Below are 56,200 nucleotides of genomic sequence, written 5' to 3' on the forward strand. Positions count from 1 at the left end.
CATAGCCCTCATGGCCTTCTTGTCTCAAATCGCTCCACTGGAGCGATTTGCCCTTCGGGACGCCGCGAAGCCCCTCAAGGGGGAGGGGACGATGGGGCGGGTGGATTGGGGAGGCGGGCGTGTCAGAGGTCGAGTATGGCTTGATCACCGCGCTCTCACACTCACCGGTCTTCCCGCGGGCTTGACCCGCGGGGCACTGTCCGGTTGCACGGAATTCGGTGGGGTGGCGAGAGGCCCGCGGGTCAAGCCCGCGGGAAGGACAGTGGGGTGGGCAACGTGGTGGATGGGTGGCGAATGCGGTGGGGGTGACTACCCCCCTGCCTCGGCGCGGGCCGATGCGGAAAAATCACGCGGTTCGGCAATCAAAAATTCGGCATTGAATTGTTTATCGGCCGCTACCGGGCGTTTCGCGACCATGGTAACTGTTGGTTAACCAAGAGTTCTCATCCTCTGCTAACCAAGGCGGCGTAGAGGTAAACCGACTCTTTCACTATCAGGCTGCAATTACCTTGAACTCGTCCCTTTTGCACAAGCTTGCAACGATCCTCATCATCGCCGGGGTTGGCTTTGCCCTGGCTGCCTGTGGCGGCCTGGTCAAGGGCGACAATCGCCAGAACCAGCCGCTCAACAGCGGCCTGGTGTCCGCGATCAAGGCCATCGGCTCCACGCCCGGCGAGGGCATGGTGGTGCGCCTGTTCAAAGAGGAAAGCGTCGTCGAAGTCTGGAAACGCAGCACCGCGGGCCAATACCGCCTGCTCAAGACCTACCAGATTTGCGCCTTTTCGGGCGGCCTCGGCCCCAAGGTCAAGGAAGGCGATCGCCAGAGCCCCGAGGGCTTTTACAACATCACGCCCGGCCTGATGAATCCGAAGTCCAATTACTACCTGGCCTTCAACACCGGCTTTCCCAACAAGTTCGACCGCTCGTGGGGCCGCACCGGCAGCGATTTGATGATGCATGGCGATTGCTCGTCGCGCGGCTGCTACGCCATGACCGATGAGGGTATTGCGGAAATCTACACGCTGGCGCGCGAAAGCTTCAAGGGCGGCAATCCCAGCTTCCAGCTGCAGCTTTTTCCGTTCCGCATGACCGCCGCGAACCTGGCCGCCCACGCTTCGGACCCCAACATGCCGTTCTGGAAAGACATCAAGGAAGGCTATGACCTGTTCGAACTGAACAAGACGCCGCCGACCTGGGACGTGTGCGAGCGGCAGTATATTTTCAATACGACTTCGGGCGTGCCGCTCGACGCCATGGGGGCTTGTCCCGTGGTGACGGCGAGCGCGGCGCTGCTCGCCAAGCAGGCGGCCGATGAGGCGGCGGTGGCCAACCATATCCAGAGCGCCGAGCAGCAGGCGGCGTCCGAAGCCGCCATCAAGGCGCGCGGTGAAGCGGTGACGGGTGCTGTGGGCGGCCTTTTCGGTGGGATCGGTTCGATGTTTGGGGGCCAGCCGGATGTTGCGCCGGTGATCACCGGGCAGCCGGCTCCCGTGCCAATGCCGGCACTGGTGCGGAGCTAGGGCCGAGGGTGTATCTCGCCTTGGTATTGCTCCAGTGACCCCCACCCTACCTCCCCCTGGAAGGGGGAGGGGTCTTCCGGCGGGTTGAACGAGATCGTACGTCGTCCTAACTTTCTTCTCCTCCCCCTTCAGGGGGAGGCCGGGTGGGGGTAATGAGCGCGGCAATCTCCACTGCCAGCAGCCATCTTTCCGGCGCGATCGTGCCGCACGTCCTGAGGGACGCAGGAGCAAGGCATGGGCGAGCGCAAACCGGGACGGTTGGGACTGCTGGTTCTGCTTGGGCTCGCCGGGATGGCCGTACTTGCGATCGGACTGCCGCTTTTGGTGAACCACATGCCTGCGCCGCCTAAGCCGCCAGAGGTTGAGCCCGCATACGACCGCAGCCAACTGGTCGCCGATCTGCATACGGCAGGCTTTGCGTTGGGCAATCCGGCCTTCATCCGTATCTTCAAGCAGGAGAAGCGGCTCGAAGTCTGGATGCAGGGCGAAGGCCGCAGGTTCGAGCTGTTTCGGGTCTATGACATCTGCAATTATTCCGGGCGCCTGGGGCCCAAGCTGCGCGAGGGCGACAACCAGGCGCCGGAAGGGTTTTACCGGGTCGGGCGCAAGCAGCTCAATCCCAATTCGCGTCACCATCTGGCGTTCAATCTGGGCTTTCCCAATGCTTATGACCAGAGTCTGGATCGGACCGGGTCGGCACTGATGGTGCATGGCGGGTGCTCATCGGTCGGCTGCTATGCGATGGGCGATCCCAATGTCGACCAGATTTATGCTATCGTGGAGGCCGCGCTGCTGGGTGGACAGGAGGCGGTCGATATCCAGGCGCTGCCGTTCGTGCTCAGCGACGCCAACATGGCGCAGATCGAGCCGCAGCCGTGGCTGGGTTTCTGGAAGAACCTCAAACAGGGTTTTGACCTGTTCGAGGCCGACCGCGTTCCGCCCAAGGTCGGCACCTGCAATGGAGACTATCGCTTTGGACGAGAAGTGGGCACTGCCGGGTGTGTCGAAATCGGATATTGGCGAGCCTGAGACCAGGCCAGCCAAGCCAGCGCAATCCGCGCGCCTGCTGGTTTTCGCCGTGGGCCTCGTGGCTGTCGCCGCCATCGCGACCTCCGCCTGGGTCTATGCCGAAACCCAGCGCGACCTGAACCGGGTTGCCACCGATATCGCCCAGATCCGCATCAGCCTGCAATTGTTCAGCCAGCAGCAGCGCCCGGGCGATATTGCGGTGCCGGCCAGCGACACGCTGCAGGACCTCAGCAACCGGCTGGGCATCCTCGAACAGAACTGGCGCGGGCAGGCGAGCACCAGCGGGACTGCGGCGCCAGCGGCGGGCGTTACCGCCGCCACGACCGGGCCGCAGACGGACTGCATTCCGCAGGGCAAGCGCTTCCTTGTCGCCAATGGCGACAGCTACCCGATCTGCGGCACCCCGGCGGTGGTCTCGGTCACCGAAGTGGCGGCGACCTATGTGTCGTTCACCGATGGCACCATTATTACGGCCGGCGGCAATGCCATCCTCAAGGGGACGCAATGTACGCTGTCGGTGGTGTCGTCGGGGGCGGATGGGATGACGGGATATGCGGAACTGCGGGTGGGGTGTTGATCGGGGAGATTTGTGAGTGCAGTTGCTCCACATTCACCGGCCCTTCCCGCGGACTTGATCCGCGGGTCACTCTCAGCACGGCACAGCGGCAAGAGGCCCGCGGATCAAGTCCGCGGGAGGCGGTGGGTGTGGGGATATGGCCAGTGCAACAAAAAGCCCGGACCGAGGTCCGGGCTTTTGCGATTTCAACTGCGAGGCGGTTAGAACGCGCCGTGGCAGTGCTTGAACTTCTTGCCTGAGCCGCAGGGGCAGGGGGCGTTGCGAGAGACGCCCACCAGCAGAGCCGGGTCGATCGGGCGCAGGCTCCGGTCGGCGTCGCTCTCGTCCTGGCTGCCATCGGCGAAGGCGCCGGCGGCAAAACCGAGGCCCGGCACGGTGCCGGAAACGTCGGTTTCCGCGTCGTTCTCGCCCGTAGTGGGGTCGATATGGACTTCGCTGAGGCGCGACAGGTCGGGGGTCGGCAGGGGTTCTGGCTGGCGGATCTGCAGCTGGATATGGCTGAGCTGGGTGGTCACCAGTTCGCGCAGATTGGTCAGCAGTGCCTCGAATAGTTCGAAGGATTCCTGCTTGTATTCGTTGAGCGGATCGCGCTGGGCGATGCCGCGCCAGCCGACCACCTTGGAGAGGTGATCCAGCGTCACCAGATGCTCGCGCCACAGGCCATCGATCGACTGCAGCAGGATGGACTTTTCCACCTGGCGCATGATGTCGGGCGAATATTGCGCGGCCTTGGCGGCAGCGCCGGCATTGGCCAGGTCGACGAGACGCTCCTCGACCGTCTCCTGGTCGATGCCTTCTTCCTCGGCCCAGGCCTGGATCGGGGCGTCGACGTTCAGGTAGGTCTTGGCAGCGGCGACCAGTTGCTCGATGTTCCACTGCTCGGGATAGGAGCGCGGCGGAATGGCCTTGGCGACGATGGCCTCGACCACATAGTGGCGCATGTCCTTGACGGTGTCGCTGACGTCCTCGGCATCCATCATTTCGATGCGCTGCTCGAAGATCACCTTGCGCTGATCGTTCATCACGTCGTCGTATTTCAGGATGTTCTTGCGGATATCGAAGTTGCGGCTTTCGACCTTGCCCTGGGCGCGCTCGATGGCCTTGGTGACCCACGGATGGGTGATGCTTTCGCCCTGCTCGAGGCCGAGCTTGCCGAGCATGGAATCCATGCTGTCGACCGGGAAAATGCGCATCAGGTCATCCTGAAGGCTCAGGAAGAAGGCCGAATGGCCCGGATCGCCCTGGCGGCCGGAACGGCCACGGAGCTGGTTGTCGATGCGCCGGCTTTCATGGCGCTCGGTGCCGATCACCATCAGGCCGCCGGCGGCGATGGCCTTGGCCTTGTTGGTGGCGATGGTCGCCTTGATGTTTTCGATCTTGGCGTCGCGCTCGGCGCCTTCGAGACCTTCGGTCTCGCGCTCGATGCGCATTTCGAGATTGCCGCCGAGCTGGATGTCGGTGCCGCGGCCGGCCATGTTGGTGGCGATGGTGATGGCGCCCGGCAGGCCGGCATCGGCCACGATATGGGCTTCCTGTTCGTGATGGCGCGCGTTGAGCACGTTCATCTCGCCGACATTCTTCTTACGCAGGAGGTCAGCCAGCATTTCCGACTTTTCAATCGAGGTCGTGCCGACCAGCACCGGCTGGCCGCGATCCTGGCACTGCTTGATCAGGTCGGCGATAGCGTCGAACTTTTCAGCGGCGGTGCGGAAAATGGCGTCTTCGTCATCCTGGCGCTGCACCGCAACGTTGGTGGGCACCGTGACGACGTCGAGCTTGTAGATGTCGGCGAATTCCTCGGCCTCGGTCGCGGCCGTACCGGTCATGCCGGCCAGCTTCTTGTAGAGGCGGAAATAGTTCTGGAAGGTGATCGAGGCCAGGGTCTGGTTTTCCGGCTGGATCTTGACGTGTTCCTTGGCTTCCAGGGCCTGGTGCAGGCCTTCCGAATAGCGGCGGCCCGGCATCATGCGGCCAGAGAACTCGTCGATGATGACGACTTCCCCGCCTTCGGGTGTCTGGCGGACGATATAGTCCTTGTCCTTGCGGAACAGGCGGTGGGCGCGCAGGGCCGAATTGGCGTGGTGCACCAGGGCGACGTTTTCGATGTCGTAGAGCGAGCCCGATTTCATCAGCCCGCTTTCGGTGAGCGCGGCTTCCAGCTTTTCGACACCCGCATCGGTAAAGGTTGCCGCGCGCTGCTTTTCGTCCAGCTCGAAATCGTCGTCGCCGATCAGCGGCATCAGCGCGTCGAGCGTGGTGTAGAGCTCGCTGCGATCATCGGACGGACCCGAAATGATCAGCGGCGTACGGGCCTCGTCGATCAGGATGGAGTCAACTTCGTCGACGATGGCGTAGGCATGGCCGCGCTGCACCATCTGGGCGCGCGTATACTTCATGTTGTCGCGCAGGTAATCGAAGCCCAGCTCGTTATTGGTGGCGTAGGTGATGTCGGCGGCATAGGCGGCCTTGCGCTCGGCATCGGTCAGGCCATGCACGATGACGCCCCATGACAGGCCCAGGAAATTGTAGATCTGGCCCATCCAGGCCGCGTCGCGCTTGACCAGGTAATCGTTGACGGTCACGAGGTGGGCGCCCTGACCGGTCAAGGCATTGAGATACATTGGCAGCGTCGCCACCAGGGTCTTGCCCTCGCCGGTGCGCATCTCGGCGATGCCGCGGTCGTTCATCACCATACCGCCGATCAGCTGCACGTCGAAATGGCGCATGCCGAGCACGCGCTTGGATGCTTCGCGAACCGTGGCGAAAGCCGGGACGATCAAATCATCGAGATCGGCGCCTTTGGCGAGCTGATCCTTGAATACGGCCGTCCGTGCCTTCAACTCGTCATCGGAAAGCTTTTCCAGCTCGGCCTCAAGCGCGTTGATCGCGGCGACCTTGGCGTGGAAGCGCTTCACATGCCGGTCCGACGGAGAACCGAAAATCCTCCGGGCAAGCGCTGCTAGTGCCATATGTCAGGTCCTTTTGATGCTCATCGCTGCGGTGAGAAGCCATAGTCTATGGGCGGATTTGCGGCCATGGAGGTCAGCCTCATCAGCGCGATGGTGGAGCGGTCCGCGCTCCGAATGTCTGTTGTCCATGATCGCGCCGGAATTGCGGTCCGGCTATGTCGCTCATGGTCGTCAAATGCGCTGTTGATGTAAGAGCGAGCCCTTGTCTTGTCAACGTCGCCGAAATGGGCGACATCTTCGCCGCCCTCCCGGAAATGGTCCGGCCAGGCTGGTTTTTTCTGGCTGCAATGACGGTCGATTGATCCGATCTGGCACATTTTGGCCCCGTTACCGTGCGAGGGGCAGGCCGACGGCGCGATCTGTTCCGCCGCCTGTCGCCAAAACAGGGTGCCGCCGCGTCGCGGGCCATAACGAGCATCGGCGCCCCAGCAGGGTGCCGGCAAGGAGAATGCTTTGATGTCGAATACTTCCAAACGCCTCGCCCAGACCGTCAGCATGCTGGCGCTGGTTCTGGCGAGCGTGGCAATTGCCCCGGCCATGGCGCAGGACGCCGCCCCCGCGGCCCCGGCCGCCACCGATGCGCCGGCCGCTCCCGCGGCCGCCCCGGTTGCACCCAAGCCTGAAGACGTGGTTGCCACGGTTGGCGACGATACCATCACCGAGGCCGATCTTTCCTTCGCGTCCGAAGACCTGGCCCAGGAACTCAGCCAGATGCCGCCGGCCGAGCAGCGCGCTTTCTTGGTGCGTGTCTTGATTGATATGAAAGTGATGTCCAAGGCCGCCAAGGATGCCGGCATGGATAGCACGCCGCTGTTCCAGCAGCGCCTCGACTATCTCAAGGAACGCGCCCTGCGCCGCGTGTATTTCTCGGATGCCATCGCAAATACGGTCACCGAAGACGCCGTTCGTGCGAAGTATGCCGAGTATGTTGCGGCCTTCAAGCCGGCCCAGGAAATCCATGCCAGCCACATCCTGGTCAAGACCAAGGAAGAGGCCGACGCCATCGAGGCCGAACTCAAGGCCGGTGGCGATTTCGCCGCCATCGCCAAGGAAAAATCGATTGATCCGGGCGCGGCCAATGGCGGCGATCTGGGCTTTTTCTCCAAGGGCATGATGGTTGGCCCGTTCGAGGACGCGGCGTTCGCGCTGACCGATGTCGGCCAGATTTCGGCGCCGGTGGAATCCCAGTTCGGCTGGCACATCATCAAGCTTGAGGAAAAGCGCGAGTCCTCCGCCGCCCCGATCGAGCAGATCGGTGGCCAGTTGCAGCAGCAGTTGCTGATGAGCACGTTTGACGGCGTGGTCGCCAAGCTGATGGACGGCGTCAAGATCGATATTCCGGACGCCGCGCTGGCCGCTGCCGTTGCGGCGCAGACCGATCCGGCCGCGACAGAGTCGCAGGGTGATGCGGCGCCGGCGCAATAAGGTTCGGCGGTCAGTTAATTCAGGAAGGCGGGGCTGAGGCCCCGCTTTTTTTGTGGCCGGTACGGTCTGTAGATGAAAAAGGAGCCAAAGGCCCCCTCACCCTACCCAAGAGGGTCGACCTCTCCCCCCGAGGGAGAGGTGACGAAAGCCTAGAACGTCGACCCGATCGCCAGGAATTTTTCGCGGCGGTGTTCGCGGGTTTCGAGGCGCCCCTTGCCGGCGAAGTCGCTGAGGAACGTCGCGATGGCGTTGCGGGTGGCGTCCATGACGAACTGGGGCTGGCGATGGGCGCCGCCCGAGGGTTCGGGGATGATGCCGTCGATGACGCCGAAGCCGAGCAGGTCGGTGGCGGTGATCTTCATATTGGTGGCGGCGTCCTGGGCGCGGGCCGCGTCTTTCCAGAGGATCGAGGCGCCGCCTTCCGGTGAAATCACCGAATAGATGGCGTGCTCCAGCATCAGCACGCGATTGGTGGTGGCGATGGCGATGGCGCCGCCGGAGCCGCCTTCGCCGATGATGATGGCGAGGTTGGGGACACCCAGTTCGAGCGATTTTTCGGTGGAGCGGGCAATGGCCTCGGCCTGGCCGCGTTCCTCGGCGCCGATGCCCGGATAGGCGCCAGCGGTATCGACGAAGGACACCAGGGGAATATTGAAGCGGTCGGCCATGTCCATGATGCGGACGGCCTTGCGATAGCCTTCGGGGCGGGCCATGCCAAAGTTATGGCGCAGCCGGCTTTCGGTAGAATTGCCCTTTTCCTGGCCCAGGATGGCGATGGACTGGCCATTGAAGCGGCCAAGGCCGGCCTGGATGGCGGAATCCTCGGCGAATTTGCGGTCGCCGGCGAGGGGCGCCCATTCGGTGATCAACCCGGCGATATAATCGGAAAAATGGGGGCGCTGCGGATGGCGGGCGACCTGGGTCTTCTGCCAGGGGGTGAGGCGCTTATAGATATCGACCAGCGCCTCATCGGCGCGCGCGGAGAGGCGGTTGACTTCCTCGTCGATGCTGACGGCCTGATCAGTCGTGGCAAGCGCCTTGAGTTCGGCGATCTTGCCCTCAAGCTCAGCGACCGGCTTTTCGAAATCGAGATAAGACTGCATCCCACCTGCCCGTTGGAGCCTCATGCGATTTGATCGCCGGCTCGCGTTCCTTGTTATCGCATCGCTTGGGCGGAAAACCGGTTTCCACTTGTCCGCGCGATGCTTTTGAGGGTCATTTTATTGCGACCCGAGTAAAGGTCGCTGCTGTTGCGCCCCAAAGTGGCCGCAAAGTGGCGGCGGGAGAACGGGGAGTCAAGGTTAAGGGTTGCCCTAACGCGCCTTATGAGTGGCGTCGGCGATGGCGGAACGCAGTTCATCCACAGTTTCCGTGATGTGAACCGAGGCGCCATAGGGCGCAATGGCGGCCGTCAGGTTGACGATGACCTGGTCGTTAATGATCTCGCCGGAATTGTCGCGCCGAGGGCCATAGGAAATGCCGACGATGTGGGCGGCGTTGATGATGACCGAATTGGTATCGGTTGCGGTCAGGTCGATCCAGATGGGGTTGGCCATGTAAACTACTCCGCCAGGGGATGGTGCGTTTCCACGAGGGTGCGCAGCTTCTCGTCTAGCACATGGGTGTAAATCTGGGTGGTCGAAATATCGGCATGGCCGAGCAGCATCTGCACCACGCGCAGATCGGCGCCGCCGTGCAGCAGGTGGCTGGCGAAGGCGTGGCGCAGCACATGAGGGGCGACGCGGCTGGGGCTGATGCCGGCGCTGATCGCAAGGTCCTTGAGATCGCGGGCGAAGACCTGGCGGGAAAGATAGCCTTCCGCGCTATTGGCGGGGAAGAGCCAGATTCCGGGCTCGATTGTCTTGAGGTAGGCCTTGATGGCGTCGCGGGCGCGGTCGTTGACGGGCACGACGCGTTCCTTGTTGCCCTTGCCGATGATGGTGAGGAAGCTGGCGTCGCGCATGACGGCGCTCCGCTTGAGGCTGACCAGTTCGGAGACGCGCATGCCGGTGGCATAGAGCAGTTCGAGCAGCAGATAGAGGCGGAGCGCGGCGGCCTGTTTTTGCGGGGAGGCGTCGAGATTGGCTTCGGCTTCGGCGGTGGTCAGAAGCTTGTCGACCTCGGCGATGGACAGCACTTTGGGAAGCGGGCGGCGTGCTTTTGGGCTGGCGATGATGCGGGTGGGGTCATCGCTGCGCATGCCATCGGCGCAGAGGAAGCGGTGGAATTGGCGGATTGCCGAGAGGCGGCGGGCGGAGGAGGCGGCCGACAGGCCGTCGCGCTTGAGATGATCGAGATAGGAGGCGACATGTTCTCGCCCGCCGGTGAGCAGGGTCTGCTGATGGCCAGTGAGGAAGCCGGAGTAATCGGACAGGTCGCGCTGGTAGGCCTCGATGGTATTCCTGGCCGCGCCGCGTTCGGCGCTCATCATTTCGAGGAACGCAGATATCAGGTGGCCGCCGCTCATTCGACGGGAATGTTGGCTGCGGGGCCGGTGGCCGCGGGGACATCAACGGGCGGCGCCGGCGTGACCAGCGAGGGCGGCTCGACCGGGGCCGTGCCGCCGGGCAAAGCGGGGGCGCTTTGGTTGAGCAGGTCGCGCGCCGGAATGCGGATGGTGACTTCCTTGGGCTTGGGCTCGACGAAAGCCACCAGCACGAACATGCCCGCATAGACGAGCCCAGCGAGGAACAGCAGGGTGATGATCAGGCGGATAAGAGTGGGCATGGCAATCCCGACACGAAACTTGGGCGCAATATGGCACTAAAAGCTTTCGAACTGGTAGGCCCCGCATCGGGGGCATGGAGCATGTCGTTCTTGACAGACACCCTCCACCCCGCTTGATACGCTCAAGACACATGCGGAGCGTCTTGTGAGCAGACCCGACACGGCAGAGCGCCAGGCGCGTGCCCAAGACCTGATCAACGCACTGGACGGGCGCCCGCTGGTGCTGGTCGGCATGATGGGCGCCGGCAAGACCACGGTGGGGCGGCGGCTGGCCGGCCAATTGGGGCGCAGCTTTCTCGATAGCGACGACGAAATCGAAAAAGCCGCGCAGATGACGATCCCCGAGATTTTCGCACAGCGTGGCGAGCCCGAGTTTCGCGCCGGCGAGGCCCGCGTGATCGCGCGAGTGCTCAAGGATCGCGATATCATCCTGGCGACCGGGGGCGGGGCTTTTGTCAGCGCGGAGACGCGGGCGCAGGTCAAGGCCGGGGCGGTATCGGTGTGGCTCAAGGCCGATTTCGACCTGCTGTTCGCGCGGGTGTCGCGGCGGTCCAACCGGCCGTTGCTCAAGACCGCCAATCCACGGGCGACGCTGCAAAAGCTGATCGAGGATCGGTATCCGATTTATGCCGAGGCCGATGTGACCGTGGTGTCGCGCGATGTGCCGCAGGACGTGGTGGCGGCCGATCTGATCGAGGCGGTTCTCGCCCACCTGCAAAACTGAAAGATTCTTGATGGCCGAGATCGCCCATACCGTTCACGTCGCGCTTGGTGAGCGGGCTTACGATATTTTGATCGGCGACCGGCTGTTGGACGATGCCGGAGCGATCCTGGCCGAGCGGTTTCCGGGACGGCGCTACGGGATTATCACCGATGAGAATGTGGCCAAGGCGCAGTTGCCGCGGTTGCTGGCATCGCTCGACGGGGCGGGGTTGGGGCATTCCGAGATAATTTTGCCGGCGGGGGAGAGCACCAAGTCGTTTGCGCATTTGCAGACGGCGGTCGAGGGGCTGCTGGCGGCCAGGCTGGAGCGGGGCGATCTGGTGATCGCGCTGGGCGGCGGGGTGATTGGGGATCTGGCGGGATTTGCGGCCTCGATCACGCGGCGGGGCATGGATTTCGTGCAGATGCCGACCTCGCTTTTGGCGCAGGTGGATAGCTCGGTCGGCGGCAAGACCGGGATCAATTCGCCGCATGGCAAGAATTTGATCGGGGCGTTTCACCAGCCAAAGCTGGTGCTGGCGGACCTGTCGACGCTCGACACGCTGGATGCGCGGCAGTTTGCAGCGGGTTATGCCGAGGTGGTCAAATATGGGTTGATCGACGACGAGGCGTTTTTCTTCTGGCTGGAAGAAAACCAGGCCGAGATTTTTGCTGGTGGGCCGGCGCGGGGCGAGGCGATCGCGCGCTGCTGCCGGCATAAGGCGCGGGTCGTCATCGAGGACGAGAAGGAACTCGGCGTTCGGGCGCTGCTCAATCTGGGGCACACGTTCGGGCATGCGCTGGAGAAGGACACCGGCTATGGCGACCGGCTGCTGCATGGCGAGGGCGTGGCCATCGGCATGGTGCTGGCGCATGGTTTTTCGGCGCGGCTGGGGCTGGCGCCGAGCCAGGATACCGGGCGGATCGTGGCGCATTTGAAAAAGAGCGGGTTGCCCACTATATTGGGTGACATACCGGGCGCGCTCGGCAGCACCGAGACATTGATGGCGGCGATCGCGCAGGACAAGAAGGTCTCGCGCGGGGCGCTGACATTTATTTTGACGCGCGGAATCGGCAAGGCGTTTATTGAAAAAGGGGTCGATCCGACTTCAGTCAGCGCTTTTTTGAACAATATGCGCTAGACCCGGTTCGGCAATTCAAACGGACCATCGGCGGGCAAAACCTCGATGGCGAGGGCGTGGACGCCGGCTTTGAGTTCGGCGTCGAGTGTTTCCATGACGGCGCGGTGTTGCGCCACGCGCGACTTGCCCTCAAGATGACGGGTCGCGATTCTGACTCGAAAATGGGTTTCACCACCCTCCCGCCACCCGGAATGACCGTGGTGCTGTTGGGATTCGTCGATGACTTCGAGATGAGCGGGCATAAACGCCCGGGTCAGCTTGTCAGTGATGGTGTCAGTCATGGACATGGTTTGGCGTTTCTGTTGAGTAAATTCGAGCAAGTAGCTAGGCGCAATGAAATCCGATTCCAAGCTCTTCGATAATATCCGTATCCGGTCGCGCCGCGACGTAAAACCCGAGCCCGCAGCCATAACCTGCGATTGGGACGGGTGTAACAAGCCGGCTACCAATAAGGCGCCCAAGGGCAGCCGCAGCGCGGGGGAGTATTTCAACTACTGCCTCGAGCATGTGCGCCAGTACAATGCGACGTTCAACTTTTTTGCCGGGATGGACAAGGAAGCGCTGGACGAGGCGCTACATACTCCGCCTCAGCCCGAGGCCCGCACCAGCTTTGGCACCGGGCAGCCCGGCGCGCGCGCTTCCAAGACCGCCAAGACGGCGGGCGTGGGGTCCGCCGACAAATATGGCGATCCGTTCGGCGTATTCGCCAAGTATCGGCATCGCCAGGCGCAGAAGCCCGCCGAGGAACGCTCGCGCCCGCTGCACGAGCAGGACCGGCGTGCGCTCGAGACCATGGGCATCATGGGCCAGGCCAAGTCCGAAGAGATCAAGAAGGCGTACAAAACGCTGGTCAAGCTGCACCATCCCGATGCCAATGGCGGCGACAAGTCGTCCGAGGATCGGCTGCGGGCTGTCATTGCTGCCTACGCCCACCTCAAGAAAGCCGGCTTCGTCGCGAAGTGACGTGTCGCCAAATGGCGGCACCCCATGCCCGTCTGACGGCTACCCGGCCCGTCACATTGCTGCTATAGAGCCCGCACTTTCGTCTGTCCCCCGCCCTTCAAGTCCTTGCTGCCAAGAGCCCTGCCATGAGCGAATTTACCAATCTGCCCGATACCCAGTACAAGGCCCGCGAGCTGTTCGGCATCGATACCGACATGGTGGTGCCAGGCTATGCCAACCGCACCGAGCATGTGCCGCCAATGGACCCGGACTATCTGTTCGACCGCAACACCACGCTGGCGATCCTGGCGGGCTTTGCGTTCAACCGCCGCGTCATGGTGCAGGGCTATCACGGCACGGGTAAATCGACGCACATCGAGCAGGTCGCCGCGCGGCTGAACTGGCCGATGGTGCGTGTGAACCTTGATTCGCATGTGTCGCGTATCGATCTCGTCGGCAAGGACGCGATCGTGCTCAAGGACGGCAAGCAGATCACCGAATTCCGCGACGGCATTTTGCCGTGGGCGGTGCAGAACAATGTGGCGCTGGTCTTCGACGAATATGACGCGGGTCGTCCCGATGTGATGTTCGTGATCCAGCGCGTGCTGGAAGTTGCCGGCCGGCTGACGCTGCTCGACCAGAACCGCGTTATCACGCCCCATCCGGCGTTCCGGCTGTTCTCGACCACCAATACGATCGGTCTGGGCGATACGTCGGGCCTTTATCACGGCACCCAGCAGATCAACCAGGGTCAGATGGACCGCTGGAGTCTCGTGACCACGCTGAACTATCTGCCGCATGACAAGGAAGTCGGCATCGTTCTGGCCAAGGCCAAGAGCTATGCGGCCAATGATAAGGGCAAGAAGACCGTATCGAACATGGTTCGACTGGCGGACCTGACGCGCTCGGCCTTCATCAATGGCGACCTGTCGACGGTGATGAGCCCGCGTACGGTGATCACCTGGGCCGAAAATGCCGAGATTTTTGGCGATATCGGCTTCTCGTTCCGCCTGACGTTCCTGAACAAATGCGATGAACTGGAACGCCCGGTGGTTGCCGAGTTCTATCAGCGTGTGTTCGGGGAAGATCTGCCGGAAAGTTCGGCCAATCTGGCGGTCGCCGTTTAAACTAATGCCTGGCAAGGCCCCCTCACCCGCCGCTTTGCGGCGACCTCTCCCCCCAGGGAGAGGTGGGGTGTGCGGCTAGACCTCTTCTTCACCTCTCCCTCTGGGGGAGAGGTCGGCCCGCAGGGCCGGGTGAGGGGGCCTTTGCCTTAAACGTGTCCCGGGACCATGGCCCAGAATATCTATGACGATCAGGCATTCTTTGAGGGGTACAGCCAGTTTCCGCGCTCGCGGATGGGACTGGCTGGGGCTCCCGAATGGCCGTCGCTCAAAGGTATGCTGCCGGGCCTGAACGGCGCGCGGGTTCTGGACCTGGGATGCGGGTTCGGGGCGTTCTGCCGCTGGGCGGTGGAGCAGGGCGCGGCCGAGGTCGTCGGGGTCGACCTGTCGAGCAAGATGCTGGCGAGCGCTGCCGAGCGTGGGCCGGGATTGCCGATTGCCTACGAGCAGGCCGATCTTGAGACCTATCAGCCGCAGGGCAAGTTCGAGCTGATCTATTCGTCGCTGGCGGTGCATTACCTCGCCGATTTCGATGCGCTGTGCGCGCGAATCAAAGCGGCGCTGGTGCCGGGCGGCGCGTTCGTGTTTTCCATGGAGCATCCGATTTTTGCGGCGCGGGGCAATCCCGAATGGCTCAGCGACGGCGAAGGTTATCGGGTGTTTGCGCTCAGCGACTATGCGCGCGAAGGTGAGCGGGTGACCAATTGGGTGGTCGATGGCATCGTCAAATATCACCGCAAGATTTCCACGATCGTGACGGCTCTGGTTCAGGCTGGCTTCGTCATTGATGCGATGGACGAATGGAGCCCGACCCAGGCTGACCTTGAGGCCAATCCTGGCCTTGCCGACGAAATCGTTCGTCCCATGCTGCTGCTGATGGCAGTGCACGTGCCGCAGACCAAACTCTAGCCGGACTATTTTTCATGGCACAGCCACCGCGCAACAAAGCCAATAAGCCAGACCAGACCCAGGCGTTCAAATCCGCCATGGGGGCGACGGTGCGCGCCATTGGGGGCAAGCCGGACCTGGAAGTGACGTTCACCGCCGACCGGCCGCTATTGACCTCCGACAAGGCGCGGCTGGCAAACCTGCCGCGGCTGCCGACCAGGCGCGATATCGCTGTGGCGCGCGGGCAGGGCGACGCCATGGCGATGCGGCTGGCCAGCCACGATCCCGAAACCCATCGCAAGCGCTCGCCGATCGATCCGATGGCGCGGGCGGCGTTCGATGCACTGGAGCAGGCTCGGGTCGAGGCTCTTGGCTGCGTGCGCATGCCCGGCATGGTGGGCAATATCGGGGAAATGCTGGAAGACCGGCTGTTCCGCGCCAATTTCGCCGAGGTGAACGATCGTGGCGATGCGCCGATTGCGGAGGCGCTGGGCTTGCTGCTGCGGGAAAAGCTGGCCGGGGTGCCGGTGCCGCCATCGGGGCACAAGCTGGTCGACCTGTGGCGGGCGGAAATCGAAGCCAAGGGCGGGGAGTCGCTCGACAAGCTGATGACCCGGTTCGAGGACCAGGACGACTTTTCGCGCGTCGCCAAGGCGCTGCTGCGCGACCTCAACCTGATGCCCGAAAGCGAAATGGAAGACCCCGACGCTTCCGACGAGGAAAACGGGGACGACCAGGAGCCGGATCAGGCCGAAGGGAGCGATCAGTCGCCAGAGCAGGGCGAGGGCGAGAACGAGCAGTCGGATTCTGAGCAGGACGAGAGCGCTGGCGATACCGAGGAAACCGGTGACGTCGACGGCATCGACAGCGACATGGCCGATACCGACGAGGACGCGGCGTCCGAAGCCGGCGAAGACGCGCCGATGCCGCCGCCGGCCAAGGATGGCGGCACGCAGCTTAGCAATCAGTTCAACTACAAGATTTTTACGCAGAAGTTCGACGAGATCGTCAAGGCGAGCGAACTCTGCCCGCCCGAGGAACTCGACCAATTGCGGGCGCTGCTCGACAAGCAGCTGGAGAACCTTGCGGGTGCGGTGGCACGACTGGCCAACAAGCTGCAGCGGCGGCTGATGGCCAAGCAGAATCGCAGCTGGCAGTTCGACCTGGAAGAGGGTCTGCTGGACACGGCGCGACTGACCCGCGTGGTCACCGATCCGATGCAAGCGCTGAGCTTCAAGGTTGAGAACGACACCGATTTCCGCGACACGATCGTGACGCTGCTGATCGACAATTCGGGCTCGATGCGCGGGCGGCCGATCACCATTGCGGCGATCTGCGGGGATATTCTGGCGCGGACGCTGGAGCGGTGCGGGGTCAAGGTGGAGATTTTGGGCTTCACCACGCGCGCCTGGAAGGGCGGCAAATCGCGCGAGGCGTGGCTGGAGGCCAATCGTCCGGCCAATCCGGGCCGCGTCAACGACGTGCGCCACATCATCTACAAGGCGGCCGACGAGCCATGGCGCCATGCGCGGCGTAATCTTGGGCTGATGATGCGCGAGGGGCTGCTGAAGGAGAATATTGACGGCGAGGCGCTGGAATGGGCGCGCAAGCGCCTGATGTCGCGGCCGGAGAGCCGGCGCATCCTGATGGTGATTTCGGATGGCGCGCCGGTGGATGACAGCACGCAATCGGTCAATGCCGGCAATTATCTGGAAGCCCATTTGCGGCAGGTGATCGAGGATATCGAGACGCGCTCGCCGATCCAGTTGGTGGCGGTGGGGATCGGGCATGACGTGACGCGGTATTATCGCCGCGCTGTGACGCTGCTGGATGCCGAGGAGTTGGGCGGGGCGCTGACGGATGAGTTGGCGGCTTTGTTCGACGAGGAGCCACCGGCACAGACGCGACGGGGACGGCGCGGATGATCCGCGGCGCTGTCGCGCTGGCGCTTGCCGGCCTGGCGATTTGCCAGGCCGATGCGGCGGAGCTGACGGTGGGCGCGGTGCAGATCACCGATTTTCGGGGCGTGGCGCTGGACGGGCAGGTCGACAAGCTGATCTGGCGCGGCGGCATTGCGATGGTCAGCCAGGACGATACGTTTGGCGGGCTCTCGGGGCTGGCTTTTACCGGCCCGGAGCAGAAAGTGGCGCTGGTGTCGGACCGCGGGAATTTCGTCTCGGGGCAACTGGCCTATGACGAGGCCGGGCGGCTGTTCGGCTTTATCGGCGTGACCATCGAGGCGATCCAGAATTCCAAGGGCGTGCCGCTGCCACGGCAATATAGCCGGGATGCCGAGGCGATCGCGGCGGTGATGCGCGATGGCGTACCGGTGGCGGTGCGCGTTGGGTTCGAGCACCTGACGCGGGTGGCGGAATTTGCGCTGACCGATGGCGTGCCCGGCGGTCCGGCCAAGGAAATCGAAATTCCCAAATGGCTGACCGATACGCGCACCAATGAGTCGCTGGAGGCGGTATGTATTGCGCCGGATGCGTCGCCGATTGCGGGATCGACGCTGCTGCTGACCGAGGGGGTGATCGACGATGACGGCCAGCATGTGGCGTGGCTTTTGGGGCAGAACGACAAGGGGTCGCTGAGCTATCAGTCGAGCCCGGACGTGAACCCGACCGATTGCGCGTTTTTGCCGAATGGGGATCTGTTGGTGCTGGAGCGGGGGGTGTCGTTCCTCGCCTTCACCATGACGCTGCGGTCGGTGCCAGCGGCGGATGTGCGGCCGGGGAATTTGATGAAGGGCGCGGTGCTGCTACAGGCCAGCGGCGGGGCGATCGACAATATGGAGCAGGTGGCGGTGCACACCGCGCCGGACGGGGAGACCCGGATCGTGCTCGGGAGCGACAACAATTTCAACGATTGGGAGCGGAATTTGTTGTTGGAATTTGCGCTTGCGGAGTGAGCGTACTGCGCTCGATGGCTGCACAAGCACCGTGCTTCCCGCGGGCTTGACCCGCGGGCCATTGACCACTTGTGCCGTGCTGGGAGTGGCCCGCGGATCAAGTCCGCGGGAAGGTCGGTGGGTGGGGCGAGAGCGGGGCTAGTGCTCCCGCGTGGATCGGAACGCCGCCTTTAAGCCCGCACGCCCATTGCCGGCAAAGGCATGAGCTTGCCCATCAGTGCGCGATAGGGGGCGAGCAGCAGCAGAGCGGCGAGGAATTTGACGAGGAAGTCGCCGGTGGCCAGGGAGGTCCAGAGGGGGACTTCGGGGCCGAGGCCGAGCCAGGGGGCGGGGAAGCCCAGCGAGCCATCAGCCAGGCCAAACAGGGCGTCGACGCCGGCGAGGGCTGGCGCGAAGGCAATGGTGAAGAAAATCGTCGTATCGATGATCGAGCCGAAGAGTGAGCCGGCCAGCGGCGGCAGGAACCAGGCACGGCTGGCGCGGAGGCGCGAGAACACCGCGATATCGAGCAATTGGCCGGTGACAAAGGCGGCAGCCGAGGCCAGCGCGATGCGCTGGGTGGTGGCCGGCGCGCCATCGGGGTTCCACGGCAGCGAGTGATAGCTGAGGTAGAAGGACAGGCCGAGGCCGACGAGGAAGCCGACCAGGACCACGATGCGCGCATTGCGGGCGCCGTCGAAGCGGTTGGTGAGGTCGGTGACGAGGAAGGCAAAGGGGAAGGTGAAGGCGCCCCAGGTGAGCAGATCGGCCAGGTTGACCGAGCCAAGCTGGGCCTGCAGGGGGAACAGCACGAGCACGTTGGACGCGGCAACGACCACGACCATGGCGGCAATGGCCGCCAGGAGACGAGTGAACATCAGAATGTACCTCTAGGTATCCGCTTGCCAGCATTAGACTAGGGCGGGATTTGTGCATTATCAGGCGCGAAGGCTTTGCGCTAGGTCGAAGGGCGGATGAAGCCGAAAGCTCGCAGTCGTCACCCCTCTCCCCTTGTGGGAGAGGGTGGATCGAGCGTAGCGAGGGACGGGTGAGGGGTGAGCAAAAGAAAAACCGCGCGGCGCCGGGGCGCCACGCGGTCTCAAAACTGGAAGCGAAAGAATTAAGCGGCGGCCAGGGCGGCGCGCAGTTCCTTCTTGAGGCCCTGAGCCAGCGGGCTCATATCGGCATCGTCCTGCTTGAGCAGGAAGGCATCGAGGCCACCGCGGTGCTCGACGGTGCGCAAAGCCGCAGCGCAGATGCGCAGCTTGACAGGGCGGCCGAGCGTCTCGGACAGCAGGGTGACGTTCAAAAGGTTGGGCAGAAAGCGACGACGGGTGCGATTGAGCGCATGGCTCACATTGTTACCGGTCATCACGCCTTTGCCAGTCAGTTCGCAGCGACGTGCCATTGGAGATATCCTATTTGTGTAAAGGTCCTGCGTGGCGGAGAAGTCCGCGACGGGCCTCGATTGTTGTGAAATCTGAGCGCTGCATAGAGAAAAGGGGCGCTCCCGTCAAGGCGAAGCGGCCTCAAACGGGCGCGATCGGCTTGCAAGGGGGGATAAGCGCAGGCACCTTTCCCTCTGAGCTGATTCGCGCCGCCTTCAATGCGTGCTGAGAGACGATCCATCTTGACCTTGTCCCGCTTTGCCTGTGCCGTCGGATTTGCTGCCCTTGCCATGCCGGCGCTGGGGGCGGAGATCAATGCCACGGCCAGCTATGTGGTGACTGTGGGCGGCATCAATGTCGCCAATGTCAATGTCGACCTCACCGACGACGGCTCGCGCTATGCGCTGGACCTCAAGGCCAATGTGGCGGGGCTGGGATCGCTGGTGGCGAGCGGGACAGCCAGCGTGACCGCCAGCGGGTCGTCCACCGGCTCGCAACTGACCAGCAAGCAGTTCGACCTGCAGACCAAGGTCAAAGCCGAGACCTTTACCGTCGATGTGAGCTATGCGGGCCATGACGTGACGGCCTTCCGGGTCGATCCGCCGCTCGTCGACAATTACAATCGCGTGCCGATCGAGCGCAAAGACCTGACCAATGTGGGCGACATGTTGTCGAGCTTCGTCATCAAGGGCGGCACGCTGGACAAAAGCCTGTGCCGGCGCAACCTCAAGATTTTCACCGGCGTCGAGCGTTTCAATATCGTCATGGCGTTTGCGGCCGAAGACGAGGCCACATCGGCGCGCACCGGCTATCAGGGGCCGGTGATTCTGTGCAACATGGACTACCAGCCGGTCTCGGGGCATTTCACAACCTCGGAAATGACCAATTACCTGGCCGATAGCGACCGCATCCTGATCTGGTATGCGCCGCTGGGCGAGACGGGGTATTTCATTCCCTATCGCGTGCTGCTCAGTACCAGCGTGGGGGACCTGTCGATGGTCCTGACGAGCATGAAGCCCTAGACGCCGTTCCCTGAGTTGATCGCGGCCTCATTCCCGCGCAGGCGGGAAAGCATTCGTCCTTTCCAACCAACAGAATAGTTTCCCGCTTGCGCGGGAATGACGCCGTGGGTGGGAGGCCTTGGGGCCTCATTTCTGTCGCGGCGGCTTGAGGTTTGAGCCGGGGATGGCGTCGTTGCCGCGGTGCATCTGCAAGGCATTGAGCAAAGTCCTGGCGGCGTTGCGCACCTCGCCCTGAATGGCGAGGTCCTGGTCCAGCGCCTCGTGATTGGTCGCGTAGGGTTCCCAGTAGCCGATGTAGCGATCCACTTCCGCCAAGGGGCCGGCGGGTTGCATTTCCATGAATTTGAGCCAGTCCGACAGCGAGCGGCGCACGTCCTTGGTGCCTTCGACATCGCCATGCACCACCACCGAGAACAGGCGGCCCTTGAGATGGCGGGGATAGTCCCAGCCGTCGAGTTCGACCTGTTTGGCGAGCTTGGCGGTCTTGCCCTGGGTCAGCGTGGGATCGGGATTACCGCCATCGGCGCAGACCAGGCGGTCCATCATGGCTTTGACCGGAGTCGTGGCCTGGTACCAGTTGACCGGGCTGACAATCATCACGCCGTCGGCCTTCACCCACACGGGATAGATGTCGTTCATCCAGTCCTGGGTCTGGCCCAGGGAATAGTTGGGGTAGCAGGAACACGGCCAGTGGCAGAGCGGCGCCGCGGTCGAGAAGCAGGCTTTGCAGGGGTGAATATTGCGGCCGTATTCGGAGGTGAGGCGGGACAGATCGAGGATCTCGGTCTCGATGCCGCCCGATTGCAGCACCTCTTCGGCCAGCTGGATGAGCCGATAGGACTTGCTCATCTCGCCGGGGCAGGTGTGTTCGCTGCGTGACGAGCCATTGACCAGCAGGACGCGGGCGGGGCGGTCGGTGATCTCATAGTCCTGCTGCGCCTTGTCGACGGCGGCTTTGGCGGCGATCCAGTCGACAGCCAGGTCATAATCAGGGTCGGCATAGCCGGGGCCGGCCTTGCGCGTTCGGGGTGACTTGCGGCTGGCGTCATAGCCTTCCCAGGCGGCCTGCGCGATGGCGTCGAGTTCGGCGCCGAGGGCGTCAAAGCTTTGATCGGTGAATTGGGAGCGGAAGCGCTTGGTAAATTCGGCTTGGTCGAGCTGCGTGCTGGGCATCCCCTTGCGGGGCTCGGGGGCGGTGGTGGTTTGCTGCATCGGGTCTCTCCTTGCTGCAGCAATGGGCGGCGTGGTGTGGCAGTTCCGCGCCCGCGAGAAAGTGAGATGTCCCGGCTTGGGACGGTCAACGGGTTTATTATCAATTTTGCAATTGGAGGCGCCCGGTCAGCGTGGGGATATATATGACGACCTGACACGGGAGCGTGGAAAGGACTTTAAAGCCTTGTTCAGAAAGGGCCGCAGATGGCCGAAATTCATCGTTTGGTGAGAGAAGTGAATGAGATTTGGGGAGTTTGTGTCAGGTCCGCTCGGCGCGGTGAGTGGTTAGTGGGTGAGGGGAGAAGGCACCGCTAGGGAGAGGGGTGAACAAAGGCGCATTGATGCGGTTCGCTCGATTCGGTCCGTGTTCGTTCCGGGTTTGGTACGGGGGTTAATTGGGTGGGGTTTTAAGGGGCGGGAGTGTGTCGAAATGGGAGGTTGGGGCTGAACAATCATCCTCCAACTTTGGCGCCTAGCTCTACCCATGGTGTCCCTCCGGCGCAGGCCGGGGCCCATCCTGGAAGAACGTTCCGCTAGATCTGTAGGCAACAGTGCGACCTTGCCGGCTTGGCTAAACCCCGGGATGGGCCCGGCTTGCGCGGGGGTGACACTGAGAGGTTGGGGCGCATTGAGCTGAGTTGCGCCTCTTAATTTCAATGACGGCGTCCCGGCTTGAGACGGTCAACGGCAAACTTCCTCAATTTGTAACTCCGAGAGGGGCGCATTGTCTGGAGAGGGAGTCTGAATGCGCAAGAAAAATAATGGGTTAGCTTGTTTACGATCTGTTTATGTTCAGGCTGCGCAGAGCCGATTCGGCAGTTTGTTAAGGGCTTGGTAACGATGCTGAACGGGTTTGGGTGATTTCTCGCTGTTGGCGGGCGCCGGCCCGGGACACTAGTGGGTGTTGTTGATCTCAACCCACCAGCCCTAGATTAGAACAAAGCCAGACTCATCGATTCACGCCGATTCGGTTTCGGTTTGTTCTCGGCCTGTTCTGTCATTAAACGGACATGGATTTTGGTCGCTTGTTACGTCCCGTTGTGGGACCCTGAATTTTCAAAACGCCCTCCACCACTTCTATCCGGCGCTCGCGCGCCCTACATTGGCGACGATGACTTTTGCACCGCACCATTCGCTCAAGGCGATTCTCGGCCCCACCAATACCGGCAAGACCTATTTTGCCATTGAGCGCATGCTGGCCCATCCCACCGGGATGATCGGCCTGCCGCTGCGCCTGTTGGCGCGCGAAGTGTATCAGCGCGTGGTGGAGCGCGTCGGCGTGCAGGCGGTGGCGCTGGTGACGGGCGAGGAGCGCATCGTGCCGGCGCGGCCGCGCTATTGGGTGTGTACGGTCGAGGCGATGCCCACCGACATCAAGGTCGATTGCGTGGCGATCGACGAAATCCAGACGGCGATCGATTTCGACCGCGGCCATGTGTTCACCGACCGCATCCTGCATGCGCGGGGGATGAGCGAGACGCTGCTGCTGGGCGCCGCGACGATGGCGCCGGTGATCAAGAAGCTGCTGCCGCATGTCGAAATCATCGACCGGCCGCGGTTTTCGCAATTGACCTATGCGGGGTCCAAGAAGATTTCGCGGCAGCCGGCGCGCTCGGCCATCGTGGCGTTCTCGGCGCGGCAGGTTTACGCGATTGCCGAACTGATCCGGCGCGAGCGCGGCGGGGCGGCCGTGGTGATGGGGGCGCTGAGCCCGCGCACGCGCAACGCGCAGGTCGAGCTTTATCAAAATGGCGACGTGGATTTTCTGGTGGCGACCGACGCCATCGGCATGGGGCTGAACCTCGATATCCACCACGTCGCCTTTGCCGACGACACCAAATTCGACGGCCACCAGAGCCGTCCACTGACCCCGGCGGAGCTGGGGCAGATCGCCGGGCGGGCGGGGCGGCATGCGCGCAACGGCACGTTCGGGGTGACGGCGGGGACCGAAGGGTTCGAGGAAGAAATGATCGTGGCGCTCGAAACCCATGATTTCGATCCAATCAAAGTGCTGCAATGGCGCAACAATGAGCTGGATTTTTCATCCATCCCCGCTCTTCTCAATTCGCTGGAGCGCTCCCCCGACCAGCGCAGCCTGACACGGGTGCCGATTGCCACCGACCAGCGGGCGCTGGAGTTCGTGGCGCGCAACGAGGCAGGGGCGCTGGCGCGAGGCATGACGGGGGCGAAGCTACTGTGGGAAGTGTGCCAGACCCCGGATTACCTGGGGATTTCACCGGCGGCGCATGGCGAAATCATCACGCGAATTTATTCGGATTTGATGCGAAAGCAGGCCGTCAGCCCCGACTGGATGGCAGAGCAAATCCGCTTTTGTGACAATTCGAGCGGCGATATCGACACGCTGAGCAACCGGATCAAGCAGATAAGAACATGGACCTTCGTGGCCAACCGCAAAAACTGGCTTGCGGACCCGCTGCATTGGCGCGAAAAGACCCGGGATATCGAAGATCGGCTGAGCGATGCTCTTCATGAGCGGTTGACCCAGCGCTTCGTCGACCGCCGCACCAGCGTGCTGCTCCGACACCTGAAAGACAAACGCATGGCATCTCCCGAGATCAATGAACGTGGCGAAGTGCGGCTGGAAGGCCATCTCATCGGCACGCTCGAAGGCTTCCGCTTTACCCTGGCGCGCAATGACGGTGACGTCGACGCCAAGGGCATAAGGACAGCAGCGGACCACGTCGTGGCCCCCGAAATCCACCACCGGGCCGACCGGCTGGCGGGGGCGCCGAACGAGGAACTCGTTCTGGCGACCGACGGGCGCATGCGCTGGAAGGGCGATATCGTCGCCGAGCTGGTCGAGGGCGATGCGCTGCTGCGGCCGCGGCTATTGATCCTGGCGGACGAGACGCTGACCGGGCCCGACCTGATCGCGGTGCAGGATCGCCTGAACCTGTGGCTGCGCCATCATATCAACACCGTACTGGAACAGGTGATGAGCCTGGAAGCCCCCGCCGATATCGAAGGGCCGGCGCGCGGCATCGCGTTCCAGCTGTTCGAAAACCTCGGCCTCATTCCGCGTGGCCAGGTGGGCGACGAGGTCAAGAACCTCGACCAGGACGTGCGTGGCAAGATGCGCAAGCTGGGCATCAAGTTTGGCGCCTATCACATCTACCTGCCGCTGAGCCTGAAGCCGGCGCCGCGCGAGCTGGCGCTGATTTTGTTCGCGCTGAAAAATGGCGGCATTCGCCAGCCGGGCGTGACCGACCTGCCCCATATCGTTTTGAGCGGGCGTACGTCGTTCCTGATCGATCCCGAAGTCGATCCGGCCCTCTATGAAGTCGCGGGCTTCAAGGTGGCGGGCAAGCGCGCGGTGCGCGTCGATATTCTCGAACGGCTGGCCGATATCATCCGGCCGCTGATCGCGGTCGATCCGAGCCGGTTCCAGGGCGAGCCGCCAGCCGGCGCCGCCGAGGGCAATGGTTTCCGGGTGACGGTCGAGATGACCTCGCTGCTGGGTTGCTCGGGCGAAGATTTTGCGTCGATTTTGACGTCGCTGGGCTATCGCCTGCGCAAGACGCCCAAGGTTGCCAAGCCGGTCGAGGCTGTGGCGGCTCCGGCCGAGGCGAGCGCCGAAGCGCCGGCGCTGGAAGAAACGCTGGTCGACAATCCAAGCGAAGTCGAGCCATCGGCGGTGGCGGAAGTCGAAGCGGTGCCGGCTGAGGCTGTTGTGGTCGAGGCCGATATTCCGCCCACGACGATTATCGAAGCAACGCCCGTCGAGGCCGTGGCGGCTGAACCGGCACCCGTCGATACCAAGCTTGCCGAGCCGGAATTCGACGAAGTGTGGTTCCCGGGCGGCAAGCGCACGCAGGACAATGCCAAGCGTCATGGTGGGCCCCGTCGCGGGCCGACGCGGCCTGAGGGCGAAGTGCAGGTGGTGCGGCCACAGCGCCCGCGTCCTGATCGCACGCGCCCGGCCGATGCACCGCCGCAGCGGGTAGTCAATCGTCGCCCCGAGGGCGAAGTGCAGGACCTGACCAAGGCCCAGCACCTCAACGGCAAGGCGCGGTTCGAGAATCGTGCAAAGGCGGAACAGCGGCCCAAATTCGAGAAGCCGCGCGCCGAGGCGCCGCGGCAGGATAATAATCGGCCGGTGCGCGAAGAGCGCAAGGTTGCCTATGATCCCGACAGCCCGTTTGCGGCGCTGGCGGCCCTGCGCAACAAGAAGCCCGAGTAGCGATTGGCGGGAACAGGAACAGGTCCGGGCATCCGCAAGGAGCGGCTCGACAAGTTCCTGTTCTTTTCGCGCGCCATCAAATCGCGCACGCTGGCGCAGAAGATCATCGAAACCGGCGCCATCCGGGTCAATTCCGAAAAGACCATCGACAGCGACCATAAGGTGGGCGCGGGCGACGTGCTGACCATGGCGATCCATAACCGCATCGTGGTGTGGAAAATTCTGGACGCGGGCACGCGGCGGGGGCCGGCGAGCGAAGCGCAGGGGCTCTATGAGGATTTGTCGCCACCGGTGCTGCCCAAGGCGGAGCGCTCGCCCTATGAAGCGGCGATTGCGCAGCGCGATGATGGCGCCGGGCGGCCCACCAAGCGGGAGCGGAGGGAGACGGATCGATTGAAGGACGACGAGTAGGGAAAGCTGCGGTTGAAATGGTCTTGCGTTTGAAGGCGCGAGCGCGACAAAAGCGACCCGGCCAGAGCCTTGCAGCAGACGCCAAAAGGGTTTAGCACCCTCCTCAGCAAGCCCCAGTCCTCATTGTTCCGCTCGGGAACCGCCCGCCAGATGACCTATATCGTCACCGACAATTGCATTAAGTGCAAATATACCGACTGCGTCGAAGTATGCCCGGTCGACTGCTTTTACGAAGGCGAGAACATGCTCGTCATTCATCCGGACGAGTGTATCGATTGCGGCGTCTGCGAACCCGAATGCCCGGCCGAGGCGATCAAGCCCGACACCGAGAGCGGGCTTGATAAATGGCTTGAGATCAATACCAAGTTCGCCTCGATCTGGCCGAACCTGAGCGAGCGGCGCGATGCGCCGACCGACGCCAAGGCATTCGACGGCGAAGAAGGCAAGTTTGAGAAGTACTTCTCCGAAACACCCGGCGAAGGCGATTAGGGCTCGATCTTTGGGCCATGCCGGCCTGCAAATGGCGGTTTGCTGCGCTTCCGGTGCTCACGTACAGAATGTACGCTCCGCTCCGGTTCTCGCGAACCACCATTTTCGACTCGGCCTGACCCAAAGCTCTTCGCCCTAATGCCGACTGCGGGACCGGTCCGCTCCCAGCGAGCGCAAGCGTGGGATTGTTCAGGAATGGGACACACTAGGTGTTGATTCGTTCCTTTTGATTCTGCTGAAATTTTGTGCTATGGTCTGTCTACATGCAGCCAAGCCCGTCACCAGAGTGCCATCAGGCACATTTTTTTTGACACACATCACCAGATGCTGAGCGCGCCGGAAAGCGGACCGGGGCGGCCAGAGTGCTTGACTGCGTCCAGTACCCCGGAAACGGGGATTGAACAGTACGGAGTGGACGGTCCTTCCCGCCAGGAACTGTCCATCGGGGCGTCAACAAGGAGTTATCTCATGGTAGCCAAGAAGACCACGCAGCGTCTTGGGTTCAAGACCGGCGAATTCGTCGTGTATCCTGCCCATGGTGTCGGGATGATCGTCGCGATCGAAGAGCAGGAAGTTGCGGGCCTGACGCTGGAGCTGTTCGTCATCAGCTTCGAGCAGGACAAACTGACCCTGCGCGTTCCTGTCGCCAAGATCAAGTCCGTCGGCATGCGTCACCTCGCCGAAGAAGACATGGTCACTCAGGCGCTGACCACCGTCACCGGCCGTGCACGCGTCAAGCGTACCATGTGGAGCCGCCGTGCCCAGGAATATGAAGCCAAGATCAATTCGGGCGACCTGATCGCCATTTCCGAAGTCGTGCGCGATCTTTATCGCTCCGAAGAGCAGCCCGAGCAGTCCTATTCGGAACGCCAGCTGTTCGAGCAGGCGATGGACCGCATGAGCCGCGAAATCGGCGCCGTCAACAAGCTGACGCTCACCGAGGCGATCCAGTTGATCGAAAAGAACCTGGCCAAGTCGCCCAAGCGCACCAAGGCCGACGCGGTGGAAGCCACCGACGCGACCGACGAGGAAGCCGCAGCGTAACGCTTGCAGGCTTGAAAATCAGAAAGGCCGGCGGCAACGCCGGCCTTTTTGTTTGCAGCACGGGAGCAGCCCAGTGGCTCGACAACATGAGGGCCCAATGCCAGTCTGCGGGGCATGAGGGCAAGCATAGCGAACACATTGCGCATTCCAATCGCCGTGGCCGCAGTGGTGATCTGGATCCTGATCACGGTGTGGGGCGTGTGGACGCCACACGATCCCACCTCGCTGACCGCGGGCATTTCGGGCGGCATCGCCTGGCAGATCGTGGGCGCGGGAGCGTTCCTGCTGGTCGTGGTGCTGGCGCTGGGGTGGCGCGATATTGGCTTCAATGCGCCGCGGCCCTGGAGTTCGCTGCGGGTTCTGGCATTTCCGGCGATCTACATCGCGCTCTTCGTCGCGGCCGCCGCCCTTGTCGGTCTACCGGCACCGTCGGTGGTTTTCTTCCTCGCGATCAACACGTTGGCAGTCGGCTTTTCCGAGGAGATCGCGTTTCGCGGCGTGCTGTTTCGCGCATTGCACACGCGGCTGCGGCTCTGGCCGGCGATCTGGATCACCTCGATTGTCTTCGGCAGTGTTCATGTCGTCAACGGCTTCACCACTGGTGACTTCCTGAACGCCTCGATCCAGGCGCTCGCTGCCTTCATGAGCGGCACCTTCTTCATGGCGCTGGTGCTGCGGACGCGATCGATCGTCCCGTCGATGCTGTTCCATGCGCTGTGGGACTTCCTGCTCACCACGATCGGCGCCGGCGGCGCATCCTCGGCGGCGGGCGGGGACAGACATTGGTGGCTTCTGCTGGTCCCGCCACTCTTCATCCTGCCGAACTTCATTTATGGCTTGTGGCTGCTGCGCAAGGTGAAAGACACCGGGCCGGCGCAATAGCGGCGAGCGGAGCAAACACCATGGATTTTATGCGCCTGCTGAAATCGGTCGAGGAGTTGCTCTACGAGCTCGTCACCTGGATACTGTTCTATCCGCTCACGCTGTGGCGCTGCGTCCGGCGTCCAGTGGCGATGATGAAATACGCCGAGCGCGAGTTGGGGGACGAGGGCGAGGAGCAGTATGACGACGCGCTGAGCCCGCCGATCTTCCTGCTGATCACATTATTCCTGGCCCATCTGCTGGAGCTTGGACTGGCCGTTCCGGCGCAAGCCAGCCTGCCTGCATTTTTGCAGGACGACAAGAACCTGCTGCTCTACCGCGCGGTTGCCTATAGCCTGTTTCCGCTGCTGCTGGCGCTGCTGGACGTTCGGCATCGCGGGGTAAAGCTGACCCGGCAATTGCTGCGGCCGTCGTTCTACAGCCAGTCCTATGTCGCGGCGCCCTTCGTGCTGTCGTTCGACATCGCCGTTCTCGTCGGGCGGCAGGGGTTTGGGGCTGCGGTGAGCCTTGGCATCGCGATCTTCGCGCTGGGCCTCGCGTGGTATTGCGGGGCCCAGATCGCCTGGTTCACCACGATCCGCGGTGTGAATGCCGGCCGCGCCGTCGCGATGGTGCTGGGCACAGTGCTGCTCGGCTTCGCCGCCGTTCTGGCGGTGCTGCTGGCGACGGCCCTGTCGGCAGGCCCGATCAGTTGATGTAGCTGAAGCTGCCGTCCAGGGCGAACCAGCAATTGAAGAATGTGGTGCCGTCAGAGCCTTCGAAATTGCCCTGAACCACATAATTGTTGCCGCTCTTGAAGGCCATGTTGGTAGTCAGGTCCTGCGGACGAACGCCAAACTTGGCGGAGGCCTCGCCCTGGCAGAATCTGGGCATCATGCTGGTATCGACGCGCGAGGGTGTGGGGTTCGGACGAGGTGAGGACGGCTGCGGCCGCTGGACGGGCGCGGCGGCGGCGGCGTTTTCGACATAGAGGGTCAGGCTATAGTTAGCGGTCTCGTTGCGCCGGGCGGCATTGCGCATCAGATAGACCTCGATCACGTAATTGCCGCTCGAGGGGATCACGACCGAGGTGCTGTTGCCCGATATCGAGCCATTGAACAGGGCCTCGCGGGCGCCGGGGGCGGTGACGTTGAAATAGCTGCTGGCATTGTCGGTATCGAGCTGCACGCTCATGCGCTGGCCCGCATTGACACCTATGCTGTAGCGTACGCTTTGATTGCCGGTAATCGACGCCTCGATGGCGGTGCCCGAGGCCCCGCGCGGGAAGCGAACAGTTTGAGTCCGCGTGTCCTGAGCCATGACAGCTGTCGTTATGGCGATTGCTACAAGACTCAGCAGCGCCGCTTTCAATAGCTGTAACATGGGCTCGCTCCTTGGATTGGACATCAGGGTGTGGCTTGGACCCGATAAGAGATTGCCCATCATTTGCGGCGCTTTTCGTTCAAAAAGCGCCGGTCCGTAAGGCCGAGGGATTTATTTCGCCTTGTTGCCCAATACCTTGGCCATGCTCACCGTGGCGCTGCCGGGCTTGAGGGGCTGTTGCTGGCTTTCGTGGGGGAGCCAGCCGGAAAGCCAGATCAGTTCGAGGGTGGCGCGGACGCGGCCGTCGGGGTCGGCGTCTCGTTGCGCATAGGCCTGGGCGGCGGCGGTGAGGAGGGCGCGGGTAGCGGGCCGGCGGGAGCGGTCGACCAGCGGATTGGCGGCGCCGAGGGATTTGAGCTCGGCCATCAGCGCGAAGGGGCTGGAATAGCGCACGATGTGGGTTTCGACATCCGCAACGGGGAGGGCGAGGCCCGCGCGTTGCAGCAGCGCGCCGGCGTCGCGGACCTGGATGAAAGGCGCGACGCGAGCGCTGGCCCCACCGGAGATTTCGGCATCGGCGGACAGGAAGGCTTCGCGCAGCTCGGTCAGCGTATTGCCACCCAGGGCCGCGGCCATCAGCAAGCCATCGGGGGCGAGGCGGGCTCGCAGCTGGGCAAGATAGCCGGGCACGTCGTTGACGGCTTGCAGGTGCAATACCGAAACGATGAGATCGAATTCGCCCTCGGGGAGGGGTGGCAATTCGCTATCGGGCGTGAAAGCCGCGAGGCGGGTGAACGGGAACTCTGCCTTGGCGGTGCGACCACTGGCGGGGAGGCGAGACACCTCGGGGCCGATGATGAGGGCGCGGGGAAAATCGCGGATCAGCGACAGCAGGCGCTCTTCGAGGTCACCCAGCACCAGGTCCATGACGAAGTCGTCGCCGCTGCGCCGCGCCAGGTGGCGGGCGATCAGCGCGGGGTCGAAGATTTTTGGTGGCATTGCCATGGGCGGGGGACGACAGCGCTCGGTTGCGGTGGCAGTATGGTGCTTATGGAGAGAGCGGACGAGGTTGTCAAAACCGAGGCGCTGCATCACCGCGTGATTGGCGGGATGCGGCGCGTCGGCGGTTTTGTGCTCGACCAGCTCTATCCGCCGGTCTGCCTTGGTTGCGAGGCACCGATTGCCGCCAGCGACGGGTTGTGCGGGGCGTGTTTTGGCAAACTACGACCGATCACCGCGCCGCTATGCCGCGTTCTCGGGCTGCCGTTCGAGGTGTCGCTGGGGCTCGATGCCCTGTCGGCGGAGGCGATTGCGGAGCCGCCGCCGTTTGGGCGGGCGCGGGCAGCGGTGATTTATAACGAGGTGGCGCGCACGATTGTGTCGCGGCTCAAATATGGGGATCGGCCGGAGCTGGCGCGGTTTTGTGCGCGCCTGATGGCGGGGGCGGGGCATGAATTGTGGGGTAGCGACGCCCTGCTGGTGCTGGTGCCGCTGCATCCGAGCCGGCAGCGGGAGCGGCGCTACAATCAATCGGGGGAATTGGCAGCCGCGATCGGCAAATTGACCGGGGTGGCGGTGGACCTGCATCTGGTGCGCCGGGTGAAGCGCACGCGGCAGCAGGTGGGGTTATCGAGCGACGGGCGGGCGCGAAATGTGGCTGGGGCATTTTCTGTGCATCCGGACCTGCTGGCGCGGTTGCGTGGGCGGCGGGTGGTGCTGGTGGACGATGTCTATACCACCGGCTCGACCGTCAAGGCGGTGACACGGACGCTGCTCAAGGGCGGGGCGAGTGAAGTTGATGTCATCTCCTTCGCCCGCGTTGTCATTGGCGCGGAAATGCCCATATAGATGCAAACAGCCGTACTTTCGGAGAGTAACATGGCCAAGATCGAGATTTATACCACGCCGACATGCCCCTATTGCCACGCCGCCAAGTCGCTGCTGAGCGACAAGGGTGCCGACTATACCGAGATTACCGTGCTGGACCCCGATTTGCGCGCGGCGATGACCCAGCGGGCGCATGGACGGCGGACCGTGCCGCAGATTTTCATCGGCGAGACCCATGTGGGTGGCTATGACGATATGGCGGCGCTGGATCGAGCTGGCGGGCTGGATGAACTGCTAGGTTCGAATTAACGCTGCTTTCCAGCCAACTGGGCATCATTCCCGCGCAAGCGGGAGCCCACCCTTGAGGAGTTGCTGCACGTGACGAAGAATGGGTTCCCGCCTGCGCGTGAGTGACGTCGTGAGTGGGATGCGTCTGAACGGGAAAATTGAATGAAAATCGCTGCCATTCAGATGCGGTCGGGGACGGAGCCGGAGGCTAATCTTGCGGCTTTGCGGCCGATGGTGGCTGAAGCAGCAGCGGCGCGCGCGCGTTACGTGCTGACGCCGGAAGTGACGATGGCGTTCGCGGAAAATCGCGAGGGGCTGGCGCGGGTGGCGGGGCCGTTCGAGGACAATCCATGGCTGGCGCAGCTCTCAGCGCTGGCGCGCGAACATCAGGTTCATCTGCATATCGGCTCGATGGCGGTGGCGCTGGAGGATGGGCGGTTTGCCAATCGCAGCGTGCTGTTTGGGCCCGATGGGGCGATCCAGACCACCTATGACAAAATCCATCTGTTCGACGCGACCATTGCGGGGCTCAATACCTATCGCGAAAGCGCGACCTATCGGGGTGGCGAAGCGGCGGTGACGGCGCAGGTGGATGACGTCACGCTGGGGCTGGCGATCTGCTACGACATGCGATTCCCGGCGCTGTTCAATGCGCTGGCCAATGCGGGCGCGCAGGTGCTGGTGGTGCCGGCGGCCTTCACCGTGCCGACGGGGCAGGCGCATTGGCATGTGCTGTTGCGGGCGCGGGCGATCGAGACCGGCAGCTATGTGATCGCGGCGGCGCAGGGCGGCCAGCACGCCAATGGGCGGGCGACCTATGGGCATTCGCTGGTGATCGACCCGTGGGGGCGGGTGATTTCGGAACTGGATCATGACGAGCCCGGCGTATTGCTGGCGGAGATTGATCTGGCGGCGGTGGACGATGCGCGAGGCCGGATACCGGCGCTGGCCAATGCGCGGAGTTTTACCGTGGCGCCGCCCTTGTCGGTATGACGGGCGAGGCCTATTTAGGAGCCGGGCCGTCTGCGGCCCGCAAGGACGTCGCCGCGTGATTCAATATTCTCTCCACTGCGCTAATGCGCATGATTTCGATGCCTGGTTCAAGAATGCCGCGGCATTCGATGAGCAGCAGGTGCGCGGTATTGTCGATTGCCCGGTGTGCGGGTCGCACGAGGTGAGCAAGGCGCTGATGGCCCCTGCCGTGGCGCGCTCGGGCAGCGAGAAAATGTCGCTGAGTTCGGGGCATCCGGACGTGGCCAAGTTCCGCGAATTGCTGCGGGCCTATCGCCAGAAGGTCGTCAGCGAGGCCGATTATGTCGGCGACAAATTCGCCGAAGAGGCACGGAAAATCCATTTCGAGGAAGTCGAAGCGCGCGGCATCTACGGCGAGGCAACGCGGGACGAGGTGATCGCGTTAGCCGAAGAGGGCATCGAATTCGCGCCCCTTCCTGATTTACCTGAAGAACAGAACTAAGCAGCGCCCATTCGGCGCGAAAATCCTGGAGATCATCATGAGCAATCTCGACGCGTCCCGTTCGGGGACTTTTTCCATTGGCGGCGACCTCAAGGTCAATCGGCTGGGTTTTGGCGCCATGCGCATTACCGGCAAGGGCATTTGGGGCCCGCCGGCGGATGTAGAGGAGGCCAAGCGCACGCTGGCGCGGCTGCCGGAGATCGGTGTCGATTTCGTCGATACGGCGGAAAGCTACGGGCCCTACATCAGCGAGGAGTTGATCGGCGAGGTGCTGGCGCCCTATTCCAAGGGCACGATCATTGCCACCAAGAGCGGGCTGACGCGGACGGGGCCGGACCAGTGGCATCAGTTGGCGCGGCCGGAATTCTTGCGCCAGGCAGTGACGCAGAGCCTGCGCCGGCTCAAGCTGGAGGTGATCGATCTGTGGCAGTTGCACCGCATTGAAAGCGTGACGCCGCGCGCCGACCAGTTTGGCGCCATTGCCGATATGCAGAAGAACGGGTTGATCCGCCATGTGGGGCTGAGCGAGGTCAGCGTCGAGGACATCAAGGAAGCGCAAAAGTACTTCAAGGTCACCACGGTGCAGAATATGTACAACCTCGTAAGCCGCAAGGCCGAGGATGTGCTGGACTATTGCGAGGCCAATGGCATCGGCTTCATTCCGTGGCGGCCGATCGATGGGGGCAATCTTGCGGCCACCAGCGTCGAATTCAAGACCATCATGGAAAAGCATGAGGCTTCGGCCAGCCAGATCGCGCTGGCCTGGATGCTGAAGCGTAGCCCGGTGATGCTGCCGATTCCCGGCACCGGGAGCGTCAAGCATCTGGAGGAGAACGTGGGCGCGGCGAGCATCGTGTTGAGCGATGCGGAGTTCAAGACGCTCGATGCCGTCGGGCGGCAGGGTTAGGTTTTCCAAACCTCCCACCGAACCAATTCAGTCAGGCGAGCCTCTCTCAAATCTTGAGGGAGGCTTTTTCGTATGATGTAAGTTGAATGTGAGGGGATGCCAGTTCGCCCGATGGGCCGGATGGCTTTAGGTCGGTTCGATGGGGAGGGTGGAATCCCCGCCATCGAACCTAACCAGCGGGTAATCTTGGCAGACCACCTTCGGCTGAGGGGCGTTTAGCATGGGATCATCGGGGTGGCGAGGGGGATTGTCACGAAAGTGTCGTGGGAGGTGACCAGCGCCCCGCAACCTTGCTGTCTTCCCGCGGACTTGATCCGCGGGCCCTTGGCAGCACGGTACGAGCGGGAGCGGGCCCCCGGATCAAGTCCGGGGGAAGGACGGTGGTTGTTGAGGCAGTTGTGTCCAACTGTTTCTGTAGCGGTATCGCTCGCCGGAACTAATGTCGCCTAGAAGAGATTCTCGAATTCCCCGAGATCGCGCACCGCGCCGCGCGCGGCCGACGTTGCAAACGCCGCATAGGCTTTGAGCGCCTGGGTCACATTGCGCTTGCGGGGATGGGCGGGTTTCCAGCCGAGGCGGTCCTGGTCGTGGCGGCGCTGGACGAGTTCGTCATCGCTCACCAGCAGCGTGATGGTGCGGTTGGGGATGTCGATTTCGATGGTGTCGTTTTCGCGCACCAGCCCAATGGTGCCGCCTTCGGCAGCTTCGGGCGAGACGTGGCCGATGGAGAGGCCGGACGTGCCGCCCGAGAAGCGGCCGTCGGTGATCAGGGCGCAGGCTTTGCCGAGGCCCTTCGACTTCAGGTAGCTGGTTGGGTACAGCATTTCCTGCATGCCGGGGCCGCCGCGTGGGCCTTCATAACGGATGACGATGACGTCGCCGGCTTTGATCTCATTGCTGAGCAGCGCCTTGACGATGGCGTCCTGGCTTTCGAACACGCGAGCGGGGCCGGTAAACTTGAGGATAGAGTCATCGACGCCGGCGGTTTTGACGATGCAGCCGTCGATGGCGATATTGCCCGATAGCACGGCGAGGCCACCGTCCTTGGAGAAGGCGTATTCAGCCGAGCGGATAGCGCCTTCCTTGCGGTCGAGATCGAGTTCGGCCCAGCGATTGGACTGCGAAAACGCCTCGGTGGTGCGCACGCCGCCGGGGGCGGCCATGAAGAAATTGCGCACGCTCTCCGAATTGGTGCGGCTGATGTCCCATTTGTCGAGCGCATCACCCATGGTGGCGGCGTGGATGGTGGGCTCGCTGCGGTTGATCAGGTTGGCGCGGTCGAGCTGGCCCAGGATCGAGAAAATGCCGCCGGCGCGGTGGACGTCTTCCATGTGCACATCGTTCTTGGCGGGCGCGACCTTGCACAAAACCGGCACCTTGCGGCTCAGCTTGTCGATGTCTTCCATGGTGAAATCCACCTTGCCCTCATGGGCGGCGGCCAGGATGTGCAGCACGGTATTGGTCGAGCCGCCCATGGCGATATCGAGCGCCATGGCGTTTTCGAAGGCTGCCTTGGTGGCGATGGTGCGCGGCAGGGCGGTGGCGTCGTCCTGCTCGTACCAGCGCTTGGCCAGGTCCACGATCAGGTGGCCAGCTTCCTGGAACAGCCGCTTGCGATCGGAATGGGTGGCCAGGGTCGAGCCATTGCCCGGCAGGCTGAGGCCGAGCGCTTCGGTCAGGCAGTTCATCGAATTGGCGGTGAACATGCCCGAGCAGGAGCCGCAAGTGGGGCAGGCGGCTTCCTCGACGGTGGCGATTTCGGCATCGGTATATTTATCGTCAGCGGCCATCACCATGGCATCGACCAGATCGAGCGCCTGCAGCTTGCCCTTGATCATCGCCTTGCCGGCTTCCATCGGGCCGCCGGAAACGAAGACCACGGGGATGTTGATGCGCATGGCCGCCATCAGCATGCCGGGGGTGATCTTGTCGCAATTGGAGATGCAGACCATGGCATCGGCGCAATGGGCGTTGACCATGTATTCGACGCTGTCGGCGATCAGGTCGCGGCTGGGCAGCGAATAGAGCATGCCGTCATGGCCCATGGCGATGCCGTCATCGACCGCGATGGTGTTGAATTCCTTGGCGACGCCGCCAGCTGCCTCGATCTCGCGGGCGACGAGCTGGCCGAGGTCCTTGAGGTGGACGTGGCCGGGCACGAACTGGGTGAATGAGTTCACCACGGCGATGATGGGCTTGCCGAAATCGCCATCCTTCATGCCCGTCGCGCGCCACAGGCCGCGAGCGCCGGCCATGTTGCGGCCATGGGTGGTGGTGCGGGAGCGATAGACTGGCATGGGACGTCCTCAAGTGAAGGCCGCGTTGGGCGGTCGATGTTGGAAATAGGTTAGACCCATTCCAGAAACAGGGCAAGAAAAAAGCGTACCGTACCGTACGGTACTGTTGACGAGTTTGATTGAGTTGCTGTTTGGGCGAGTGGGAGCGGAGGAAAGGGGCGAGAGCCGGCAAACACCAGCGCTGATCTGGATGTCGCTTCTCAGCCCTTGGATAGTGGGACCATTGCGCTCTTCAGCATCTCCGAAGTCGCCGCGTCGGCCGGCAAGAATGATTCGACGGCGAGTTCGGAGAGCGTGACGTCGAGGGGGGTGCCGAAGACCATTGTCGTTGAGAGGAAAGACATTATTCCAGCCGGGCTGCGCAGTTGCAGGGGGACGGCGATGGCGGTGCCGGGTTGGGCTGGGGTTGGCGTGCCGGCGGGATAGTGGCGAAGCTCTTCGTAGAGATCGGCGAGGAACGGGTCGGCGGTGTCGGTGATCTGGCGGGCGAGGCGATGCAGCAGGTGGGCTTTCCATTCGAACAGGTTGGCGATGCGCGGCGCGAGGCCCTGGGGATGAAGGCTGAGGCGGAGCACGTTGACGGGTGGTTCGAGCAGGAAGGGCGCGATGTTGTCGAGCAGCGGGCTTATGGCGGCATTGGCGCGGACCAGCGTCCAGTGGCGGTCGATGGCGAGGGCGGGAAATGGCTGATGCGCGGCCAGGAGCGTTTCGAGCAGGTCGAGCGTGGGGCGGAGCGCCGCGTCGTCGAGCGGGCGCTCGGGGAAGATGGGAGCAAAGCCTGCGGCCAGCAGCCAGGCATTGCGCTCGCGCAGCGGAATATCGAGCGTTTCGGCCAGCTTGAGCAGCATGGGGCGGCTGGGCTTGGCGCGGCCGGTTTCGATGAAGCTCAGATGACGCGCCGAGATGTCGGCGTCGATCGCCAGGTCGAGCTGGCTCAGCCGGCGGCGGCGACGCCAGTCGTGCAGCTTTTCGCCGATTGATCCAGTATTTTCCATAGCGACAGACTAGCAGAGCAGGGCGTCAATTCCATTACCTCCGAGGTAATTGGTTTGCGTCGCCAACGGTGAAAAATGGGAATCGTTCGATAGCAACCAACCGGAGATTTTTGCCATGACCGACGCCCTGAACATTGCCAATGCCTATCTCGCCACCTGGAATGAAACCGATGCGGACCGGCGTGCGGCGCTGCTTGGGCAGAGCTGGAGCCCGACTGCCAGCTATCGCGATCCGCTGATGGCGGCCAAGGGCGCAGAGGCCCTCGGTGGCATGATCGGGGCGGTGCAGGAGCGGTTCCCCGGCTTCGTCTTCACGCTCCTGGGCCCGGCTTTGGCGACAATGTGCGCTTTTCCTGGGGACTGGGTGTGCCAGATGGCGAAATCATCATCGAAGGGACCGATTTCGTGCAGGTCCAGGCCGGGCAGATCGCCGCGGTGACCGGCTTTCTGGACAAGGTGCCTGCGGCCTGATGACGGCAGGCAACCGCGCGGCACGATCCGCGCGGTTGCCCACTAGGCGGTGGCGGGGCGCTGCGCCATGACCATGTAATTGATCGCCATGTCGCGCGACTTGCGCCAATCGTCGGCGAGGGGGTGATAGACAACGCCGGTCTGGTCGGTAACGACGAGGCCATTGCGGGTGATCAGGGCCTTGATCTCGTCGGGGGTGAGGAATTTGTTCCAGTCGTGGGTGCCCTTGGGCAGCCAGCCCAGCACATATTCGGCGCCGATGACGGCGAAGGCCAGGGCGCGGGCGGTGCGGTTGAGGGTGGCGGTCAGCATCAGGCCGCCGGGGGCGACAAGGTCGGCGCAGCTCTTCATGTAGAGCGGCACGTTATCGACGTGTTCAACCACTTCCATATTGAGCACCAGGTCGTACTTTTGGCCCTGGGCGGCGAGGGCTTCGCTGGTGGTGGCCTCATAGGTGACGGCGACGCCGGACTGTTCGGCGTGCAGGGTGGCGATCTTGATATTGCGCTCGGCGGCGTCGATGCCGGTGACGGTGGCGCCAAGGCGGGCCAGCGGCTCACAAAGCAGGCCGCCGCCGCAGCCGACATCGAGAATGGTCAGGCCCTCAAGCGGGCGCATGACGCTGCCGTCGCGGTGGAAATGGGCCAGCACGTGCTCGCGGATATAGGCGAGGCGGACGGGATTGAACTTGTGGATCGGCTTGAACTTGCCCTTGGGGTCCCACCATTCCTCGGCCATCGCGGTGAATTTGGCGACTTCGGCATCATTGATGGTGGTGGCGGTCATGGGCGGGCTCCGAGTTTGGGGCATATGAGCCCGAGGCTGTGGCGGAGGCAAGGCCGGGGTCGGGGACCGGGACATTGTGCCCCATTGGACATTTCGGCCAAATGAATTGCCCGACGCGCCTTTTGCGAACGCGCCGAGGCGCCGCCCGGCCTTGTGGCGTCGCGGATACACGGTGACAGGCGGCCATTGGGCCATCTGTAGTTTGTAGAACGGTCCAATGGCCGCCCGTCACGAGCCGCTTTTGCTCAGGGTCCGGTTCATGCGCAGTTTATTGCAAATGCGCGTGCCGAGCTTCCACCCTGCCGAATGAGCGCCCCCATCCCACGGTCTCCCCGTCCGGCCCTGCGTCGGGGCCGCGTGTGTGGCGGGAATGGGGGGACTTTCGCATGGGGGATTGGGGGCGGGGATAAGTTTTCGGTTTGAACAGGTAGACGAACGGAAGGCTTCCGACCCTATTTCGGACGTCCAAGCTTGTCCGTCGACATCCTGAAAGCGGAAGTTTGTTAGTGCTTTTACGAGTTCGCCAGCTGCTCGTCTGCCACCGAAACACCCCAGGTGTTCATCGCGTTCAGCACCGTGCTCAGCGTCATGCCCAAGGGCGTCAATTCATAAACGACCCGTGGCGGGGTCTCCGCGAAAGCTGTTCTGGTGACGATGCCGTGCTGTTCGAAACGCTTAAGCCGGTGGGTGAGCGTATGGGCGCTGATGCTGCCCAAACGGATTTTGAGCTCGGTGAACCGCTGCGGACCGTGCAGCAATTCTCGAACGATCAGTGTTGCCCAAGGGCCGTCCAGCAGCAGCAGAAAACGTTCCACTCCACACTCCGGAAGACAGTGATCAGCCATGTTCGCTTTGCCTCAAAAAAATTTCACACCACGTCCATTAGTGCATTTGACGTAACCGATGCACGGAATGCACTGATGCCGCTTTCTAACATCGAAGCGAGATCAGGCCTATGACTTTCATCATCCACGGAGCCACCGGCGCACAGGGCGCTCCACTGTTCGATCGGCTCACGGCCGCGGGCAAGTCCGTAAAGGCTGTGTCACGCAATGCCGACAACGCTGCGGATTCGATCAAGGCTGACGCGGGGTCGGTGGAGCAGCTGACGGCTGCTTACGACAAGGCAGACGGCATCTTCGTTCACCTGCCGCAGGCGCCCGAAGATGTGCGGCTGCACTATGCCAACACCATCGTCGCGGCCGTCCGCGCGGCGCACCCGTCACGCGTCGTGGTTTCCACCAGCGGCTCTGTCGTCGACATGCCTAACACCGCGCTGCAAGCGCCTGATCGTTCCGCCATCATGGTGCTGATCAATGGCATCAAGGACAGCGGCATCTCGAACGCCGTGGTGGCGCCGCGCCTTTACCTCGAAAACCTGCTGCTCCCCATGGTCTTGGGACCGGTCACCGCCGAAGGCATGTTGCGCTACCCGGTGCGTGCGAATTACTCGGTCTCCTGGAGCTCCCATGCAGATGTGGCCCGCGTCTCCGAGCGGCTCCTGCTGGATCCGGCCATTGCTGGCGTGGTCGGCGTCGGTCATCTGCCCGGACTGCTGGGCGATGACCTGGCGGCTGGTTTCAGCAAGCATTTCGGGCGGGAGGTGAGCTTTGAGTCCATTACACCCCAACAGTTCGGCACACTGATCGAGCCCTTCTTCGGCCCTGCCTTTGCGGGTGTTGTCGGGTTCTACGAAGCGCATTGGCAGGCTCCTCAGAACACCATTGATCCAAAGACCAGCGCGCAAACCCTGCTCGGTATCGGGCCCGAAGACGTACAGGCCTGGCTCGGCAGCACTTTGGGTCGCTGAGGAAGCGGTGGTGGGGAGGTACTGCTGATCCTACGGGGCGAACCAGGATGGGCGAACCCTGCTGACCTTCACGAAAGCTATCCGTCCAAGGACGCCCGCGACGAAGCCCTCGAAGGCTCCGCAGCCGGATTGCCGGAGCAGCTGGAAGGATTGCTGTCCGGCATGGGCGGTTTGCTCATGGTGCGTGTCTCAGCCGGCCGGCCGCATCGCGTCCAAAGTTGGATGTTTAGGAGGACTAAACCGGTTCCACAAGCTGCGTGCCGCCAGGCGATGCTCTGAGTGCTTGTTCGGCTTCCGCAGCTGGCGGCAGACGGTATATGTGTGGTTCAAGCCCCCGCTGAAATCCAGATATCGAGTGCCAAGACGGGAAGGTAAATACAGAACATGCCGACCTGCAGTCGTCGTGGCCCGGCAAAGAACGCGATGGCCGGGAGGACAATCAGGCTGGCATCCAGCACCGACCAGGGGGCAAATGGGGCTGCGTTGAAGAAAAATACGTTCGTCAGGAAAGCGAGCAGGCTGAATACCGACATCGCCAGCAAGCCATACCGTCCCTCGGTTTCGAAATAGCTCCGCAGGTCCACTGCCTCGTCCTCGGTCCGGCTTGGCAGCAACAGCGCTGAGGCGACGAAAAGCGTCATCGTCAGAATGACCAGGCTCACGAAATCCGTGAACGAGAACGTGGATTTGATCATCGGCAATTGGTTGATCGCCCACCAGTACTCCAGCTGTTGCATGAACAGGCAGACAGCCCAGCCCAGTGGCAGCCAATCGACGGCGGCCTTGTTGCGAATTCGGAACACCGTGACGACGCCCAGGAGCAGGCGGGTGACGCCCAGTCCGAGGACCATCGACAGCACGGTGGTCATGAAATGGAAAGTGTCCAAGATGATTGTCCAGCAAGCGTTTCGGTCAGACGCCGGTATCGATTGGAACGTGACCAAATGCCTGAACCACGTCGGGCAGCAGAAACTCGGTCCAATCATTGAGGATATGAGCGCCGGCGCAGACCCAAAGTTTCTTCGTCACCAGATAGGCCGCGGTCAGAACTAGTCGTGCAGAGCCGATGCCCCCGAAGCACTGGATGAAGTTCCAGCCATAGGTGGGCAAATGCACGGCGGCGAAACCGAGGGTGGAAAAGACAACGGCGATGACGACGCCGGTCTGGCGGGAGAGGTTGAGCTTGCGAACGCAAACCCACAGCACCGCCAGCAGGGGGAGGATGGTCATCAACTCCTCGCCGATGAGCTGGATGAAGCTGCGGATCATGAAGGTCACCACTGCGGATGAACCACCTGCCGCCAAAGTATCCGCTACGGCATTTACGTTCATCGAAGTGACGAAAGTCAAAGCGTAGCCAACCACAAACGAGATCAGGACTGTCAGGACGCCAAATCCGATCATCAGGAATAAGTCCCTGACCTCAAAGCGCCCAAACAGGGCGCCGTGACGACCCCGTGTGACGGCAGCCAGGGTGATCAGGGGAATGCCGGTGAAGGCGATGGCCGGGACGAATACAAGCGGGATTGTATCGAATGGCAGGGTGACGAGCAAAGCGAAGGCGACGACAACCGAGGCGACAAGCGTCAGCCAGCCTGCCGGGCTGATCTCGACCGGCTCGCCATTGTAGTAGGGGTAGTCGCCACTGCTGTTCATGCCTGCCATCCGGTTGATTTGTCGGGAACGAGACGCTTGTGGGTCTAGCTGGCCTTCGACGCGTATGGTCACTCCAAGGCCCGCTGCGGCGATTAGGAGACCGAGCGGAACCCGCCGTCCAGACCGAAGTAGCAGTTGAAGAATGTCGAGCCATTGTCGCCGTCGAAGTAGCCTTGCACGACGTAACTGTTGCCGCTCTTGAAGGCCATATTGGTGGTTATTTCCGTCGGCCGCACGCCGAATTCCGCGGACGCCTCGCCTGCGCAGTAGCGCGGCATGCTTGAGGTATCCACCGCCGATGGCCCAGGATTCTGCGGCAACGGGACTGGCCGCGGCTGAGCGCCGCCATTGCCGCCCGACAGGTTGCACACGCCATTCGCGCCGCCCCTGCCGGTGTAGGAGACGGAAGGACTGCCGTCAGCATTGATCGAAACCGAGATCGTCGTGCCGTTCCGGCTCGCTTCGTAGTAGTTGGCGTTAAACGTCTTGAGCCTTGCCTCTTTGCCGTTGATGTAGATCGGTCCGCCGGCGTCGGCATGGACCTCGATGCCGCGGGCACAAATCGCATTGAAGAACGGCACGCTCGCTGGGCGCTGGACGCGAACAGCAACGTAAAAAACAAGATTAAAACGGGTGATAGCCGCATATCTGACTCCTATATTTTTGCGATGATGCCTCAGATCAGTGGCTGACTGTGGCTGCATTGCATATCGACGTTCCACCGACGTTAATGCATTAAGTCAAATCGGCAAAGCCAAGGACTTCTTTGCCCAATTGAATTTAAGTGTACGGGCTTTTTGATTGCTGACCCGTTAGACGACGGCTCGCAAAGCCACTGAAACGGCGCGCTGGGCTACCAAGGCGCACCAAACGCTTCAGCGGCACGAGGCACGCCGACGGGACTATCTAGTGTCCACTTTGCGTATGCGGCGACGCCCCGTGCCGCTATGCATCGCAACGGTCAGAGCAACTAGGGTCCGTTTTCTCGAATTGACGGCTGAAAGCGGACAGACGGCAAACCACCCCATCTCAGACGGTCGCCTGTCTCGCTTCGCTTCGTACCTCCCCCGCCCCATCCCCATTGATCCCCCGCGCCCTTTGTGGCATGTCCGCGCTCAACAAGAAGCGTACCGACGGGTTCGGTGGAAGTTCGGGGAAAAGATTGGCCCGTATCGTCGTCAAATTCGGTGGCACGTCAGTGGCGACCGTCGAGCGCATCCGTCAGTCGGCGCGCCATGTCAAACGCGAGGTCGAGGCCGGCAACGAGGTTTGCGTGGTGGTCTCGGCCATGAGCGGCAAGACCAATGAGCTGGTGGGCTGGGTCAACGAGGCCAGCACCTTCCACGATGCGCGCGAATATGACGCCGTGGTCGCTTCGGGCGAGCAGGTGACGGCTGGGCTGATGGCTATCGTGCTCAGCGAAATGGGCATCCAGTCGCGCTCGTTCGCGGGCTGGCAGGTGCCGATCAAGACCGATGACGCGCATGGCGCGGCGCGGATCGTGGAGATCGACGGCACTGAACTCGACAAGCGCATGAAAGATGGCTGGGTGCCGGTGATCACCGGCTTCCAAGGCGTTTCACCGCATAACCGCATCACGACGCTGGGGCGTGGCGGCTCGGACACGTCGGCTGTCGCGGTGGCGGCGGCGGTGAAGGCGGATCGTTGCGATATCTACACGGATGTTGACGGTGTTTACACCACCGACCCGCGCATCGTGCCCAAGGCGCAGCGGCTATCGAAGATTTCCTTTGAGGAAATGCTGGAAATGGCCTCGCTCGGCGCCAAGGTGCTGATGATCCGCTCGGTGGAAATGGCGATGGCGCATAAGGTGCGGCTCTTGGTGCGCTCGAGCTTTGATGATCCGGATGCGCCGCAGCTGGCGCCGGACGGAACCCCTGGCGTGCCTGGCACTCTCGTGTGTGATGAGGATGAGATCATGGAAAAGCAGATCGTTTCGGGCGTGACCCTCGCCAAGGCGGAAGCCAAGATCACCCTGCGCGACGTCAAGGATAATCCAGGGGTCGCGGCGGCGATCTTTGGTGCGCTGGCGGACGAAGGCATTATCGTGGACATGATCGTGCAGAACATCGCCGACGATGGCGCCACCACCGACATCACCTTCACGGTGCCCGACAGCGAGTATGACAAAGCGATCAAGACGCTGCAGGCCGCCGGGACCGACAAGCGGATTGAATATGCTCGGATTTCGGGCAGCAAAGGCGGCGCGAAAATCTCGGTCGTGGGGGTGGGCATGCGCAGTCACGCCGGCGTCGCATCGTCCATGTTCAAGGCACTGGCCGACAAGGGCATCAATATACAGCTGATCACCACTTCGGAAATCAAGACCTCGGTTCTGATCGACGAGCAATATGCCGAGCTTGCGGTTCGCGCGCTCCATACGTATTACGGGTTGGATAGAAAAGACGCGTAAGCTCGACTGGGGAACCGCTCAGCCGCGCCGCGCGAGGGGGGCGGCTTCGGCTGCCGATAGCAGATGGCCACAAGCATAGGCGGCCCGCGCGTGCTGTTGCGGCAATTGCGCGAGACCATGGCGGAGCCACTGGGGAGCCAGGCCCGGCTCGACAAGATCGTGGGCCTGATCGCCGACAATATGCGGGCCGATGTCTGCTCGTTCTACGTGCTGCGCGATGACGGCGCGCTGGAGCTGTTTGCCACCAAGGGGCTGGCCGCCGAATCGGTGCATATGACGACGTTGCGGCTGGGCGAGGGCCTCGTCGGCATCATTGCGGCGGAAGCCGAACCCCTGAGTCTGGATGACGCACCCAGCCATCCCGCTTTCGCCTATCGGCCGGAGACCGGGGAAGACCCCTATTCGGCATTCCTGGGCGTTCCCGTGCTGCGCGCCGGGCAGACGCTGGGCGTACTCGTGGTGCAGAATACCGAGCGGCGCCATTATGGCGAAGACGAGATGGAAGCGATGCTGACTACGGCCACAATCCTGGCCGAGATGATCGCCACCTCGGATTTTGACAATCTGATCAAGCCGGGGTCCGATATCGACCTGAGGCGTCCGCGCATGTTTACCGGCGTCAGTTTTACCGATGGCATAGCGCTGGGCACGGTCGTGTTGCACGACCCCCGCGTGGTGGTGACCAATTTCATCGCCGAGGATACCGAGCAGGAAAAGACCAGGCTGGACACGGCGCTTGAGCGGATGCGCGTGTCGATCGACGCCATGCTCGACCATGGCGACATGCAGCCCAGTTCCGATCATCGCGATATCCTCGAGACCTATCGCATGTTCGCCAATGATCGCGGCTGGGTGCATCGGCTGACGGAGGCGATCGAGAACGGGCTTTCGGCTGAAGCGGCGGTCGAGCGGGTGCAGAACGATACCCGCGCCCGCATGATGCGCCAGACCGATCCGTATATCCGCGATCGGCTGCATGATCTGGACGATCTGGCAAACCGGCTGCTGCGGGTTTTGACCGGGGACCATCAGGGCATCGGGCGGAATTTGCCGGACAATGCGATCCTGGTGGCGCGCAATATCGGGCCGGCGGAACTGCTGGAATATGACCGCACCAAGCTGCGCGGCATCGTGCTGGAAGAGGGTGGTGCGACGGCGCATGTGGCGATCGTCGCGCGTTCGCTGGGCATGGTAGCGGTGGGCCGGGCGCAATCGATCGTGTCGATGTGCGAGAGCGGCGACGACATCATCATTGATGGGCCGGCGGGCGTGGTGCATTTGCGGCCGACGCCCGATATCGAGCAGGCCTATATCGACAAGGTCAAGGTTTCGGCCAAGCGGCGGGCGCATTACGCCGCGCTCAAGGATATTCCCTCGATTACCAAGGATGGGGTCGAGATCACGCTGCTGCATAATTCGGGGCTGGTGGCGGACCTACCCATGCTCGACGATACGGGCGCGGCGGGCGTGGGGCTGTTCCGCACCGAATTGCAGTTCATGATCGCCAGCAAGCTGCCGCGGCTGGGTGAACAGATGGATCTCTATGCCGAGGCCATGGCGATCGCCAAGGACCGGCCGGTGGTGTTCCGGCTGCTCGATATCGGCGGCGACAAGGTGTTGCCGTATCTGCGGGCGGACAATGAAGAGAACCCGGCCATGGGGTTCCGCTCGATCCGGCTGGGGCTGGACCGGCCGGGGCTGTTGCGCACGCAAATCCGGGCGCTGCTGATGGCGGCCAATGGGCGGGCGCTGAAGATCCTGGTGCCGATGGTGACCGAGACCTTCGAGTTCCGCCAGACGCGCATGGTGGTCAACAAGGAAGTCGACCGGCTGCGGCGCGCCGGCAAGGCCGTGCCGAGCAAGCTGGAACTGGGGGTGATGGTGGAAGTGCCCTCCTTGCTGTTCGAGCTGGATCAATTGCTGCCGGAGGCGGATTTCGTCTCGATCGGGTCCAACGATCTGGTGCAGTTTTTGACGGCATCGGACCGGGCCAATCCGCGGGTGGCCAAGAATTACGATCCGATCGGGCTGCCGAGATTGCGAGCGATCCGGCATGTGGTGGATGCGGCGCGCAAGTATAATGTGCCGATCACCATGTGCGGGGAACTGGCGGGCAAGCCGGTGGACGCGCTGGCGCTGATGGCGGTGGGAATGACGCGGCTGAGCATGGGGCCGGCCTCGATCGGGCCGATCAAGGAACTGGTGCTGAATCTCGATTTGACGCCGATACGGCAATCGGTGGCGGCGGCGCTGAGCGACGGGGCGAGTGGGATTTCCATTCGAGCCTTACTCCACGAATGGATCGAGAAGCAGGGGCTGCCAATTTAGGTGATCCTGGATGCCGCTGTATCCGCGATGCGGCTCCTCCCCCTTCCAGGGGGAGGTTGGGTGGGGGTGGCAAACGCGCGTTGGATAGACAAGACCCCCACCTTGATCCTCCCCCTGCGGGGGAGGCGTCGACTGATGGGCTGGTTGCTCGTTACCCTTGAGTTCCGTGCTCGTGCGCCTTAAACGCACGGGAGCACGAGAGAGAATTATCGCATGGCACAGCTTCCCCAGGACAAGCTCGACGCGCTTGAGACCCGTTTCCAATATGTGGAAGCGGCGCTGTCGGGTGGGGCTGGGCCGGAGGAGTTCGTCAAGTTCAGCAAGGAACATGCCGAGCTGGCGCCGATCGTCGGGGAAATCCGGGGATATAACAAGGCGCTGAGCGATCGCGTTCAGGCCGAGGCGCTGCTCAAGGGCGGCGACAAGGAAATGGCCGAAATGGCCGAGGCCGAAATCGAGGAGCTCGATGAGAGAATCGAGCAGCTCTATCAGGCGATCCGCGTGCTGCTGCTGCCCAAGGACGAGGCGGACGAGAAGTCGATTATTCTCGAAATCCGCGGCGGCACCGGCGGCGATGAGGCGGCCCTGTTCGCGGGCGATCTGTTCCGCATGTATGAGCGCTATGCGGCCAACCATGGCTGGAAGGTCACCATCATGGAAGAAAGCGCCGGCGAAATGGGCGGGTTCAAGGAAATCATCGCCAATGTCTCGGGCAAGGGCGTTTATGCGCGGATGAAGTTCGAGAGCGGCGTGCACCGGGTGCAGCGGGTGCCGGCGACGGAAGGCTCGGGGCGCATCCATACCTCGGCGGCGACGGTGGCGGTGTTGCCCGAGGTCGAGGATATCGACATCGAAATCCGCAATGAGGATATCCGCATCGATACGATGCGCGCCTCCGGTGCGGGCGGACAGCACGTCAACACCACCGACTCGGCGGTGCGTATTACCCATATGCCGTCGGGGATCGTGGTGACTTCGGCGATGAAGAGCCAGCACCAGAACCGGGCGCAGGCCATGCTGGTGCTGCGAGCGCGGCTGTATGAAATGCAGCGCGAGGAACGCGACAGCGCTCGTTCGGCCGAGCGTAAGGGCCAAGTGGGATCGGGCGACCGGTCGGAGCGTATCCGGACCTACAATTTCCCGCAGGGGCGGGTGACCGACCACCGGATCAACCTGACGCTTTACAAACTAGACAAGGTCATTACCGGCGAAGCGCTGGATGAGTTGATCGAGGCGCTGATCACCGAATATCAGGCCGAGCAATTGGCCGATCTGGAAAATGCAAACTGAGCAATCTCCTCAGCATCGCGGCGCTGTGGCGGCAATGGCGCGACGTGCTGATGCGGCTGGGGTTTGACAGCGCCGCGCTGGATGCCAAGCGGCTGACGGCTTTTGCGCTGGGGCTGAGTGACCTCGAGATTGCGACGCGCGAGGGCGAGCCGGTCGACGAGGCCGGGGTGCAGCGCGTGGCAGGGCTGTTGCAGCGGCGGCTGACCGGGGAGTCCGTGGCGCGCATTGTGGGTGAGCGCGAGTTTTATGGGCTGGGGTTCGGGCTGAACGCAGCGACGCTTGAGCCGCGGCCCGAGACGGAAATGCTGGTCGACATGGCAATTGCGGCGCTCCCGGCGGGGGGCAGGCTGCTGGATCTCGGGACGGGGACGGGGGCGATTGCGATTGCCGTGCTGGTGAACCGGGCGGACGTGACGGCGGTGGCGACGGATTTGAGCGCGGAGGCGCTGGGGGCAGCGAGGGGGAATGCGGGGCGGCACGGGGTAACTGAGCGGATCGCGTTTTTGCAGGGGTCGTGGTTCGAGGCACTGACCACCTCTCCCCCAAAGGGAGAGGTGAAGACAGGTTCGACCTCATCGTCTCCAATCCGCCCTACATAACCTCGGCCGTCGTTGAGACCTTATCCCCTGAAGTGCGTGATTTCGATCCGCTTCTGGCGCTGGATGGTGGGCCGGATGGGTTGGCGCCGTATCGGATTATCGCGGCGGACGCAGCGCGATACCTGGCGCCCAGCGGCCGCGTGCTGGTCGAAATCGGTTATGACCAGGGGGCGGCAGTAACGGCGCTGTTCGTCGCGGCGGGGTTTGGCGAGGTGGCGGTGCATCGGGACCTCGCGGGGCTTGATCGTGTGATCAGCGCGCACCATATCAACGGTATAACGCGCACGGCCCGGTGAACTGGAGCATTTTATGCTTGGAATGGCGGCGCGAACCAGATAGCTTCACATTTGCTGTCAACGGCGCATCATGGGCGCCACGGTGATAGTCACCCGTTCATCTTAAAAGCTGCAAGGCGCAGCGCGGTCCCGGAAGTCCGGCCCACGCTGATGATGTCGGAACAAGTGGCATTGCCGCGCGACAGCTTACGGTCTTCATGAAGCCAGACTTTGCCAGATGCTGGAGCCAGGGGCTCCGCCTGGCCTTTGGCCGACCTCGGCACGATGCCGGTCCGCCAGATGTGTGACGCTTAACTTTTTTGAGTTAGACAAAGCGACCAGATGAGACCCAACAGCCAGAATAACAACAATAACAACAAGAACCGCTCGCGCGGCCGTAACGGTGGACGCAAGCACGTCAATCCACTGTCGCGCAGCTTCGAGAGCAATGGCCCCGATGTGAAGGTGCGCGGTAACGCTCCCCATATCGCGGAGAAATATATGCAGCTCGCCCGCGACGCGCAGTCCAGCGGCGACTCGGTGATGGCGGAGAACTATCTCCAGCACGCCGAGCATTATTTCCGCATCGTTTCGGCGGCCCAGCCCAATGCAACGCGCGAAGATGGCGACGATTTCGACGACGATATGCCCGAAATCAATTCGCGCTTCTCCTCGCCGCAGCCGGCCAGCCAGCAGAACGATGGCGACGAGGGCGGCGAGCAGCCGTATCAGCAGCAACAGCCGCAGCAGCAGAACAATGGCGCAGAGCGCCAGGATCGTGGCGACCGGCAGGAGCGCCAGCCGCGTCCCGATCGGCCATCGGCTGAAGAGCGCGCCAAGGCCCAGCAACTGGCCCGTGAGCAGGCCGCAGCGGCCGCCGCCGAAGCCGCAGCCGCGCAGGCTGCAGCACCGGTGGCTGAAGTTGCGCCGGTTGAAGCTGCCGCTGAAAGCGACGTCGAGGGTGAGCCGCGCAAGGTGCGCGAGCGCCGTCCGCGCCGTCGCCGTCCGGCGGGTGGCGATGCGGGCGATCCGGCCAACGAGCCGCAGCCCGATGTCGGCGATTTGCCGGCATTCATCACCGCTGGTGGGACGACCGCCGCGGAGTGATCCGTGGGTAAGATTTGAAGAGGCCGGGCAGCGATGTCCGGCTTTTTTGTTTGTTCAGCCAGCTCCCGGTAGGGCTATCTCAGATAGATTGCCGCTCGATCTTGCGACGATCACAGGGCAGCCCCTCCCCCTGCCAGGGGGAGGCTGGGTGGGGGTGCCGAGAGGTCGAGTTCGGCGGCGAAAGACCCCCACCTTGATCCTCCCCCTGGTAGGGGGAGGTGTCGACTGAGCCGGCAGGGTAGCCAGATTTTTTATCGGCGATGGCGCCACCGGCGGAAGATGGCGGTCCGGTGCTTGTCGTGAGATGGGCGATCCCAACCCTTTTCCTTTGCAATCCCCTCCCTATATTTGGGGCATGATGGAGCAGCGCCGCTGAGCGGGCGTTTCGTCGAACGACGCTTCCGCCGTCTGGTTGTGCCTTTGGGCAATCGGGCGGGCGAGACCAGGAGAGTTGAATGAATATCGAAAAATATACCGAGCGGGCGCGCGGCTTTATCCAGAGCGCGCAGACCGCCGCACTGGGCAAGGGGCACCAGCAGTTTACGCCGCTGCATCTGCTCAAGGTTCTGCTCGATGACGAGCAGGGCATGGCCAATGGGTTGATCGAGCGCGCCGGGGGCAATCCCAAGACGGCGCGGGCCGGGGTCGAAGCAGCGCTGAATAAATTGCCGAGCGTATCGGGCGACGGCTCGCAGCTTTATCTGAGCCGCGAACTGGCGCGGGTGTTCGACACCGCTGAAAGCGCGGCGCAGAAGGCGGGCGACTCGTTCGTGACCGTCGAGCGCCTGCTGTTGGCGCTGGTGATCGAGAAGGACACCGATGCGGGCAAGATTCTGTCGTCGGCCGGGGTAACGCCGGCGGGGCTGAATACGGCGATCGAAGAAATCCGCAAAGGGCGGACCGCTGATTCCGCATCGGCGGAGAATTCCTATGATGCCCTCAAGAAATATTCCCGCGATCTGACGCAGGCGGTGCGCGAGGGCAAGCTCGATCCGGTGATCGGGCGGGACGAGGAGATTCGTCGCACCATTCAGGTGCTCAGCCGCCGCACCAAGAACAATCCGGTGCTGATTGGCGAGCCGGGCGTCGGCAAGACGGCGATCGCCGAAGGGCTGGCGATCCGCATCGTTAATGGCGATGTGCCGGAGAGCCTCAAGAACAAGTCCCTGTTGTCGCTGGACATGGGCGCGCTGATTGCCGGTGCGAAATATCGCGGCGAGTTCGAGGAGCGGCTGAAGGCCGTGCTCAACGAGGTGACGTCCTCGGACGGGCAGATTATCCTGTTCATCGACGAGATGCATACGCTGGTGGGCGCGGGCAAAGGCGAGGGGGCGATGGATGCATCGAACCTGCTGAAGCCGGCTTTGGCGCGTGGCGAGCTGCATTGCGTCGGCGCGACGACGCTGGACGAATATCGCAAGCATGTGGAGAAGGACGCGGCCCTGGCCCGTCGCTTCCAGCCGGTGTTTGTCGATGAGCCCAGTGTTGAGGACACGATCTCGATCCTGCGCGGGCTCAAGGAAAAGTACGAGCTGCATCACGGTATTCGGATTTCGGATTCGGCGCTGGTGGCGGCGGCGACGCTGAGCAATCGCTATATCACCGACCGGTTTTTGCCCGATAAGGCCATCGATTTGATGGACGAGGCTGGCGCACGGCTGCGCATGGCGGTGGACAGCAAGCCAGAGGCGCTGGACGAACTCGACCGGCGCATCATGCAGCTCAAGATCGAGCGCGAGGCTTTGCGCAAGGAGACCGACGACGCCTCAAAGACGCGGCTCGATCGGCTGGAGAGCGAATTGGGCGGGCTCGAGGAGCAGGCGCAGTCGCTGTCGACCAAGTGGCATGCCGAAAAAGATCGCCTGCAGGGCAGCCAGAAGCTCAAGGAAGCACTGGATGCGGCGCGTTCGCAGCTCGAAATTGCACAGCGGACGGGTGACCTGGCCAAGGCCGGAGAGCTGGCCTATGGGGTCATTCCCGGTCTCGAAAAGCAGATCAAGGGCGCCGAGGACGCCAATGGCGTTGTCGATCCGCTGATGGCCGAGGAAGTGGTGACGCCCAGCCATATTGCGCAGGTCGTCAGCCGCTGGACCGGCATTCCGGTGGACCGGATGCTGGAAGGCGAGCGCGAAAAGCTTCTCAAGATGGAAGAGGCACTGGGCGCGCGGGTGATCGGGCAGGCCGAAGCCGTGGCCGCGGTGGCCAAAGCGGTGCGGCGGGCCCGGGCTGGGTTGCAGGATCCGAACCGGCCAATCGGCTCGTTCATGTTCCTGGGGCCAACCGGCGTCGGCAAGACCGAGCTGACCAAGGCGCTGGCGCAGTTCCTGTTCGACGACGAGACCGCCATGGTGCGCATCGACATGAGCGAATTCATGGAGAAGCACTCGGTGGCCCGCCTGATCGGGGCGCCTCCGGGCTATGTGGGCTATGACGAAGGCGGCGTGCTGACGGAAGCGGTGCGGCGGCGGCCCTACCAGGTGATCCTGTTCGACGAGATCGAAAAGGCGCATCCGGATGTGTTCAACGTGCTGCTGCAGGTGCTCGATGAGGGCCGGCTGACCGACGGGCAGGGCCGGACGGTGGATTTCCGCAATACGGTGATCATCCTGACCAGCAACCTGGGCGCCGAATACCTGGTCGAGCTCAAGGACGGGGACTCGGTGGAACTGGTGCGCGGCAAGGTGCTGGACATGGTCAAGACCGCGTTCCGCCCCGAATTCCTCAACCGGCTCGATGAAATCCTGCTGTTTCACCGGCTGGGCCGCGAGCATATGGGCGCTATCGTCGATATCCAGTTCAAGCGGTTGGAGAGCCTGCTCAAGGACCGCGATATCAAGCTGACGCTGACGCCGCGGGCGCGCGATTGGCTGGCGAACGAAGGCTATGATCCGGCCTATGGGGCGCGGCCGCTGAAGCGGGTAATTCAGCGCTCTGTGCAGGACGGCTTGGCCGACGAGATCCTGAGCGGTCGCATCGCCGATGGCGATCAGGTGCTGATCGATGCCGGCGAGGACGGGTTGGTGCTGCTGCCCGGCATGGCACCGGCAAGCGACGCCGCCGCATAAAGTCGATTGGAAGGCCGGGTGAAAGCCCGGCCTTTTTGTTCTAGCCGATGAAATTGGGCAAGATCAGCTCGCGCCAAATCCATTCCGGGCCCTGCTCGCCGCCCGGCGTGTCATAAAGACCGGCCAGGATGACGCAGGCAATGCCGGCTTCGGGCAGCACGAACAGGCGCTGACCGCCATTGCCATAGCCGGCAACGCTGGGCGTGCCACCCGGAAAGGCCGGCGGCGTGGCGCGGCCCAGATACCAGAGATAGCCATAGGCCTGGCCCCAGACCGTATCCGTCCGGCGGGTCCAGCTTTGCTTGAGCCAGGACGATGGCACGATCTGGCCGCCTTCATGCTGGCCGCCATTGGCCAGCATGGACCCGATGCGCAGCAGGTCCAGGGCACCGAGCCGCAGCCCGGCGGCGGCCGAATAGACGCCGTCGTCTCCGGAAAACCATTCGCTTCGGTGGATGCCGAGCGGCCGAAACAGCGCGTCGCGGGCGAAATCAGGCAGGCTTTGGCCGGAGCCGCGCTCGATCAGCGCGCCGATCAGGGCGACCGCGCCGCCGGAGTAAATCCAACTTGCGCCGGGCGCGGCCACGATGGCGCGGTCGAGCGTGAAGCGGTAACGATCCGCCGCCATCTCCATGGCGATTTCAGAGTTGCGCGGATCGGTATAGGGCAGCGACTCGTCCCAATCGAGCCCCATGGTCATCGACAGAGCATGGGCAACCGTGAGCCGGCGTCGGGCTGGATCGGCGGCAAGATCGGGATATTCGGGGAAGGCGTCGACCAATGGTGCATCAAGGCCGGGAACAAGGCCACGCTCAAGGGCGATGCCATAGAGCAGGCCGACGATGCTTTTCGTCACCGAACGCAAGTCGTGCAGCGTTGTGCCGGTAAAGGCGATGCGACCGATGGAATCGTAGCCGATCTGCTGGTCCTCGCCGATGAAATAGCGATCGAGCAACAACCGGTCATGCCGGGCGAGAACAATGGCATGAACGGGCGGCAACTGTCCGGCGGCGACCAGCGCTTCGAGCTTGTGGGCGAGGTCGGGGGCGAAACCCGCGTCTTGCGGTACGGCGTGATCCCAGGCTGAGGTCATGAGGCTCTTCTTTGTTCCGACTGAAGCAGATCGATATTTGGCGAGAGGTAGCAGGCCGAATCGCTGCCGAACCGGGTTGCCAGCCGGTCGATCCTAGGCTAGAACAAAGCCAGAACATAGAGGTGAAAAATGGCGGACAAGATTGACTATATCGAGTTCCCCTCGAGCAATCGGGCGGTGACGAGCGCATTCTTCCAGGCGGCCTTTGGCTGGGGCATCACCAGCTATGGACCCGATTATGACGGATTGAACGACGCTGGCATCGACGGCGGGGTCGATCAATCGGCCGACAAGGTCGCGACAACGACGGCGATCCTGCGGACCGATGACCTGGATGGCGCGGAACAGCGGGTGATCGCGGCGGGCGGCGTGATTACCCGGCCGCAATTCGATTTCCCCGGCGGGCGGCGGTTTCATTTCCGCGAGCCGGGCGGGAACGAGCTGGCGATTTACGTGGCGCGGGAATAGGGCTGGCGGCATCATCGGCGGTAGCCGATGATTGCCTATCGACTCAAGGACCCACCATGACAGAAGCCAGCGCGCCCCTTTCAGACAACACCGCCATGGCGACGACGCCCGCGGAACGGCGGTTCGTGCTGATCGCGGCGATCCTGGCCTCCAGCATGGGATTTATCGATGGTTCGGTGATCTCGATCGCCATTCCGGCGATCCGAGCCGATCTGGGCGCGACGCTGGCCGATGCGCAGTGGATTTCCAATGGCTACCTGCTGTTCCTGTCGTCGCTGATTCTCCTGGGTGGCGCAGCCGGAGACCGGTTCGGCCTGCGCAAGATGTTCGGGCTGGGCATTGTGGTGTTCGTGCTGGCATCGGTGGTGGTGGCGCTGTCGCCGACGCCACTGGTGCTGGTGATCGCGCGCGCGGTGCAGGGCGCCGGGGCGGCGTTCATGGTGCCGGGCAGTCTGGCCATCATCGCCAAGGCTTATCCGCGCGACGAACGCGGCAAGGCGATCGGTATCTGGGCGGCGGCTTCGTCACTGACCTCGATCGGCGGGCCGATCATTGGCGGTTTCGTGCTGACCTGGTTTGGCGAGGCGAGCTGGCGGCTGATTTTCGCCATCAACCTGCCGCTGGGCGCAGCGGCGCTGGCGCTGTTGTGGTTCAAGGTGCGGGCGGACCGGCCCGAGGCGGGCCGGAAGCTTGACGTCGTAGGAGCGGTCCTGGCGACCTTGGCGCTGATGCTGATCGCCTTTGGGCTAACGGGAAGCGGCAGCGAAAGCACGCCGCCGCTGAGCCATATTGCGCTTTATGCCGGTGGCGGCCTTGTGGTTGCGGTGCTGTTCCTGGTCTGGGAGGCGCGGACCAGAACCCCGATGCTGCCCTTGCGACTGTTCGCCATCAAGGCGTTTTCGGGCGCCAATGCGCTGACCTTCGCGCTCTATTTCGCACTGGGCGGCACGATGTTTTTCCTGCCAATGACGCTGATTGCCGGCTGGGGCGTATCCCCCGCCGAGGTGGCATTGGCGCTGCTGCCGCTGGGGATCCTCTTGACCATATTGTCCTCGTTCAGCGGCATGATGGCGGACCGGTTCGGGCCGGCGCCACTGATCGCGGTGGGCTCGATCGTGGTGGCTGCCGCATTCGCCTTGCTGGG

General features: G+C 63.0%; 54 protein-coding genes and 1 pseudogene (1 of these 55 cut by a window edge). 35 read left to right on the forward strand and 20 right to left on the reverse strand.

The window, feature by feature from the left end:
- The first annotated feature begins 524 nt into the window (after window positions 1-524).
- The 3 genes from ABIB57_RS25170 to ABIB57_RS25180 all read left to right on the forward strand — a co-directional run bounded on the left by ABIB57_RS25170 (window position 525) and on the right by ABIB57_RS25180 (window position 3,126).
- The gene (locus ABIB57_RS25170) at window positions 525-1,520 is read left to right on the forward strand and encodes a L,D-transpeptidase family protein (RefSeq protein ID WP_354044102.1); all 996 of its coding nucleotides are present in this window, start codon (window positions 525-527) and stop codon (window positions 1,518-1,520) included.
- A gap of 234 nt (window positions 1,521-1,754) precedes the next feature.
- Window positions 1,755-2,549: a L,D-transpeptidase family protein gene (locus ABIB57_RS25175; protein ID WP_354044104.1), complete on the forward strand. Its 795-nt coding sequence runs from the start codon at window positions 1,755-1,757 to the stop codon at window positions 2,547-2,549.
- On the forward strand, window positions 2,494-3,126 hold the full coding sequence (locus tag ABIB57_RS25180) for a hypothetical protein (RefSeq protein WP_354044105.1): 633 nt from the start codon (window positions 2,494-2,496) through the stop codon (window positions 3,124-3,126). The genes ABIB57_RS25175 and ABIB57_RS25180 overlap by 56 nt, the downstream gene beginning before the upstream one ends.
- A 200-nt stretch (window positions 3,127-3,326) precedes the next feature.
- On the opposite strand, the gene secA is transcribed toward ABIB57_RS25180, so the two are convergent.
- Window positions 3,327-6,095, reverse strand: a complete 2,769-nt coding sequence (secA, locus tag ABIB57_RS25185) for a preprotein translocase subunit SecA (protein ID WP_354044107.1) — start codon at window positions 6,093-6,095, stop codon at window positions 3,327-3,329.
- Between the two features lie 20 nt (window positions 6,096-6,115).
- Complete coding sequence (locus ABIB57_RS25190) at window positions 6,116-6,568, reverse strand: hypothetical protein (protein ID WP_354044108.1); 453 nt, start codon at window positions 6,566-6,568, stop codon at window positions 6,116-6,118.
- Between ABIB57_RS25190 and ABIB57_RS25195 the strand changes: the two genes are divergently transcribed.
- On the forward strand, window positions 6,552-7,520 hold the full coding sequence (locus ABIB57_RS25195; protein ID WP_354044110.1) for a peptidylprolyl isomerase: 969 nt from the start codon (window positions 6,552-6,554) through the stop codon (window positions 7,518-7,520). The two genes, ABIB57_RS25190 and ABIB57_RS25195, sit on opposite strands and share 17 nt — an antisense overlap.
- 149 nt (window positions 7,521-7,669) lie before the next feature.
- Here ABIB57_RS25195 and ABIB57_RS25200 read toward each other — a convergent pair whose 3' ends face one another.
- The 4 genes from ABIB57_RS25200 to ABIB57_RS26895 all read right to left on the reverse strand — a co-directional run bounded on the left by ABIB57_RS25200 (window position 7,670) and on the right by ABIB57_RS26895 (window position 10,247).
- On the reverse strand, window positions 7,670-8,623 hold the full coding sequence (locus ABIB57_RS25200) for an acetyl-CoA carboxylase carboxyltransferase subunit alpha (RefSeq protein WP_354044111.1): 954 nt from the start codon (window positions 8,621-8,623) through the stop codon (window positions 7,670-7,672).
- A 210-nt stretch (window positions 8,624-8,833) separates the two neighbouring features.
- Entirely contained in the window at window positions 8,834-9,076 is a 243-nt protein-coding gene (locus tag ABIB57_RS25205) for a hypothetical protein (RefSeq protein ID WP_299723650.1), read from the reverse strand.
- Between the two features lie 5 nt (window positions 9,077-9,081).
- Window positions 9,082-9,987, reverse strand: coding sequence for a site-specific tyrosine recombinase XerD (xerD, locus tag ABIB57_RS25210; RefSeq protein ID WP_354044112.1), 906 nt, complete (start codon window positions 9,985-9,987; stop codon window positions 9,082-9,084).
- Complete coding sequence (locus tag ABIB57_RS26895) at window positions 9,984-10,247, reverse strand: hypothetical protein (RefSeq protein WP_502914480.1); 264 nt, start codon at window positions 10,245-10,247, stop codon at window positions 9,984-9,986. The genes xerD and ABIB57_RS26895 overlap by 4 nt, the downstream gene beginning before the upstream one ends.
- Before the next feature lie 145 nt (window positions 10,248-10,392).
- Here ABIB57_RS26895 and ABIB57_RS25220 point away from each other — a divergent pair, with 145 nt between their 5' ends.
- Complete coding sequence (locus ABIB57_RS25220; RefSeq protein ID WP_354044114.1) at window positions 10,393-10,971, forward strand: shikimate kinase; 579 nt, start codon at window positions 10,393-10,395, stop codon at window positions 10,969-10,971.
- Between the two features lie 10 nt (window positions 10,972-10,981).
- Window positions 10,982-12,091 carry a 3-dehydroquinate synthase gene (aroB, locus tag ABIB57_RS25225; RefSeq protein ID WP_354044115.1) on the forward strand — a complete coding sequence of 370 codons (1,110 nt, stop codon included), beginning with the start codon at window positions 10,982-10,984 and terminating at the stop codon, window positions 12,089-12,091.
- On the opposite strand, the gene ABIB57_RS25230 is transcribed toward aroB, so the two are convergent.
- Complete coding sequence (locus tag ABIB57_RS25230; protein ID WP_354044116.1) at window positions 12,088-12,372, reverse strand: BolA family protein; 285 nt, start codon at window positions 12,370-12,372, stop codon at window positions 12,088-12,090. The genes aroB and ABIB57_RS25230 overlap by 4 nt on opposite strands.
- 52 nt (window positions 12,373-12,424) lie before the next feature.
- Here ABIB57_RS25230 and ABIB57_RS25235 point away from each other — a divergent pair, with 52 nt between their 5' ends.
- The 5 genes from ABIB57_RS25235 to ABIB57_RS25255 all read left to right on the forward strand — a co-directional run bounded on the left by ABIB57_RS25235 (window position 12,425) and on the right by ABIB57_RS25255 (window position 17,956).
- Window positions 12,425-13,054 carry a J domain-containing protein gene (locus ABIB57_RS25235; protein WP_354044118.1) on the forward strand — a complete coding sequence of 210 codons (630 nt, stop codon included), beginning with the start codon at window positions 12,425-12,427 and terminating at the stop codon, window positions 13,052-13,054.
- Between the two features lie 125 nt (window positions 13,055-13,179).
- On the forward strand, window positions 13,180-14,160 hold the full coding sequence (gene cobS, locus ABIB57_RS25240) for a cobaltochelatase subunit CobS (protein ID WP_354044119.1): 981 nt from the start codon (window positions 13,180-13,182) through the stop codon (window positions 14,158-14,160).
- 165 nt (window positions 14,161-14,325) lie between these two features.
- Window positions 14,326-15,066, forward strand: coding sequence for a class I SAM-dependent methyltransferase (locus ABIB57_RS25245; RefSeq protein WP_354044121.1), 741 nt, complete (start codon window positions 14,326-14,328; stop codon window positions 15,064-15,066).
- 14 nt (window positions 15,067-15,080) lie between these two features.
- Window positions 15,081-16,970, forward strand: coding sequence for a cobaltochelatase subunit CobT (gene cobT, locus ABIB57_RS25250; protein ID WP_354044122.1), 1,890 nt, complete (start codon window positions 15,081-15,083; stop codon window positions 16,968-16,970).
- Window positions 16,967-17,956, forward strand: coding sequence for an esterase-like activity of phytase family protein (locus tag ABIB57_RS25255; RefSeq protein WP_354044124.1), 990 nt, complete (start codon window positions 16,967-16,969; stop codon window positions 17,954-17,956). Before cobT ends, ABIB57_RS25255 begins: the two co-directional genes overlap by 4 nt.
- A 170-nt stretch (window positions 17,957-18,126) precedes the next feature.
- On the opposite strand, the gene ABIB57_RS25260 is transcribed toward ABIB57_RS25255, so the two are convergent.
- Both ABIB57_RS25260 and rpmB read right to left on the reverse strand, forming a co-directional pair.
- On the reverse strand, window positions 18,127-18,813 hold the full coding sequence (locus ABIB57_RS25260; protein ID WP_354044125.1) for a queuosine precursor transporter: 687 nt from the start codon (window positions 18,811-18,813) through the stop codon (window positions 18,127-18,129).
- 242 nt (window positions 18,814-19,055) lie between these two features.
- Entirely contained in the window at window positions 19,056-19,343 is a 288-nt protein-coding gene (rpmB, locus tag ABIB57_RS25265; RefSeq protein ID WP_299753253.1) for a 50S ribosomal protein L28, read from the reverse strand.
- A gap of 222 nt (window positions 19,344-19,565) precedes the next feature.
- On the opposite strand from rpmB, the gene ABIB57_RS25270 reads away from it, so the two are divergent.
- Complete coding sequence (locus ABIB57_RS25270; protein ID WP_354044127.1) at window positions 19,566-20,345, forward strand: DUF3108 domain-containing protein; 780 nt, start codon at window positions 19,566-19,568, stop codon at window positions 20,343-20,345.
- 126 nt (window positions 20,346-20,471) lie between these two features.
- Here the strand turns inward: ABIB57_RS25270 and ABIB57_RS25275 are convergent, their stop codons facing one another.
- Window positions 20,472-21,557, reverse strand: a complete 1,086-nt coding sequence (locus ABIB57_RS25275; protein ID WP_354044128.1) for a flavodoxin family protein — start codon at window positions 21,555-21,557, stop codon at window positions 20,472-20,474.
- 1,111 nt (window positions 21,558-22,668) lie between these two features.
- On the opposite strand from ABIB57_RS25275, the gene ABIB57_RS25280 reads away from it, so the two are divergent.
- From ABIB57_RS25280 to ABIB57_RS25305, 6 genes are all read left to right on the forward strand, one after another.
- Complete coding sequence (locus ABIB57_RS25280) at window positions 22,669-25,758, forward strand: helicase-related protein (RefSeq protein WP_354044129.1); 3,090 nt, start codon at window positions 22,669-22,671, stop codon at window positions 25,756-25,758.
- A 3-nt stretch (window positions 25,759-25,761) separates the two neighbouring features.
- The gene (locus ABIB57_RS25285; protein WP_354044131.1) at window positions 25,762-26,169 is read left to right on the forward strand and encodes an RNA-binding S4 domain-containing protein; all 408 of its coding nucleotides are present in this window, start codon (window positions 25,762-25,764) and stop codon (window positions 26,167-26,169) included.
- Between the two features lie 150 nt (window positions 26,170-26,319).
- The gene (gene fdxA, locus ABIB57_RS25290; RefSeq protein ID WP_354044132.1) at window positions 26,320-26,658 is read left to right on the forward strand and encodes a ferredoxin FdxA; all 339 of its coding nucleotides are present in this window, start codon (window positions 26,320-26,322) and stop codon (window positions 26,656-26,658) included.
- 468 nt (window positions 26,659-27,126) lie between these two features.
- Window positions 27,127-27,702: a CarD family transcriptional regulator gene (locus ABIB57_RS25295; RefSeq protein WP_354044133.1), complete on the forward strand. Its 576-nt coding sequence runs from the start codon at window positions 27,127-27,129 to the stop codon at window positions 27,700-27,702.
- A 138-nt stretch (window positions 27,703-27,840) separates the two neighbouring features.
- A complete protein-coding gene (locus ABIB57_RS25300; protein ID WP_354044135.1) occupies window positions 27,841-28,584 on the forward strand; it encodes a CPBP family intramembrane glutamic endopeptidase in 744 nt (247 codons plus the stop codon).
- A 20-nt stretch (window positions 28,585-28,604) separates the two neighbouring features.
- The gene (locus ABIB57_RS25305; RefSeq protein ID WP_354044136.1) at window positions 28,605-29,279 is read left to right on the forward strand and encodes a permease; all 675 of its coding nucleotides are present in this window, start codon (window positions 28,605-28,607) and stop codon (window positions 29,277-29,279) included.
- Here ABIB57_RS25305 and ABIB57_RS25310 read toward each other — a convergent pair.
- Both ABIB57_RS25310 and ABIB57_RS25315 read right to left on the reverse strand, forming a co-directional pair.
- On the reverse strand, window positions 29,272-29,946 hold the full coding sequence (locus ABIB57_RS25310) for a hypothetical protein (protein ID WP_354044137.1): 675 nt from the start codon (window positions 29,944-29,946) through the stop codon (window positions 29,272-29,274). The two genes, ABIB57_RS25305 and ABIB57_RS25310, sit on opposite strands and share 8 nt — an antisense overlap.
- A 111-nt stretch (window positions 29,947-30,057) precedes the next feature.
- Window positions 30,058-30,891, reverse strand: coding sequence for a methyltransferase domain-containing protein (locus tag ABIB57_RS25315; protein WP_354044138.1), 834 nt, complete (start codon window positions 30,889-30,891; stop codon window positions 30,058-30,060).
- Between the two features lie 45 nt (window positions 30,892-30,936).
- Between ABIB57_RS25315 and ABIB57_RS25320 the strand changes: the two genes are divergently transcribed.
- The 5 genes from ABIB57_RS25320 to ABIB57_RS25340 all read left to right on the forward strand — a co-directional run bounded on the left by ABIB57_RS25320 (window position 30,937) and on the right by ABIB57_RS25340 (window position 34,382).
- Window positions 30,937-31,734, forward strand: coding sequence for a ComF family protein (locus tag ABIB57_RS25320; RefSeq protein WP_354044139.1), 798 nt, complete (start codon window positions 30,937-30,939; stop codon window positions 31,732-31,734).
- Window positions 31,735-31,764: 30 nt separating this feature from the next.
- Window positions 31,765-32,022 carry a glutaredoxin 3 gene (gene grxC, locus ABIB57_RS25325; RefSeq protein ID WP_354044140.1) on the forward strand — a complete coding sequence of 86 codons (258 nt, stop codon included), beginning with the start codon at window positions 31,765-31,767 and terminating at the stop codon, window positions 32,020-32,022.
- A gap of 141 nt (window positions 32,023-32,163) precedes the next feature.
- The gene (locus ABIB57_RS25330) at window positions 32,164-32,994 is read left to right on the forward strand and encodes a carbon-nitrogen hydrolase family protein (RefSeq protein ID WP_354044142.1); all 831 of its coding nucleotides are present in this window, start codon (window positions 32,164-32,166) and stop codon (window positions 32,992-32,994) included.
- Window positions 32,995-33,049: 55 nt separating this feature from the next.
- Window positions 33,050-33,475: a DUF1178 family protein gene (locus tag ABIB57_RS25335; RefSeq protein WP_354044143.1), complete on the forward strand. Its 426-nt coding sequence runs from the start codon at window positions 33,050-33,052 to the stop codon at window positions 33,473-33,475.
- A 37-nt stretch (window positions 33,476-33,512) separates the two neighbouring features.
- Window positions 33,513-34,382: an aldo/keto reductase gene (locus ABIB57_RS25340; RefSeq protein WP_354044144.1), complete on the forward strand. Its 870-nt coding sequence runs from the start codon at window positions 33,513-33,515 to the stop codon at window positions 34,380-34,382.
- Between the two features lie 446 nt (window positions 34,383-34,828).
- Here ABIB57_RS25340 and ilvD read toward each other — a convergent pair whose 3' ends face one another.
- A complete protein-coding gene (ilvD, locus tag ABIB57_RS25345; RefSeq protein ID WP_354044146.1) occupies window positions 34,829-36,679 on the reverse strand; it encodes a dihydroxy-acid dehydratase in 1,851 nt (616 codons plus the stop codon).
- A 200-nt stretch (window positions 36,680-36,879) separates the two neighbouring features.
- Window positions 36,880-37,674: a helix-turn-helix domain-containing protein gene (locus ABIB57_RS25350; RefSeq protein ID WP_354044147.1), complete on the reverse strand. Its 795-nt coding sequence runs from the start codon at window positions 37,672-37,674 to the stop codon at window positions 36,880-36,882.
- Between the two features lie 115 nt (window positions 37,675-37,789).
- Here ABIB57_RS25350 and ABIB57_RS25355 point away from each other — a divergent pair, with 115 nt between their 5' ends.
- The gene (locus tag ABIB57_RS25355) at window positions 37,790-38,113 is read left to right on the forward strand and encodes a nuclear transport factor 2 family protein (protein WP_354044149.1); all 324 of its coding nucleotides are present in this window, start codon (window positions 37,790-37,792) and stop codon (window positions 38,111-38,113) included.
- Window positions 38,114-38,187: 74 nt separating this feature from the next.
- Here ABIB57_RS25355 and ubiG read toward each other — a convergent pair whose 3' ends face one another.
- Complete coding sequence (ubiG, locus tag ABIB57_RS25360; protein WP_354044151.1) at window positions 38,188-38,931, reverse strand: bifunctional 2-polyprenyl-6-hydroxyphenol methylase/3-demethylubiquinol 3-O-methyltransferase UbiG; 744 nt, start codon at window positions 38,929-38,931, stop codon at window positions 38,188-38,190.
- Between the two features lie 512 nt (window positions 38,932-39,443).
- Window positions 39,444-39,746, reverse strand: a complete 303-nt coding sequence (locus tag ABIB57_RS25365) for a winged helix-turn-helix transcriptional regulator (protein ID WP_354044152.1) — start codon at window positions 39,744-39,746, stop codon at window positions 39,444-39,446.
- Between the two features lie 140 nt (window positions 39,747-39,886).
- Here ABIB57_RS25365 and ABIB57_RS25370 point away from each other — a divergent pair, with 140 nt between their 5' ends.
- Entirely contained in the window at window positions 39,887-40,741 is an 855-nt protein-coding gene (locus ABIB57_RS25370; RefSeq protein ID WP_354044153.1) for an NmrA family NAD(P)-binding protein, read from the forward strand.
- Between the two features lie 40 nt (window positions 40,742-40,781).
- A pseudogene (locus ABIB57_RS26900) lies at window positions 40,782-40,909 on the forward strand (ATPase); the annotation flags it as partial.
- A 158-nt stretch (window positions 40,910-41,067) separates the two neighbouring features.
- Here the strand turns inward: ABIB57_RS26900 and ABIB57_RS25375 are convergent.
- The 3 genes from ABIB57_RS25375 to ABIB57_RS25385 form a co-directional block, all read right to left on the reverse strand.
- Window positions 41,068-41,610, reverse strand: coding sequence for a hypothetical protein (locus ABIB57_RS25375; RefSeq protein WP_354044155.1), 543 nt, complete (start codon window positions 41,608-41,610; stop codon window positions 41,068-41,070).
- A 43-nt stretch (window positions 41,611-41,653) separates the two neighbouring features.
- Window positions 41,654-42,397 carry a CPBP family intramembrane glutamic endopeptidase gene (locus tag ABIB57_RS25380; RefSeq protein WP_354044157.1) on the reverse strand — a complete coding sequence of 248 codons (744 nt, stop codon included), beginning with the start codon at window positions 42,395-42,397 and terminating at the stop codon, window positions 41,654-41,656.
- Between the two features lie 92 nt (window positions 42,398-42,489).
- Window positions 42,490-42,978 carry a hypothetical protein gene (locus tag ABIB57_RS25385; RefSeq protein ID WP_354044158.1) on the reverse strand — a complete coding sequence of 163 codons (489 nt, stop codon included), beginning with the start codon at window positions 42,976-42,978 and terminating at the stop codon, window positions 42,490-42,492.
- 581 nt (window positions 42,979-43,559) lie between these two features.
- On the opposite strand from ABIB57_RS25385, the gene ABIB57_RS25390 reads away from it, so the two are divergent.
- The 7 genes from ABIB57_RS25390 to clpB all read left to right on the forward strand — a co-directional run bounded on the left by ABIB57_RS25390 (window position 43,560) and on the right by clpB (window position 53,495).
- Window positions 43,560-44,831 carry an aspartate kinase gene (locus tag ABIB57_RS25390; RefSeq protein ID WP_354044159.1) on the forward strand — a complete coding sequence of 424 codons (1,272 nt, stop codon included), beginning with the start codon at window positions 43,560-43,562 and terminating at the stop codon, window positions 44,829-44,831.
- A gap of 63 nt (window positions 44,832-44,894) precedes the next feature.
- Window positions 44,895-47,159, forward strand: coding sequence for a phosphoenolpyruvate--protein phosphotransferase (gene ptsP / locus ABIB57_RS25395; RefSeq protein ID WP_354044161.1), 2,265 nt, complete (start codon window positions 44,895-44,897; stop codon window positions 47,157-47,159).
- A 213-nt stretch (window positions 47,160-47,372) separates the two neighbouring features.
- A complete protein-coding gene (gene prfA / locus ABIB57_RS25400) occupies window positions 47,373-48,449 on the forward strand; it encodes a peptide chain release factor 1 (RefSeq protein ID WP_354044162.1) in 1,077 nt (358 codons plus the stop codon).
- Between the two features lie 50 nt (window positions 48,450-48,499).
- A complete protein-coding gene (locus ABIB57_RS25405) occupies window positions 48,500-49,048 on the forward strand; it encodes a N5-glutamine methyltransferase family protein (RefSeq protein WP_354044163.1) in 549 nt (182 codons plus the stop codon).
- A gap of 32 nt (window positions 49,049-49,080) precedes the next feature.
- Window positions 49,081-49,344 (forward strand): class I SAM-dependent methyltransferase, encoded by a 264-nt coding sequence (locus ABIB57_RS25410; RefSeq protein ID WP_354044165.1) that lies wholly within the window; start codon window positions 49,081-49,083, stop codon window positions 49,342-49,344.
- A gap of 321 nt (window positions 49,345-49,665) precedes the next feature.
- Window positions 49,666-50,430, forward strand: a complete 765-nt coding sequence (locus ABIB57_RS25415) for a DUF4167 domain-containing protein (protein WP_354044166.1) — start codon at window positions 49,666-49,668, stop codon at window positions 50,428-50,430.
- 455 nt (window positions 50,431-50,885) lie between these two features.
- On the forward strand, window positions 50,886-53,495 hold the full coding sequence (gene clpB, locus ABIB57_RS25420; RefSeq protein WP_354044167.1) for an ATP-dependent chaperone ClpB: 2,610 nt from the start codon (window positions 50,886-50,888) through the stop codon (window positions 53,493-53,495).
- Window positions 53,496-53,535: 40 nt separating this feature from the next.
- Here the strand turns inward: clpB and ABIB57_RS25425 are convergent, their stop codons facing one another.
- A complete protein-coding gene (locus ABIB57_RS25425; protein ID WP_354044168.1) occupies window positions 53,536-54,588 on the reverse strand; it encodes a serine hydrolase domain-containing protein in 1,053 nt (350 codons plus the stop codon).
- Between the two features lie 129 nt (window positions 54,589-54,717).
- Between ABIB57_RS25425 and ABIB57_RS25430 the strand changes: the two genes are divergently transcribed.
- Together ABIB57_RS25430 and ABIB57_RS25435 are read left to right on the forward strand one after the other, a co-directional pair.
- Window positions 54,718-55,056, forward strand: a complete 339-nt coding sequence (locus ABIB57_RS25430) for a VOC family protein (protein WP_354044170.1) — start codon at window positions 54,718-54,720, stop codon at window positions 55,054-55,056.
- Window positions 55,057-55,112: 56 nt separating this feature from the next.
- Window positions 55,113-56,200 carry the 5' portion of a DHA2 family efflux MFS transporter permease subunit gene (locus tag ABIB57_RS25435; protein ID WP_354044171.1) on the forward strand. Its footprint extends 433 nt past the window's final position, so the window shows 1,088 of its 1,521 coding nt (coding positions 1-1,088); its start codon is at window positions 55,113-55,115; its stop codon lies off the right edge, out of view.

This window comes from Devosia sp. UYZn731, assembly GCF_040546795.1.
Classification (GTDB): domain Bacteria; phylum Pseudomonadota; class Alphaproteobacteria; order Rhizobiales; family Devosiaceae; genus Devosia.

Coding starts and splice junctions, on each gene's coding strand:
- ABIB57_RS25175 (WP_354044104.1), top strand. CDS start 1,755: ATGGGCGAGCGCAAACCGGGACGGTTGGGACTGCTGGTTCTGCTTGGG.
- secA (WP_354044107.1), bottom strand. CDS start 6,095: ATGGCACTAGCAGCGCTTGCCCGGAGGATTTTCGGTTCTCCGTCGGAC.
- ABIB57_RS25195 (WP_354044110.1), top strand. CDS start 6,552: ATGTCGAATACTTCCAAACGCCTCGCCCAGACCGTCAGCATGCTGGCG.
- ABIB57_RS25200 (WP_354044111.1), bottom strand. CDS start 8,623: ATGCAGTCTTATCTCGATTTCGAAAAGCCGGTCGCTGAGCTTGAGGGC.
- ABIB57_RS25205 (WP_299723650.1), bottom strand. CDS start 9,076: ATGGCCAACCCCATCTGGATCGACCTGACCGCAACCGATACCAATTCG.
- xerD (WP_354044112.1), bottom strand. CDS start 9,987: ATGAGCGGCGGCCACCTGATATCTGCGTTCCTCGAAATGATGAGCGCC.
- ABIB57_RS26895 (WP_502914480.1), bottom strand. CDS start 10,247: ATGCCCACTCTTATCCGCCTGATCATCACCCTGCTGTTCCTCGCTGGG.
- aroB (WP_354044115.1), top strand. CDS start 10,982: ATGGCCGAGATCGCCCATACCGTTCACGTCGCGCTTGGTGAGCGGGCT.
- ABIB57_RS25230 (WP_354044116.1), bottom strand. CDS start 12,372: ATGACTGACACCATCACTGACAAGCTGACCCGGGCGTTTATGCCCGCT.
- ABIB57_RS25235 (WP_354044118.1), top strand. CDS start 12,425: ATGAAATCCGATTCCAAGCTCTTCGATAATATCCGTATCCGGTCGCGC.
- cobS (WP_354044119.1), top strand. CDS start 13,180: ATGAGCGAATTTACCAATCTGCCCGATACCCAGTACAAGGCCCGCGAG.
- ABIB57_RS25245 (WP_354044121.1), top strand. CDS start 14,326: ATGGCCCAGAATATCTATGACGATCAGGCATTCTTTGAGGGGTACAGC.
- cobT (WP_354044122.1), top strand. CDS start 15,081: ATGGCACAGCCACCGCGCAACAAAGCCAATAAGCCAGACCAGACCCAG.
- ABIB57_RS25255 (WP_354044124.1), top strand. CDS start 16,967: ATGATCCGCGGCGCTGTCGCGCTGGCGCTTGCCGGCCTGGCGATTTGC.
- ABIB57_RS25260 (WP_354044125.1), bottom strand. CDS start 18,813: ATGTTCACTCGTCTCCTGGCGGCCATTGCCGCCATGGTCGTGGTCGTT.
- rpmB (WP_299753253.1), bottom strand. CDS start 19,343: ATGGCACGTCGCTGCGAACTGACTGGCAAAGGCGTGATGACCGGTAAC.
- ABIB57_RS25275 (WP_354044128.1), bottom strand. CDS start 21,557: ATGCAGCAAACCACCACCGCCCCCGAGCCCCGCAAGGGGATGCCCAGC.
- ABIB57_RS25280 (WP_354044129.1), top strand. CDS start 22,669: ATGACTTTTGCACCGCACCATTCGCTCAAGGCGATTCTCGGCCCCACC.
- fdxA (WP_354044132.1), top strand. CDS start 26,320: ATGACCTATATCGTCACCGACAATTGCATTAAGTGCAAATATACCGAC.
- ABIB57_RS25295 (WP_354044133.1), top strand. CDS start 27,127: ATGGTAGCCAAGAAGACCACGCAGCGTCTTGGGTTCAAGACCGGCGAA.
- ABIB57_RS25305 (WP_354044136.1), top strand. CDS start 28,605: ATGGATTTTATGCGCCTGCTGAAATCGGTCGAGGAGTTGCTCTACGAG.
- ABIB57_RS25310 (WP_354044137.1), bottom strand. CDS start 29,946: ATGTTACAGCTATTGAAAGCGGCGCTGCTGAGTCTTGTAGCAATCGCC.
- ABIB57_RS25315 (WP_354044138.1), bottom strand. CDS start 30,891: ATGGCAATGCCACCAAAAATCTTCGACCCCGCGCTGATCGCCCGCCAC.
- ABIB57_RS25320 (WP_354044139.1), top strand. CDS start 30,937: ATGGAGAGAGCGGACGAGGTTGTCAAAACCGAGGCGCTGCATCACCGC.
- grxC (WP_354044140.1), top strand. CDS start 31,765: ATGGCCAAGATCGAGATTTATACCACGCCGACATGCCCCTATTGCCAC.
- ABIB57_RS25330 (WP_354044142.1), top strand. CDS start 32,164: ATGAAAATCGCTGCCATTCAGATGCGGTCGGGGACGGAGCCGGAGGCT.
- ABIB57_RS25340 (WP_354044144.1), top strand. CDS start 33,513: ATGAGCAATCTCGACGCGTCCCGTTCGGGGACTTTTTCCATTGGCGGC.
- ilvD (WP_354044146.1), bottom strand. CDS start 36,679: ATGCCAGTCTATCGCTCCCGCACCACCACCCATGGCCGCAACATGGCC.
- ABIB57_RS25350 (WP_354044147.1), bottom strand. CDS start 37,674: ATGGAAAATACTGGATCAATCGGCGAAAAGCTGCACGACTGGCGTCGC.
- ABIB57_RS25355 (WP_354044149.1), top strand. CDS start 37,790: ATGACCGACGCCCTGAACATTGCCAATGCCTATCTCGCCACCTGGAAT.
- ubiG (WP_354044151.1), bottom strand. CDS start 38,931: ATGACCGCCACCACCATCAATGATGCCGAAGTCGCCAAATTCACCGCG.
- ABIB57_RS25370 (WP_354044153.1), top strand. CDS start 39,887: ATGACTTTCATCATCCACGGAGCCACCGGCGCACAGGGCGCTCCACTG.
- ABIB57_RS25375 (WP_354044155.1), bottom strand. CDS start 41,610: ATGACCACCGTGCTGTCGATGGTCCTCGGACTGGGCGTCACCCGCCTG.
- ABIB57_RS25380 (WP_354044157.1), bottom strand. CDS start 42,397: ATGAACAGCAGTGGCGACTACCCCTACTACAATGGCGAGCCGGTCGAG.
- ptsP (WP_354044161.1), top strand. CDS start 44,895: ATGGCCACAAGCATAGGCGGCCCGCGCGTGCTGTTGCGGCAATTGCGC.
- prfA (WP_354044162.1), top strand. CDS start 47,373: ATGGCACAGCTTCCCCAGGACAAGCTCGACGCGCTTGAGACCCGTTTC.
- ABIB57_RS25405 (WP_354044163.1), top strand. CDS start 48,500: ATGCGGCTGGGGTTTGACAGCGCCGCGCTGGATGCCAAGCGGCTGACG.
- ABIB57_RS25415 (WP_354044166.1), top strand. CDS start 49,666: ATGAGACCCAACAGCCAGAATAACAACAATAACAACAAGAACCGCTCG.
- clpB (WP_354044167.1), top strand. CDS start 50,886: ATGAATATCGAAAAATATACCGAGCGGGCGCGCGGCTTTATCCAGAGC.
- ABIB57_RS25425 (WP_354044168.1), bottom strand. CDS start 54,588: ATGACCTCAGCCTGGGATCACGCCGTACCGCAAGACGCGGGTTTCGCC.
- ABIB57_RS25430 (WP_354044170.1), top strand. CDS start 54,718: ATGGCGGACAAGATTGACTATATCGAGTTCCCCTCGAGCAATCGGGCG.